The organism is Paenarthrobacter sp. NPDC058040 (genome assembly GCF_042885775.1).
GTDB lineage: Bacteria > Actinomycetota > Actinomycetes > Actinomycetales > Micrococcaceae > Arthrobacter.
This window is the reverse complement of the sequence record NZ_JBHVRN010000012.1, coordinates 1-56,623: the sequence shown is the minus strand read 5'-3', so window position 1 is coordinate 56,623 and position 56,623 is coordinate 1. Positions and strand designations below refer to the sequence as shown.

51 protein-coding genes and 1 rRNA gene (1 of these 52 cut by a window edge) are annotated in these 56,623 nt (G+C 63.9%); 22 read left to right on the top strand and 30 right to left on the bottom strand.

Annotation, left to right across the window (positions count from 1 at the left end; genetic code table 11):
* The 4 genes from ACFVSJ_RS17260 to chvE all read right to left on the bottom strand — a co-directional run.
* Window positions 1-163: the 5' portion of a LacI family DNA-binding transcriptional regulator gene (locus ACFVSJ_RS17260; protein ID WP_387438274.1), read on the bottom strand. Its footprint begins 830 nt before the window's first position; only the first 163 of its 993 coding nucleotides appear in the window; its start codon is at window positions 161-163; its stop codon lies off the left edge, out of view.
* 128 nt (window positions 164-291) lie between these two features.
* Window positions 292-1,575 carry a multiple monosaccharide ABC transporter permease gene (mmsB, locus tag ACFVSJ_RS17255; RefSeq protein WP_387438169.1) on the bottom strand — a complete coding sequence of 428 codons (1,284 nt, stop codon included), beginning with the start codon at window positions 1,573-1,575 and terminating at the stop codon, window positions 292-294.
* A 5-nt stretch (window positions 1,576-1,580) separates the two neighbouring features.
* Entirely contained in the window at window positions 1,581-3,110 is a 1,530-nt protein-coding gene (mmsA, locus tag ACFVSJ_RS17250; RefSeq protein WP_387438168.1) for a multiple monosaccharide ABC transporter ATP-binding protein, read from the bottom strand.
* A gap of 109 nt (window positions 3,111-3,219) precedes the next feature.
* A complete protein-coding gene (gene chvE / locus ACFVSJ_RS17245) occupies window positions 3,220-4,368 on the bottom strand; it encodes a multiple monosaccharide ABC transporter substrate-binding protein (RefSeq protein ID WP_387438167.1) in 1,149 nt (382 codons plus the stop codon).
* Window positions 4,369-4,586: 218 nt separating this feature from the next.
* Between chvE and araB the strand changes: the two genes are divergently transcribed.
* From araB to ACFVSJ_RS17225, 4 genes are read left to right on the top strand one after another with little or no spacing between them, the layout of a single operon-like run.
* The gene (gene araB / locus ACFVSJ_RS17240; RefSeq protein WP_387438166.1) at window positions 4,587-6,350 is read left to right on the top strand and encodes a ribulokinase; all 1,764 of its coding nucleotides are present in this window, start codon (window positions 4,587-4,589) and stop codon (window positions 6,348-6,350) included.
* On the top strand, window positions 6,347-7,054 hold the full coding sequence (locus tag ACFVSJ_RS17235) for an L-ribulose-5-phosphate 4-epimerase (RefSeq protein ID WP_387438165.1): 708 nt from the start codon (window positions 6,347-6,349) through the stop codon (window positions 7,052-7,054). Before araB ends, ACFVSJ_RS17235 begins: the two co-directional genes overlap by 4 nt.
* Window positions 7,055-7,109: 55 nt before the next feature.
* Window positions 7,110-8,639 (top strand): L-arabinose isomerase, encoded by a 1,530-nt coding sequence (araA, locus tag ACFVSJ_RS17230; protein WP_387438164.1) that lies wholly within the window; start codon window positions 7,110-7,112, stop codon window positions 8,637-8,639.
* Complete coding sequence (locus ACFVSJ_RS17225; RefSeq protein WP_387438163.1) at window positions 8,636-9,532, top strand: aldose 1-epimerase family protein; 897 nt, start codon at window positions 8,636-8,638, stop codon at window positions 9,530-9,532. Before araA ends, ACFVSJ_RS17225 begins: the two co-directional genes overlap by 4 nt.
* 75 nt (window positions 9,533-9,607) lie before the next feature.
* On the opposite strand, the gene ACFVSJ_RS17220 is transcribed toward ACFVSJ_RS17225, so the two are convergent.
* The 7 genes from ACFVSJ_RS17220 to ACFVSJ_RS17190 form a co-directional block, all read right to left on the bottom strand.
* Complete coding sequence (locus ACFVSJ_RS17220) at window positions 9,608-10,450, bottom strand: transporter substrate-binding domain-containing protein (protein ID WP_387438162.1); 843 nt, start codon at window positions 10,448-10,450, stop codon at window positions 9,608-9,610.
* 26 nt (window positions 10,451-10,476) lie between these two features.
* Window positions 10,477-11,130: an amino acid ABC transporter permease gene (locus ACFVSJ_RS17215; protein ID WP_387438161.1), complete on the bottom strand. Its 654-nt coding sequence runs from the start codon at window positions 11,128-11,130 to the stop codon at window positions 10,477-10,479.
* Window positions 11,127-11,765 carry an amino acid ABC transporter permease gene (locus tag ACFVSJ_RS17210; RefSeq protein WP_387438160.1) on the bottom strand — a complete coding sequence of 213 codons (639 nt, stop codon included), beginning with the start codon at window positions 11,763-11,765 and terminating at the stop codon, window positions 11,127-11,129. The genes ACFVSJ_RS17215 and ACFVSJ_RS17210 overlap by 4 nt, the downstream gene beginning before the upstream one ends.
* A 1-nt stretch (window position 11,766) precedes the next feature.
* Window positions 11,767-12,537: an amino acid ABC transporter ATP-binding protein gene (locus tag ACFVSJ_RS17205; RefSeq protein ID WP_387438159.1), complete on the bottom strand. Its 771-nt coding sequence runs from the start codon at window positions 12,535-12,537 to the stop codon at window positions 11,767-11,769.
* Between the two features lie 23 nt (window positions 12,538-12,560).
* Entirely contained in the window at window positions 12,561-13,349 is a 789-nt protein-coding gene (locus tag ACFVSJ_RS17200; protein ID WP_387438158.1) for a hypothetical protein, read from the bottom strand.
* Complete coding sequence (locus ACFVSJ_RS17195) at window positions 13,342-13,836, bottom strand: RidA family protein (protein WP_387438157.1); 495 nt, start codon at window positions 13,834-13,836, stop codon at window positions 13,342-13,344. Before ACFVSJ_RS17195 ends, ACFVSJ_RS17200 begins: the two co-directional genes overlap by 8 nt.
* A gap of 149 nt (window positions 13,837-13,985) precedes the next feature.
* Window positions 13,986-14,903 carry a LysR family transcriptional regulator gene (locus ACFVSJ_RS17190; protein ID WP_387438156.1) on the bottom strand — a complete coding sequence of 306 codons (918 nt, stop codon included), beginning with the start codon at window positions 14,901-14,903 and terminating at the stop codon, window positions 13,986-13,988.
* Window positions 14,904-15,032: 129 nt separating this feature from the next.
* On the opposite strand from ACFVSJ_RS17190, the gene ACFVSJ_RS17185 reads away from it, so the two are divergent.
* Window positions 15,033-16,313 (top strand): amidohydrolase, encoded by a 1,281-nt coding sequence (locus ACFVSJ_RS17185; RefSeq protein WP_387438155.1) that lies wholly within the window; start codon window positions 15,033-15,035, stop codon window positions 16,311-16,313.
* Between the two features lie 7 nt (window positions 16,314-16,320).
* Window positions 16,321-17,304, top strand: coding sequence for a LysR substrate-binding domain-containing protein (locus ACFVSJ_RS17180; protein WP_387438154.1), 984 nt, complete (start codon window positions 16,321-16,323; stop codon window positions 17,302-17,304).
* Between the two features lie 62 nt (window positions 17,305-17,366).
* Here the strand turns inward: ACFVSJ_RS17180 and ACFVSJ_RS17175 are convergent, their stop codons facing one another.
* Window positions 17,367-18,383 carry a LacI family DNA-binding transcriptional regulator gene (locus ACFVSJ_RS17175; protein WP_387438153.1) on the bottom strand — a complete coding sequence of 339 codons (1,017 nt, stop codon included), beginning with the start codon at window positions 18,381-18,383 and terminating at the stop codon, window positions 17,367-17,369.
* 128 nt (window positions 18,384-18,511) lie between these two features.
* On the opposite strand from ACFVSJ_RS17175, the gene ACFVSJ_RS17170 reads away from it, so the two are divergent.
* From ACFVSJ_RS17170 to ACFVSJ_RS17155, 4 genes are read left to right on the top strand one after another with little or no spacing between them, the layout of a single operon-like run.
* Window positions 18,512-18,880 (top strand): L-rhamnose mutarotase, encoded by a 369-nt coding sequence (locus ACFVSJ_RS17170; protein ID WP_387438152.1) that lies wholly within the window; start codon window positions 18,512-18,514, stop codon window positions 18,878-18,880.
* Entirely contained in the window at window positions 18,877-20,043 is a 1,167-nt protein-coding gene (gene rhaI / locus ACFVSJ_RS17165; RefSeq protein WP_387438151.1) for an L-rhamnose isomerase, read from the top strand. The genes ACFVSJ_RS17170 and rhaI overlap by 4 nt, the downstream gene beginning before the upstream one ends.
* Window positions 20,044-20,048: 5 nt before the next feature.
* Window positions 20,049-22,085: a bifunctional aldolase/short-chain dehydrogenase gene (locus ACFVSJ_RS17160; RefSeq protein WP_387438150.1), complete on the top strand. Its 2,037-nt coding sequence runs from the start codon at window positions 20,049-20,051 to the stop codon at window positions 22,083-22,085.
* 56 nt (window positions 22,086-22,141) lie between these two features.
* Complete coding sequence (locus ACFVSJ_RS17155) at window positions 22,142-23,599, top strand: rhamnulokinase family protein (RefSeq protein ID WP_387438273.1); 1,458 nt, start codon at window positions 22,142-22,144, stop codon at window positions 23,597-23,599.
* Here the strand turns inward: ACFVSJ_RS17155 and ACFVSJ_RS17150 are convergent.
* Window positions 23,578-23,856: a putative quinol monooxygenase gene (locus tag ACFVSJ_RS17150; protein ID WP_387438149.1), complete on the bottom strand. Its 279-nt coding sequence runs from the start codon at window positions 23,854-23,856 to the stop codon at window positions 23,578-23,580. The two genes, ACFVSJ_RS17155 and ACFVSJ_RS17150, sit on opposite strands and share 22 nt — an antisense overlap.
* Window positions 23,857-23,924: 68 nt before the next feature.
* Between ACFVSJ_RS17150 and ACFVSJ_RS17145 the strand changes: the two genes are divergently transcribed.
* Both ACFVSJ_RS17145 and ACFVSJ_RS17140 read left to right on the top strand, forming a co-directional pair.
* Window positions 23,925-24,503: a helix-turn-helix domain-containing protein gene (locus ACFVSJ_RS17145; protein ID WP_387438148.1), complete on the top strand. Its 579-nt coding sequence runs from the start codon at window positions 23,925-23,927 to the stop codon at window positions 24,501-24,503.
* Between the two features lie 5 nt (window positions 24,504-24,508).
* On the top strand, window positions 24,509-25,099 hold the full coding sequence (locus ACFVSJ_RS17140; protein WP_387438147.1) for a DUF6036 family nucleotidyltransferase: 591 nt from the start codon (window positions 24,509-24,511) through the stop codon (window positions 25,097-25,099).
* Here the strand turns inward: ACFVSJ_RS17140 and ACFVSJ_RS17135 are convergent.
* Window positions 25,049-25,972 (bottom strand): AEC family transporter, encoded by a 924-nt coding sequence (locus ACFVSJ_RS17135; RefSeq protein WP_387438146.1) that lies wholly within the window; start codon window positions 25,970-25,972, stop codon window positions 25,049-25,051. The genes ACFVSJ_RS17140 and ACFVSJ_RS17135 overlap by 51 nt on opposite strands.
* 127 nt (window positions 25,973-26,099) lie before the next feature.
* On the opposite strand from ACFVSJ_RS17135, the gene panD reads away from it, so the two are divergent.
* Together panD and ACFVSJ_RS17125 are read left to right on the top strand one after the other, a co-directional pair.
* On the top strand, window positions 26,100-26,531 hold the full coding sequence (gene panD, locus ACFVSJ_RS17130; protein ID WP_387438145.1) for an aspartate 1-decarboxylase: 432 nt from the start codon (window positions 26,100-26,102) through the stop codon (window positions 26,529-26,531).
* A gap of 165 nt (window positions 26,532-26,696) precedes the next feature.
* On the top strand, window positions 26,697-27,623 hold the full coding sequence (locus tag ACFVSJ_RS17125; RefSeq protein WP_387438144.1) for an AEC family transporter: 927 nt from the start codon (window positions 26,697-26,699) through the stop codon (window positions 27,621-27,623).
* Between the two features lie 73 nt (window positions 27,624-27,696).
* On the opposite strand, the gene ACFVSJ_RS17120 is transcribed toward ACFVSJ_RS17125, so the two are convergent.
* Both ACFVSJ_RS17120 and ACFVSJ_RS17115 read right to left on the bottom strand, forming a co-directional pair.
* Entirely contained in the window at window positions 27,697-30,333 is a 2,637-nt protein-coding gene (locus tag ACFVSJ_RS17120; RefSeq protein ID WP_387438143.1) for a trehalase-like domain-containing protein, read from the bottom strand.
* Window positions 30,334-30,463: 130 nt separating this feature from the next.
* On the bottom strand, window positions 30,464-31,453 hold the full coding sequence (locus tag ACFVSJ_RS17115) for an LLM class flavin-dependent oxidoreductase (protein WP_387438142.1): 990 nt from the start codon (window positions 31,451-31,453) through the stop codon (window positions 30,464-30,466).
* A gap of 270 nt (window positions 31,454-31,723) precedes the next feature.
* Between ACFVSJ_RS17115 and ACFVSJ_RS17110 the strand changes: the two genes are divergently transcribed.
* Window positions 31,724-32,707 (top strand): ABC transporter substrate-binding protein, encoded by a 984-nt coding sequence (locus tag ACFVSJ_RS17110; protein ID WP_387438141.1) that lies wholly within the window; start codon window positions 31,724-31,726, stop codon window positions 32,705-32,707.
* Between the two features lie 149 nt (window positions 32,708-32,856).
* Here ACFVSJ_RS17110 and ACFVSJ_RS17105 read toward each other — a convergent pair whose 3' ends face one another.
* Both ACFVSJ_RS17105 and ACFVSJ_RS17100 read right to left on the bottom strand, forming a co-directional pair.
* Window positions 32,857-33,786 (bottom strand): threonine/serine dehydratase, encoded by a 930-nt coding sequence (locus tag ACFVSJ_RS17105; protein ID WP_387438140.1) that lies wholly within the window; start codon window positions 33,784-33,786, stop codon window positions 32,857-32,859.
* Between the two features lie 66 nt (window positions 33,787-33,852).
* Window positions 33,853-34,740, bottom strand: coding sequence for an aldo/keto reductase (locus ACFVSJ_RS17100; protein WP_387438139.1), 888 nt, complete (start codon window positions 34,738-34,740; stop codon window positions 33,853-33,855).
* A 117-nt stretch (window positions 34,741-34,857) separates the two neighbouring features.
* On the opposite strand from ACFVSJ_RS17100, the gene ACFVSJ_RS17095 reads away from it, so the two are divergent.
* Genes ACFVSJ_RS17095 through ACFVSJ_RS17085 form a run of 3 tightly spaced genes read left to right on the top strand, consistent with a single transcriptional unit; the run spans window position 34,858 to window position 37,493 of the window.
* A complete protein-coding gene (locus ACFVSJ_RS17095) occupies window positions 34,858-35,745 on the top strand; it encodes a helix-turn-helix transcriptional regulator (RefSeq protein ID WP_387438138.1) in 888 nt (295 codons plus the stop codon).
* Window positions 35,746-35,763: 18 nt separating this feature from the next.
* Entirely contained in the window at window positions 35,764-36,225 is a 462-nt protein-coding gene (locus tag ACFVSJ_RS17090; RefSeq protein WP_387438137.1) for a GNAT family N-acetyltransferase, read from the top strand.
* A 53-nt stretch (window positions 36,226-36,278) separates the two neighbouring features.
* Window positions 36,279-37,493, top strand: coding sequence for an FG-GAP repeat domain-containing protein (locus ACFVSJ_RS17085; protein ID WP_387438136.1), 1,215 nt, complete (start codon window positions 36,279-36,281; stop codon window positions 37,491-37,493).
* A gap of 181 nt (window positions 37,494-37,674) precedes the next feature.
* On the opposite strand, the gene ACFVSJ_RS17080 is transcribed toward ACFVSJ_RS17085, so the two are convergent.
* The 7 genes from ACFVSJ_RS17080 to ACFVSJ_RS17050 are packed head-to-tail and all read right to left on the bottom strand — an operon-like array spanning window position 37,675 to window position 44,945.
* Window positions 37,675-39,021, bottom strand: coding sequence for an NtaA/DmoA family FMN-dependent monooxygenase (locus ACFVSJ_RS17080; protein ID WP_387438135.1), 1,347 nt, complete (start codon window positions 39,019-39,021; stop codon window positions 37,675-37,677).
* Window positions 39,022-39,030: 9 nt separating this feature from the next.
* Entirely contained in the window at window positions 39,031-40,089 is a 1,059-nt protein-coding gene (locus ACFVSJ_RS17075; protein WP_387438134.1) for an LLM class flavin-dependent oxidoreductase, read from the bottom strand.
* Window positions 40,086-40,913 carry a DUF1684 domain-containing protein gene (locus tag ACFVSJ_RS17070; protein ID WP_387438133.1) on the bottom strand — a complete coding sequence of 276 codons (828 nt, stop codon included), beginning with the start codon at window positions 40,911-40,913 and terminating at the stop codon, window positions 40,086-40,088. The genes ACFVSJ_RS17075 and ACFVSJ_RS17070 overlap by 4 nt, the downstream gene beginning before the upstream one ends.
* The gene (locus tag ACFVSJ_RS17065; RefSeq protein WP_387438132.1) at window positions 40,897-42,063 is read right to left on the bottom strand and encodes an LLM class flavin-dependent oxidoreductase; all 1,167 of its coding nucleotides are present in this window, start codon (window positions 42,061-42,063) and stop codon (window positions 40,897-40,899) included. The genes ACFVSJ_RS17070 and ACFVSJ_RS17065 overlap by 17 nt, the downstream gene beginning before the upstream one ends.
* Complete coding sequence (locus ACFVSJ_RS17060; RefSeq protein WP_387438131.1) at window positions 42,060-43,052, bottom strand: ABC transporter substrate-binding protein; 993 nt, start codon at window positions 43,050-43,052, stop codon at window positions 42,060-42,062. The genes ACFVSJ_RS17065 and ACFVSJ_RS17060 overlap by 4 nt, the downstream gene beginning before the upstream one ends.
* Window positions 43,053-43,062: 10 nt before the next feature.
* The gene (locus tag ACFVSJ_RS17055) at window positions 43,063-43,983 is read right to left on the bottom strand and encodes an amino acid ABC transporter ATP-binding protein (RefSeq protein ID WP_387438130.1); all 921 of its coding nucleotides are present in this window, start codon (window positions 43,981-43,983) and stop codon (window positions 43,063-43,065) included.
* Window positions 43,980-44,945: an amino acid ABC transporter permease gene (locus ACFVSJ_RS17050; RefSeq protein ID WP_387438129.1), complete on the bottom strand. Its 966-nt coding sequence runs from the start codon at window positions 44,943-44,945 to the stop codon at window positions 43,980-43,982. Before ACFVSJ_RS17050 ends, ACFVSJ_RS17055 begins: the two co-directional genes overlap by 4 nt.
* 290 nt (window positions 44,946-45,235) lie before the next feature.
* Between ACFVSJ_RS17050 and ACFVSJ_RS17045 the strand changes: the two genes are divergently transcribed.
* From ACFVSJ_RS17045 to ACFVSJ_RS17030, 4 genes are all read left to right on the top strand, one after another.
* Window positions 45,236-47,161: an FAD/NAD(P)-binding protein gene (locus ACFVSJ_RS17045; RefSeq protein ID WP_387438128.1), complete on the top strand. Its 1,926-nt coding sequence runs from the start codon at window positions 45,236-45,238 to the stop codon at window positions 47,159-47,161.
* An 80-nt stretch (window positions 47,162-47,241) separates the two neighbouring features.
* On the top strand, window positions 47,242-47,760 hold the full coding sequence (locus ACFVSJ_RS17040) for a GNAT family N-acetyltransferase (RefSeq protein WP_387438127.1): 519 nt from the start codon (window positions 47,242-47,244) through the stop codon (window positions 47,758-47,760).
* A 9-nt stretch (window positions 47,761-47,769) separates the two neighbouring features.
* Window positions 47,770-49,467: a helicase HerA-like domain-containing protein gene (locus ACFVSJ_RS17035; RefSeq protein WP_387438126.1), complete on the top strand. Its 1,698-nt coding sequence runs from the start codon at window positions 47,770-47,772 to the stop codon at window positions 49,465-49,467.
* Window positions 49,468-49,583: 116 nt separating this feature from the next.
* A complete protein-coding gene (locus tag ACFVSJ_RS17030) occupies window positions 49,584-50,612 on the top strand; it encodes a hypothetical protein (protein WP_387438272.1) in 1,029 nt (342 codons plus the stop codon).
* 139 nt (window positions 50,613-50,751) lie between these two features.
* Here ACFVSJ_RS17030 and ACFVSJ_RS17025 read toward each other — a convergent pair whose 3' ends face one another.
* The 5 genes from ACFVSJ_RS17025 to rrf all read right to left on the bottom strand — a co-directional run bounded on the left by ACFVSJ_RS17025 (window position 50,752) and on the right by rrf (window position 56,391).
* Window positions 50,752-52,725, bottom strand: a complete 1,974-nt coding sequence (locus ACFVSJ_RS17025) for an NHL domain-containing thioredoxin family protein (RefSeq protein ID WP_387438125.1) — start codon at window positions 52,723-52,725, stop codon at window positions 50,752-50,754.
* A complete protein-coding gene (locus ACFVSJ_RS17020) occupies window positions 52,725-54,917 on the bottom strand; it encodes a cytochrome c oxidase assembly protein (RefSeq protein ID WP_387438124.1) in 2,193 nt (730 codons plus the stop codon). Before ACFVSJ_RS17020 ends, ACFVSJ_RS17025 begins: the two co-directional genes overlap by 1 nt.
* Window positions 54,918-55,130: 213 nt before the next feature.
* Window positions 55,131-55,418, bottom strand: a complete 288-nt coding sequence (locus tag ACFVSJ_RS17015) for an HU family DNA-binding protein (RefSeq protein ID WP_011776355.1) — start codon at window positions 55,416-55,418, stop codon at window positions 55,131-55,133.
* A gap of 208 nt (window positions 55,419-55,626) precedes the next feature.
* On the bottom strand, window positions 55,627-56,187 hold the full coding sequence (locus ACFVSJ_RS17010; RefSeq protein ID WP_387438123.1) for a GNAT family N-acetyltransferase: 561 nt from the start codon (window positions 56,185-56,187) through the stop codon (window positions 55,627-55,629).
* A gap of 87 nt (window positions 56,188-56,274) precedes the next feature.
* A 5S ribosomal RNA gene (rrf, locus tag ACFVSJ_RS17005) occupies window positions 56,275-56,391 on the bottom strand.
* Window positions 56,392-56,623 lie beyond the last annotated feature (232 nt).

Here is a 56,623-nt window from a genome sequence, read left to right as displayed (position 1 = left end):
GACGGGTCACCAGGCTGCGGGCCGCCGTGTTCCGCCGATAGCCGAGGATGGTGATGGCTTCCTCCACGCGTGCCCTGGTGGAGTCGCTCACGTTTGGGTGGTTGTTGAGGACCCGGGAAACCGTCTGGTGGGAGACTCCAGCAACTTTGGCAACGTCCCCCATGACCGGAGGCCGCGACGATGGAACGCCCAGCGGCATCCGAGTCACTCCTTCATTAGTTCAATTGCCAGGTCCCTTGGCCTGCATCCGCCGGCTGGGGTTGAGCGTCGGATGCAGGCCAGACCTGGCGGCTATTTGGCTTCAGCGCCTACGGGTTCGCTCGTGGCAGGGCGGGCTGATTCCGTTGCCGGAGGGGTGGTCTTCCACTTGAACCGGCGGCCAATGGCGGATCCGCCACCTGCGCCCGTCCGGTTCTTGTTGAAGATGTCAAAGCCGACGGCCAGAAGGAGCACCAGGCCCTTGATGAGCTGCTGGTAGTCCGTGCCCAGGCCCAGGATGGACATGCCATTGTTGAGGACGCCCATGATGAGGCCGCCAATCATTGCTCCGGCCACGGTTCCAATGCCGCCTTGGACTGCGGCGCCGCCGATGAATGCGGCTGCGATGGAGTCGAGCTCAAAGCCGGTGCCACCCGCAGGCTGCGCGGAATTCAAGCGGGCAGTGAACACCAGGCCGGCCAGCGCGGCCAGCACACCCATGTTCACGAACAAGCGGAAAGTAACCTTCTTGGTCTTGATACCGGACAGCTCGGCGGCGTGGAGGTTTCCACCGATCGCGTACGTGTGGCGGCCGAAGATGCTGTTGTTCATGAGGGCCGAGTAAACAATCACCAAAGCGGCAAGAACGATCAGGACGATCGGTGTTCCGCGGTAGCTGGCCAGGAGGAAGGTGATGACCAGCATGAGTACGGCGATGAACCCGTTCTTGACGGCAAACCATGCCATTGGTTCGTTTTCCAGATTGAACTTGCGGCGGACGCGGCGTTCCTTGATGGCTTGGAACAGGATGGCCGCGGTGCCACCAACACCAAGAATGACGGTCAGCCATTCCAGGACAGAGTTGCCGCCGGAAATGTCCGGCAGGAAGCCGCCACCCAATGCGCGCAGCTCATTGGGGAACGGGGTGATCTGCTGGTTCTTGAGCGTGATGAGTGTCAGGCCGCGGAAGATCAGCATTCCTGCCAAGGTGACAATGAAGGCCGGGATACCCACATAGGCGATCCAGTAGCCCTGCCAGGCACCTACCAAGGCGCCAACCAACAGGCAGGCGGGAATGGCGACCCACCAGGCCCATCCCCAGTGCACGATCATGACACCGGCCACTGCGCCAATGAATCCGGCGATGGAACCGACTGAAAGGTCGATGTGGCCAGCGATGATGACCATCACCATGCCTATGGCCAGGATCAGGATGTAGCTGTTCTGGACCACTAGGTTGGTGACGTTCTGCGGCTCAAGCAGGATGCCGTCGGTCAGGATCTGGAAAAGGATGACGATCAGGATCAGGGCGACGAAGATGCCAACCTGGCGGAGGCGGCTTGTGAGGAAGCCAAGGGATTCTCGTAGGGCGGACATGTTGGTTATTCCTTCTCTTTGGTCATGAGGTGCATGAGCGTTTCCTGCGTGGCCTCGGCTATGGGGACTTCGCCGGTGATGTGGCCCGCGGACAGGGTGTAGATCCTGTCGCAAATGCCCAAAAGCTCCGGAAGCTCGGACGAAATGACAACCACGGCCTTCCCGGCCGCTGCGAGCTCGGCAATGATCGTGTAGATCTCGTACTTCGCACCGACGTCGATTCCGCGGGTGGGTTCGTCCAGGATCAGGACGTCCGGGTCCGAGAACATCCACTTGCTCAAGACGACTTTTTGCTGGTTTCCGCCGGAGAGCTTGCCTGTAATGGCGGCCACGGAGGGAGCCTTGATGTTCATGCTCTTCCGGTATTGGTTGGCCACCGTTGTTTCCTGGTTGCCGTCCACCCAGCCGCGCTTGGCGAGCTTGTTAAGGGCAGCCATGGAAATGTTCCGTTTGATGTCTTCGATGAGGTTGAGGCCGTAGTGCTTCCGGTCTTCGGTGGCGTACGCGATGCCGTGGCCGATGGCATCGGAGACTGTGGCCGTGTTGATTTCTTTGCCATACTTGTAGACCTTGCCGGAGACGGCCCGACCGTACGTCCGGCCGAACACGCTCATTGCCAGTTCAGTCCGGCCGGCGCCCATGAGCCCGGCCAAGCCAACAACCTCGCCCTTGCGCACATTGAGGTTTGCATCCTTCACCACCGTCCGGGAATGATCCTGGGGATGTTGGACGGTCCAGCCCTCGATGCGGAGGACTTCTTCGCCAATGTTCGGGGTCCGGTTCGGATACAGGCTTTCAAGATCGCGTCCCACCATGCCCCGGATGATGCGTTCCTGCGTTATCTGTCCCTCGTCGAGCCGCAGGGTCTCAATGGATTTACCATCGCGGATGATGGTCACGGCGTCAGCCACTTTGCGGATCTCGTTGAGCTTGTGGCTGATGATGATGCTGGTGACGCCTTGGCCTTTGAGATGGAGGATCAGGTCCAGCAGATGGTCGGAGTCTTCATCGTTCAGCGCAGCGGTTGGCTCGTCCAGGATCAGGAGCTTCACGTCCTTGGAGAGCGCCTTGGCGATCTCCACGAGTTGCTGTTTGCCTACGCTGATGTGCTGGATGGGGGTCACGGGGTTCTCACTCAGCCCTACGCGGGCCAGCAGTTTTGCGGCTTCAAGGTTGGTCTTCCGCCAGTCCACCCAGCCGTTGGTGGCCAACTCGTTGCCGAGATAGATGTTCTCCGCGATGGAGAGGTAGGGGCTCAGCGCAAGTTCCTGGTGGATGATTACGATGCCGCGCTTCTCGCTGTCCGTGATGCTGGAGAAGTCGCAGGGCTGGTTCTCGAAGAGGATGTCGCCGTCGAAGGTGTTGTGTGCGTAGACGCCGGATAACACCTTCATGAGGGTTGATTTGCCGGCTCCGTTCTCACCGCAGATCGCGTGGACTTCGCCCCGGTTGACATCGAGCGTAACGTCCTGGAGGGCCTTTACGCCGGGGAAGGTTTTGGTGATTCCGCGCATTTGCAGAATGGGTGCATTCATCGTCAATTCCCACTGACTGGTTGAATCGTTGCCGGGCGATGGTTCGGCCGGCTCTGGGGAGACTGCGGCCCCGCCGCTTTCAGGCGGAGCCGCAGCATGAGGGGCGCCCTTACTTGATGTCGGCTTCCTTGTAGTAGCCGGAGTCGATGAGTTCCTTCTGGAAGTTGTCCTTGGTGATGATGACCGACTTCAGGAGGAATGCCGGAACTACCTTGACCTTGTTGTTGTAGGTCTTGGTGTCGTTGGTTTCCGGCTCGGTGCCCTTGAGGACCGCGTCAACCATCTTCACGGCCTGCGCACCGAGCTGGCGGGTGTCCTTGAAGATCGTGGAGTATTGCTCGCCGGCGACGATGGACTTCACGGAACCCTTTTCCGCATCCTGGCCCGTAACGACGGGGAGGCTCCCCGTTGAGTAGCCACCGGTGCTGGTCAGTGCGGAGATGATGCCGATGGAAAGGCCGTCATAAGGAGACAGTACGCCGTTCAACTTGGTGCCCGAGCTGTAAGCCGAAGTGAGGATGTCTTCCATGCGCTTCTGGGCTACCGGCGCCTGCCAGCGCAGGATGGCCGCCTGCTCGAATTTCGTCTGGCCGCTCGGCACCTTCAGGGTGCCTGCATCCATGTACGGCTTGAGGGTGTCCATGGCGCCGGTCCAGAAGAAGTTGGCGTTGTTGTCGTCCGGGCTGCCCGCGAACAATTCAACATTGAACGGGCCCTTGCCCTCTACCTTTTTGCCGCTTGCGTCAACCAGGCCCAGGCCGGTCAGCAGCGAGGTCGCCTGCTGTACACCCACGGTGTAGTTGTCGAACGTGGTGTAGTAGTCCACATTGGGGGTGCCGTTGATGAGGCGGTCATAGGCGATGACCTTGACGTTCTGTTCCTTGGCCTTGGCCAGGACGTCGGTCAGGGTGGTTCCATCGATGGCGGCGATGATGAGGGCCTTGGCACCCTTGGTCAGCATGTTCTCGATCTGCGAGACCTGGGTGGGAATATCGTCGTTTGCGAACTGCAGGTCGGTCTTGTAGCCGAGATCCTTCAGCGACTTCTCCACGTTGGCCCCGTCAGCGATCCATCGCTCGGATGTCTGGGTGGGCATCGAGATGCCCACCAACGAATCGCTCGGCTTCGCAGCGCTGCTTGCATCGGCCGAGCCTCCACGGCTGCCGCAGCCCGTGGCACCCACGGTCAAGGTAAGGACAACCGCTACGGCGCCCAGGAGTTTCTTCAGTCTCACGTTGCTCTCCTTCCGCGGCAGCATCGCCGCGAACTCTGATGCAGGCCGGGCGCATCTGCGCGTCCGGTGGTTAACGCTTTTGCGGGACTGCGGGCTCTGGGGGCGCACAGTCCAAACGTCAGGTGGTGCGAATGCCATTGTGAACGCTCACAATACTTGCGTCAAGTGGTTGACACCGAAAATTGTTAGCGTTCACAATGGGTTCGGACCGCGATGTGGCGGAGATGAACTAAGGATGCTTAATGGGCGATATTTCTAACAGCTATGTGGTCGGCGTCGACTACGGCACCCTGTCTGGCCGTGCCGTCGTCGTTCGTGTCTCGGACGGCAAGGAACTCGGCAGCGGCGTATTCGAGTACCCCCACGCGGTGGTCTCGGACAGCCTTCCGGCCACGGGTCAACGGCTACCCGTGGACTGGGCCCTGCAGGTGCCCAACGACTACCGCGACGTCCTGCGCAACGCAGTACCGGCCGCCGTCGCCGATGCGGGCATCAACCCGGAGAACGTGGTGGGTATCGCGACTGACTTCACCGCTTGCACCATGGTTCCGACGACGGCGGATGGCACGCCGCTGAACGAACTGGAACGCTTCGCTGACCGCCCTCACGCCTACGTCAAGCTGTGGCGGCACCACGCTGCGCAGCCCCAGGCCGACCGCATCAACCAGCTCGCTGAAGAGCGGAATGAAGCGTGGCTCCCCCGGTATGGCGGCCTGATCTCTTCGGAGTGGGAGTTCGCCAAGGGGCTTCAGCTTCTGGAAGAAGACCCCGAAATCTACGCCGCCATGGACCACTGGGTGGAAGCAGCGGACTGGATTGTCTGGCAGCTGTGCGGAAAATACGTCCGCAATGCCTGCACCGCCGGTTACAAGGGGATCTACCAGGACGGGAAATACCCTTCCGAGGACTTCCTGGCAGCGCTCAATCCTGCATTCAAAGGCTTTGTCTCCGAGAAACTCCAGCACACCATCGGCCGTTTGGGCGATGCTGCCGGCTACCTCACCGAAGAAGCCGCCGCCTGGACCGGGCTGCCTGCCGGTATCGCGGTAGCCGTAGGCAACGTCGACGCCCATGTGAGCGCTCCGGCGGCAAACGCGGTGGAACCCGGGCAACTCGTGGCGATCATGGGAACCTCCACGTGCCACGTCATGAACGGCGACGTCCTGCGCGAAGTCCCCGGCATGTGCGGCGTGGTGGACGGCGGCATCGTGGACGGGCTGTGGGGCTACGAAGCCGGCCAGTCCGGTGTGGGCGACATCTTCGGGTGGTTCACCAAGAACGGTGTCCCGCCGGAATACCACCAGGCCGCATCCGACAAGGGCGTCAGCGTCCACGAGTACCTGACCGAACTCGCGGAAAAGCAAGCCATCGGTGAGCATGGCCTGATCGCCTTGGATTGGCATTCAGGCAACCGTTCCGTGCTGGTGGACCACGAGCTCTCCGGTGTCGTCCTGGGCCAGACGCTGGCTACGAAACCCGAAGACACTTACCGGGCCCTGTTGGAGGCCACAGCCTTCGGCACCCGGACCATCGTGGATGCGTTCAGGGATTCCGGTGTTCCGGTGAAGGAGTTCATCGTGGCCGGTGGGCTCCTGAAGAACAAGTTCCTCATGCAGGTCTACGCCGACATCACCGGCCTGAAACTCTCGACGATCGGCTCGGAGCAAGGCCCCGCCCTCGGCTCGGCGATCCATGCCGCCGTGGCCGCGGGGAAGTACAAGGACATCCGCGAAGCTGCCGCTTCCATGGCAGCAGCACCCGGCGCGGTCTACGCCCCTATCCCGGAAAACGTCGCCGCCTACGAGGTCCTGTTCCAGGAATACAAGACCCTCCACGACTACTTCGGTCGCGGAACCAACAGCGTCATGCACCGGCTCAAGGCCATCCAGCGGACGGCACGTGAAGGGACCAAACGCGAAACCACGACGGCGACTGCCGCAGCGCCGCTGACGGCAGCACCGCCGTCGGACATCACCGCAGGCAGCATGGAAGGAGCCACCGCATGAGCGCGCTTCTGGAAACCATCGCGCGGATCCGCAAGGAAGTCTGCGAACTGCATGCTGAACTGACCCGGTACGGGCTCGTTGTCTGGACCGCGGGCAACGTCTCAGGCCGAATTCCGGGACACGAGCTGATGGTCATCAAACCCTCCGGCGTCTCCTATGACGACTTAACTCCGGAGCTGATGGTGGTCACTGACCTGTACGGGACACCGGTGCGTGGCATGAACACGGGCAGCGCCGGGACGGTCGATTGGGGCAACCCGGATCTTTCGCCGTCTTCGGATACTGCGGCCCACGCGTACGTGTACCGGAACATGCCGGAAGTGGGCGGCGTGGTGCACACGCACTCCACCTACGCCACCGCGTGGGCGGCCCGGGGCGAGGAGATTCCGTGCGTGCTGACCATGATGGGTGACGAATTCGGCGGCCCCATCCCAGTGGGACCCTTCGCGCTGATCGGGGACGACTCGATCGGCCACGGGATCGTGGAGACCCTCAAGAACTCCAACTCCCCCGCCGTGCTCATGCAAAACCACGGACCGTTCACCATCGGCAAGGACGCCCGATCCGCAGTCAAAGCGGCAGTGATGTGCGAGGAAGTCGCCAAAACCGTCCACGTCTCACGGCAACTCGGCGAACCGCTGCCCATTGACGAGGCCAAGATCGCCTCCTTGTATGACCGCTACCAGAACGTCTACGGCCGCTGAACCGGCCCGCCCCCAGACCGCCGCAGCCCGGCCACCCAACTTTCAGGAGAACCCCATGCCCAACGCCACCTCTGCCAGCTCGACTTCCCTGGACCACTACGAGGTCTGGTTCCTCACCGGGAGCCAGCACCTCTACGGCGAGGACGTCCTGAAGCAGGTCGCAGCGCAGTCGCAGGAAATCGCCAACGCCCTCAACGCCAGCAGCGAAGTACCGGTCAAGCTTGTGTGGAAGCCCGTCCTGACCGATTCTGATGCCATTCGTCGCACGGCGTTGGAAGCGAACTCGGATGATTCCGTGATCGGCGTGACCGCGTGGATGCACACGTTCAGCCCGGCCAAGATGTGGATCCAGGGCCTCGACGCCCTCCGGAAGCCCTTGCTGCACCTGCACACCCAGGCCAACCGGGACCTTCCCTGGGCGGACATCGACTTCGACTTCATGAACCTCAACCAGGCAGCCCACGGTGACCGCGAATTCGGGTACATCCAGTCCCGTCTCGGGGTGCCGCGGAAGACCGTCGTCGGGCATGTCTCCAACCCCGGGGTCGCCCGCCAGGTGGGCGCGTGGCAGCGTGCCTCGGCGGGCTGGGCCGCTGTCCGGAACCTGAAGCTGACGCGTTTTGGGGACAACATGCGCAACGTCGCCGTCACCGAAGGCGACAAGACCGAAGCCGAGCTCCGCTTCGGCGTTTCGGTCAACACCTGGTCCGTCAACGAACTCGCCGACGCGGTCCACACCGCTGCAGAGTCCGACGTCGACGGGCTTGTCGCGGAGTACGAGCGGCTTTACGAGGTGGCTGAGGAGCTGAAAGCGGGCGGCGCCCGGCACGAGTCGCTGCGCTACAGCGCCCGGATCGAACTGGGCCTGCGCAGCTTCCTGGAGGCCAACGGATCCGCAGCCTTCACTACCTCTTTCGAGGACCTCGGCGAACTCCGGCAACTCCCGGGCATGGCCGTGCAGCGCCTCATGGCCGACGGCTACGGCTTCGGCGCCGAGGGCGACTGGAAGACCGCCATCCTGGTCCGCGCCGCGAAAGTCATGGGCGGCGGCCTGCCCGGCGGCGCCTCGCTCATGGAGGACTACACCTACCACCTGGAACCGGGCAGCGAGAAGATCCTGGGCGCGCACATGCTTGAAGTCTGCCCGTCCCTGACCGCGAAGAAGCCGCGCGTCGAGATCCACCCGCTCGGCATCGGCGGCAAGGAAGACCCCGTCCGAATGGTGTTCGACACCGACGCGGGCCCGGGAGTCGTCGTCGCTTTGTCCGACATGCGCGACCGGTTCCGCCTGGTCGCGAACGCCGTGGACGTCGTCGACCTTGACCAGCCTTTGCCCAACCTGCCGGTGGCCCGCGCACTCTGGGAACCCAAGCCCGACTTCGCCACCTCCGCCGCCGCGTGGCTCACCGCCGGCGCCGCACACCACACGGTATTGTCCACGCAGGTGGGCCTGGACGTGTTCGAGGACTTCGCCGAAATCGCCCGCACGGAACTGCTCACCATCGACGAAGGCACCACCATCAAAAACTTCAAGAAAGAACTCGCCTGGAACGCCGCCTACTACAAACTGGCAGGCGGCCTGTGAGCGCTGAATTCAGCCTGAAAGCGGGCGGCTACGAGGCGGTTGTCACGGAGCGTGCCGCTGCGCTTCGCGTGCTGCGCTGCGACGGCCGGGACCTGGTGGTTCCGTTCCCCGAAGGCGGCCCGATTCCGGACTACCGCGGCATCATCGCCGCGCCGTGGCCCAACCGGATCGCCGATGGCAGGTACACGTTCGACGGCATTACTCACCAGCTGCCCCTCAACGAGCCGGAGCGGGGCACGGCTTTGCACGGCCTCGCCTTCCCGCTTGACTGGAGCATGAAGGAGCACGACGCCGGTTCGGTCACCTTGACGTGCACGGTGGGGCCCACGGCGGGCTACCCGTTCGTGGTGGAGCTCGAGGCCCAATACGCGCTGGATAACTCCGGGCTCCACACGTCAGTTACCGCGGTGAACGCCGCCGACGTCGCCGCACCCTACGGTGTCTGTCCCCACCCATACCTGGTGGCTGGATCGTCGCCGTTGGATGAGTGGATTCTTGAAGCACCTGTCGGGGCCTTCCTGGAAGTCACGCCGGACCGGCTGCTGCCCGTTTCGCTTTCCTCCATGGACGGCCACGAGTTCGATTTCCGCTCCGCCCGGGCCATCGGCACCACGGAAATCGACCATGCGTTTACGGACGTAACGTTCGACGCCGGGCTGGCGCGGCTGTCGCTGCGGGACCCGGCGGGCACCGGCGTCGGAATGTCGTGGGACGAAAGCTGCCCCTGGCTGCAGGTCCATACGGCAGACAAGCCGGCACCCCTCCCCAACAGGCTGGGACTGGCCGTTGAACCGATGACCTGCCCGCCCGACGCGTTCAACAGCGGAACAGACCTCGTCCGCCTCGAACCCGGGGCAACCCATACGGCGTCCTGGAGCATCTACGCGCTCTAGTCAACCCAACTGGGTCGCAGCAGAGCGCGTTTTGAGGGTTCAAAACGCGCTCTGCTGCTACTTACTTGGGTGGGGTCAGCCGATCAGGCGGGCATCGCCGGTGTTGATTGCCGAGGCTGGGAAGCCGTTCTTCACCACGATCTTCTCCAACGTGCCATCCTTGCGAAGGCTATCAACGTATGAGTTCAACGCTGCAAGCAGCCCGGCATTGTCCTTGGTCACCGGGAAACACGTCTGCGGTGGTTCGAGCGAAGCCTTGATGGCGTTGTCCGGTTCGAGGACTTCGACCTTGAGGCCGTTGCTGTTGTTGTGCGCCTCGCCAAAGCCGTCAATTCCGACGTCGATGCGGCCGGACTTCAGGTCCTGGAAAAGGTCCACGGGAGCCTTGTAAAGCTGAAGCTCACCGCCGAGGTAGTTCTTGGCGTCGTCGACCCAGACGTTGCCGTTGACTGTGCCTACCTTCTTGCCTTTCAGATCCGTGACCTTGTTCAGCCCGTCCTTGGAGATCAGCACCATCTGGTCGGTGTAGATGGGATCGGTCAACGACAGGATTTCGGATCGGGCCTTGGACCTCCACCAACCGCCTGTGGCCACGTCTGCCCGCCCGCCTTGGACCGTGGGGATTACTGCGGCGGCCGCAGCGGAAACGGCGTTGATGGACAGGCACTGCTTCTGGGCAAAACCCATGAGGATGTCGCCGTCGACTCCCCCGAGTTCATTGCCCTTGAAGGTGACGTAGGGCGGTGCCTCATACACCGCCACCGTCAGCGCGCCCTTCTTCATGGTGCTGAATTCGGACGCAGGTTTGCAGTCGGCCGGGGTACTGGAGTCTGCGGCTTGTGTGCCACCGCCGCAGCCGCTGAGGGCCGAAGCGAGCGTCAAGGCAGCCACTGCCGACGCAATCATTCGTAGTTTCATGGTGGTTCCTTTGCCTGGATGGCGTATCAACGGTGACGCGCCAGTCGATGCTCGACGAAGTTGCTGAGGGAACTCGCGGGAATGGTAATCAGTGCGTACATCAGGCCCGCGAGGGTAAGGATGCTCAGGTAGCGGAAAGTGGTGGAGCCGATGGAGTATGCCTGGCTCATCAATTCCGGCATGGCAATGGTGTAGGCCAAGGAGGTCGCCTGGAACACCATGATCGCGAACCCCATGAGCGGCGGGATGGCGATTCTGATCCCCTGGGGAATCACAACAAAACGAAGGATGTCGCGGCGGGCCATTCCCAGGGCGTGTCCTGCTTCCACCTCTCCACCGGGCACTGCTTGCAGTCCGCCGCGGATTATTTCGCTCGTGTAGGCGGCGGTGGTGAAGGCAAGGGCGAGGGAGGCCGCCACGAACGCGGTCAACGTCATCCCGGCGGAGGGTAGTCCGAAGTAGAACAACTGCAGGACCACCAGGGCCGGGGTGCCGCGGCCGATCTCGATCACGCCAATGGAAACAACCCGGATGACGCGGTTCCGGGATCCTGCGCCCAAGGCCAGGACCAGCCCGGCAGGAAGGCCAAGGAGCAGGGTCACCAGGGTCAGCTGGAGGCTCACGCCCAGCCCACCCAACAGGTCCGGGAAGTAGTCCACCCAATCGTTGAAGAACATCATCGCGCAACCCTCTTTCGGAGCTTGGCATCCAGCAACCGCGTTGCCCAAGCACAGGGAATGGTCATGGCGACGTAGAGTCCGGCTGCCCAGAGGAAGGGCACAATGGCGTCGCCCGTGACGGTTGATTCGTGTCCGGCCCAGTAGATCGTGTCCTGCACGCCGATCACCGAGGCCACTGAGGAGTCCTTCAAGAGGCCGATCGCGAAGGTCGCAGCTGCCGGAATGGACACCCGGAGGACTTGCGGACCAATGATGGACGCCAGGGTGGAAATCCGCGACAGTCCCAGCGCATCGCTTGCCTCCCATTGGCCCTCATGGATTGCCGTCAAGCCACCCCGGTAGATCTCCGCCATATAGGCAGAGGATACGAGTCCAAAACCAATCACGGCCGCTGCGAAGGAACTCAGCTCAAGCACGCCGGTTCCGACGCCGAAGTAGATGATGAACAGCCACGCCAGCGGTGGAATGCCCCGGAGCACTTCAATGAACGAACGGGCCACAAACCGCACGGCCACCAAGCGGGAACGACGGGCCAGGGCCAACGGAATTCCGCCAACCGCGCCGAACAACAGGGAGGAGAGCGTCAGCAGCAGCGTCATGGAGACGCCTTGGGCCACAACACCAAGATGTTCCATGTCAGCGCTCCAATACAGCCCGCAGGAACTTCCGCGTGCGGTCCATGCTGGGAGAGGTGAAGACGTCGGCCGGGTCACCCTGTTCCAGGATGGCGCCCTCTGCCATCACCACCACGCGGTCCGAGACATCCCTGGCGAACTGCATCTCGTGGGTTACCACCACCATGGTCATGCCTTCGGTGGCGAGTTCACGCATGACGGCCAGCACTTCCAGCCCCACTTCGGGATCAAGGGCCGACGTTGGCTCGTCGAACAGCATCACCTGCGGATCGAGCGCCAACGCCCTGGCAATGGCGATGCGTTGCTGCTGGCCGCCGGAGCAGCGGCTGGGGTACTGCTGGGCCTTGTCCGCCAGGCCCACCCGTTCCAGCAGTTTCATGGAGCGGGCATCGGCTTCAGCCCTGGTCCTGCCCAGCACACGTTCCTGCGGCAAGGAAATGTTCCGCAGCACGGTCATGTGCGGGAAGAGGTTGAAGGACTGGAACACCATGCCCACGTTGCGGCGCAGTCGGACCAGGTCCTTGTGGCTGATCTCGGTGCCAGCATCCACCTGGTTGCCTTCCACCGTGATGCGACCGCTGTCCGGTACCTCCAGCAGGTTGATGCACCGGAGCAATGTGCTCTTGCCGGCGCCACTGGGACCGATGATGGCCACCACTTCGCCCTCCCGGACGGACAACGACACGTGGTCGATCACCGTGTGGTCCCCGAACCGCTTAACTACTGATTCCAGCGATATGGCAGTCCGGTGCCCTTCAGTGGCTTCTTGCATGGCTGATTCGTTCCTGACTTGGGTCATGGCTCTGGCGCGAACTGTGAGGAGGAGGGTGGCAGGGTGCCGGCGGCAGCACCGGCGTCGAACCCTTTGCCCAGCGCGTTGAGCGCAAAGGAGGCGACATCGAGAATCGGGACGCTCGTGTACTTTTGGATCTCCTGGCGGAATTCGGGCAGGAGCGTGCATTCCAGGACCAAGACGCCAACGTTTTCGAATCGCCCGCCCGGGCCGAACTCCCGCTTGGCCACGGCCGCCACGCCTTCCTTCAGCAACGCCTGGTCCCAGCCGTTGCCGAGCGCGTGGTCGTTGGTGAGCATGGTGGCCCAACCGGCCTCGCTTTCCATTCCGGCGATGACAATGCGGGAGGAAAGCACGTGATCGCCGAGGAGTCTGGTGGCGAGGGGTTCCGACACAGTGAGGATTCCGATGTCCTTGCTGATAAGCACGGAGGCAATCGGCAGCAGGTCAAGGCCGCTGGTGATGACGTTGGCCGTTTGGCGCATGTCCTTGCGGGCGTAGAAGAAGAATCCGCAGTCTGTGATGACCAAAGGACAGTGGGCAAGCTTTTCACTGGCTGCCCAGAACGCCTCGATGGCTTCGGGGTCGCCGTTGACCAGTGGCTCAACGCGGGCGCCGCGGGCCACGGCATAGGCAACGGGAAGGCCCTGCCAACTGGCCGGATTTTCGAAGAAACCTACCGGGTTGTTACTGATGCCGGGCGCATCCGGGGTGGGGCATTCGACGTAATCCACTGGATACGAGTCAAGGTCACAGAGGATGACGCCAAGCTGGGGCTTGATGCTAGTCATTGCGTTCGCCCGGAAGATCGAGCATGGCCGGGGTGCCGCCGTCGAACGCTTCAACGCGGGTGGCCGCGCTCCCAACGATTGCGACGGCGTTGACCTCAACGCGGATGCCCGGCAGGTTGAGTTCCTCGCCAATCAGGATGCCGGTGGCAGTCGGGCCCGGCGCGGGGAAATAGCCAAACCGGATGTCGTACGTCCGCTGCCATTCCTCGTAGCTGAGTTCGCCGGCGTAGAAAGTGTTGAACTGGACAACATCGCCCATGGTTCCGCCGAGTTCTTCGATGACCCGCTTGAGCGATTCCATGACGGACTTGCACTGGGCCACGATGTCGCCGGGGTTGCGGACGTTGCCTTGCTCGTCCAGGTCCTCCTGGCCACCGACGTAGATCATGTCCCCCACGCGGATGCCATGGCTGTGGTTGATCTTGAAGTGGCCAGGCACCTGCCAGTGGCCGGGAAGCTCTGCGAAACGGCGTTCGAGGGTGGTCATTTTTTCGTTCTCCTTTGTGCTGATCGTCACTGATCACTTCAAGCATGGAACGAAAAACAGGGGTTTGATCCGGCTACAGAACGAGGTTTGCTGGCGCTTCCGAAAGACTTTCTTGCGCTGACGATTTGCGTACGACGGCGGGGCGCGGCTCAGGCGGCAGCGGCGCCCAAAAGACCGTGGACTTCGTCGAGAACAGCCTTCACGATGGGCCGCCGGGCATCGCTGCTGCGCGTCACCGTCAGCACCCGGCGCTGGATCCTGGGCTTGTCGAATGCATGGATGCCCACGGGCGCCACCGTGCTGTCCACGGAAAGCGGCGGCAGCAAGGAGATGCCGCGGCCCCGGGAGATGGCCTCCACCAACAGCAACAGATCGTCAACCACCCACCGGCTGTTGGGTTCGAATCCCTCCGTCCGGCACGCATAGCGGACGGCTTGGCCACAAGCGCCGGCTTCGGGGGTAAGCACCCAGTCGGCGTTCTTCAGGTCTGTCAGCTTGAGCCGCGGCGGCACCACGTAGCCAGGCGGCGTCACCAGGACCAGGGGTTCGTTCATGACTTCTTTTGTGACGAGGTAGTCGGGGAAGGCCACGGGCACGTTGTCGTAAAGATCCACGATCGCTATGTCGAGGGCACCATTCAGCAACTGCTCGATGCTGTCCACGGGTTCAACCACGTTGACGGTGAGTTCGACGTCGGGAGCGGTCACCTCCAACTTGTCGGCGACAGGCAACAGCACATTCCGGGCGAGGGACGGAATGGAGCCAATGCGCACACGTCCAGCCAATTCCCCGCTGAGTTGGTCCATCTCCGCCCGGGTTGCTTCCAACAGCCGGACCACGGCGCGGGCATGTTCCACCAAGATCTCGCCCGCGCCCGTCAATCCCACCCCGCGCGATGACCGGTCCAGGAGCTGCACACCGGTTTCCCGCTCGAGGATGCTGATCTGCTGCGAGACGGCCGAGGATGTGATGCCCAGGACCCGCGCAGCCCCGGCAAGCGATCCCTGCCGCGCAACCTCGTTGAGCAGGCGCAGCCGGGGGACGTCCGGCAATGGCTTTTCGGTCATGCAACAATCTTGCATGATTAGCTGTTCTTAAGACAGATGCAGATGTATCTTAAGTTAAACAACGAGCCAGCCAGTGGACGACGAAGTCCATCCGGCAGGCCAAACACCCCCTCCCCGAAAGGACGCCACGTGGACACCGTGGAAATGAACCCGTCCAAACTGACCCTTACCGGCATCATCGGAGCCCCTGAATCCGTGGCCCGCAACATCACCAACAGCATCGAGGAACTCACCACCGACCTCCTCGAACTCAGCCACGGCATCCATGGCATCGCCGAGGTTGGCTTCGAAGAACGACTGTCCGTAGCTTTTGCCGCCGAGTTCCTCAGATACCGTGGCTTCCGGGTGCAAGTAGGCCGCTATGGCCTCCGCACCTCCCTGCGCGCCGAGGCAGGTTCCGGGTCCCCCAAAGTCGCCGTCCTGGCCGAATACGATGCCCTTCCCGGGGTAGGACACGGATGCGGACACAACGTGATTTGCGCGGCCGCCCTGGGAGCTTTCCTCGGAGTTGCCTCGCAGATCGAACAACTCGGCGGATCGGTGGTCCTGCTCGGGACCCCTGCCGAAGAAAACGGCAACGGCAAGGAACTCCTGGCCCGGGCCGGGGCCTTTGACGACATCGACGCCGTGGTCATGCTGCATCCGTTCACGGGCGAATACGAAGTGGCTTCCTTCGCATCCTTGGCCGTCCGGGACGTTGAAGTCACGTTCCACGGCGTTGCGGCGCATGCGTCCTCCGCGCCGCAAATGGGCAGGAACGCCCTCGACGCCGTGGTTGCCGCTTATCAAGGAATTGCCGCACTCCGTCAACACATTCCCGCCACGGACCGCTTGCACTGCCTGATCACGGAAGGCGGATCTGCGGTGAACGTCGTCCCCCACTTGGCGAGCGCCGTCGTCGAAATCCGTTCACTGGACCCGGACGGGCTGGTGGAGCTGTCCGCGAGGGTCCAGGACGTCCTGGAAGGAGCGGCGCTCATGACCGGCACCCGACTGGAGACCGCGTGGGACCCGTTTCCCGCATATCTTCCTGTCCGGAGCAACCATGCGTTGGCGGCGCGGTATCACGGGCACATGTCCGCGCGGGGCAGGGCCATCACCCTGGAAACGGAGCTTGTGGGTGGCGGCTGGTCAACGGACCTGGGGAACCTGAGCCTGCGCATCCCGTCCATCCACCCGACCATCAGCATTTCCCACGAAACAACACCCATGCACACGGTCGAATTTGGCCAACACGCCGTCAGCCCGGCCGGTGATCGGGCGGTGGTGGATGGTGCAGTCGGCCTCGCCCTGACCGTTGCCGACTACTTGGCGGATGACCAGCTCCGCGAGCAAGCGCAGCTGGATTTCGAAACCGCAGGCGGGGTTGTGGATGTGGAACGCCTGCTCACTCCACCTGCGGAGAAGTAGCAGAGCCATGCTAAATCCAGTCCATTTGCGCACCCTGTCAGTCGTCCTCCGGACGGGCTCCTTCGCGGATGCGGCGCGGGAAATCGGCTACACCGGATCTGCCGTTTCCCAGCAAGTGGCGGCGTTGGAGCGCGCCGTGCAGGCATCCCTCGTGGAACGCGACGCGCAGAGCATACGCCCCACCGAAGCCGCTAAGTTCCTGGCCTCGCGGGCACACGACATCATCAATGCCTTGAGCGTGCTCGAGGACGAGATGAAGGGCTTCAGCAAGGGTGACTACGGCCTGATGCGGTTGGGCAGCTTCAGCACTGCAAGCCAGCGACTCCTTCCCGGCGGCCTCGCGTCCTACCTGCGCAGGCATCCCGGCTCGACGGTGGAACTCGAAGAAGGCTGTCCTTCAGAACTGGCCGGCCTGGTCCGGGACGCAGCGCTGGATGTCGCCGTGGTCTTCCATTACGACCTTGTGCCCCAGCAATGGCCATCCAACGTAGTGGCCGTTCCGCTTCTGGCCGAGGAACTCCTGCTCCTGCTTCCGGACAACCATCGGCTGGCCGATGCAGAGGCCATTAGGCTCCACGACCTGGTGGAGGAAAAATGGGTTTCCGCCAAGGAAGGCTCATCCGGTGATGCCTGCCTCCGGCATTTGTGCGCCAGCGGGGGCTTCACTCCGCGCATCAGCGTGCGCAGCAACAACTACGACGCCATCCGCGGCCTGGTCCGGTCCGGCGTCGGTATAGCGCTGGTACCAGCCCTCGACCACGTACCGACGGACAAGATCGCCGCCAGGAGCATCAACGGCTGCACGGCCCGGCGCCATGTTTCGGCGCTGCGCCAGAGGTCGGAAGCCGGCGTTTCCGTCTCCAGCCTCCTGCAATGCCTGGGCCGCTCGGCAGACAAGGTAGCCGCGTCAACTCCCGGCATCACCCGTCAGACGAAGCAGCCCGACGCATTGGCGCCGGTCGAATACCTGGCCAGCCTCCGCGCGTCGTAATTCCGCCCAACTGGGTCGCATTTGTGCGCGTTCTGAGCGTTCAAAACGCGCACAAATGCGACCTAGTTGGGGGCGCCGGCGGTGCTTTGGCGGACCACCAACTCGGGGGTGAACACGACGGCGCGGTGCTTGGTTCCGCCGCTGTCCTGCTCCTCGGCAAGGAGCTCAATCGCCGTCCGGCCCAGCGCCTCTGTGGGCTGGCGGATGGAACTCAGGGGCACGACGGCGGAAATCGCAAAGTCGATGTCGTCGTAGCCGATCAGGGCTACGTCCTCCGGGATCCGGACCGTCCGCAACATGGTGAGGGACTGCATGACGCCGAGCGCGAGGAGATCGTTGGAGCAGAAGACGGCTTCCGGGCGTTCAGCAGGATCGCGTTCCACCAGCTTGTTGCCTACTTGCCGTCCCGCAAGGACCGTCTGGCCTGCCGAGTCGAGGACCTCAATGGTGGCGCCTTCAACCTCGGAAACGGCGCGCTGCGCACCGTTAAGGCGATGTGCCACCTGCCGGATGGCCGGGCTTCCCACAAAAGCCAAACGACGGCGGCCGATGTCCAGCAGGTGCCGGGCGGCAAGATAGCCCCCTTCTTCGTCATCCACAGAGACGGAGCTGCAGCGGTCAGTGTCGGCGAGCTGGTCCACGAGCACCGTGGGAACGCCGCGTTCGCGGAGGGTGTCGATACGTTCTGCAACGTCGCCCACGGGTGAGATCAGCAGGCCTTGGACACGCTGCTCCTGGAACAGGTCCATGTAGTGGACTTCGCGGGAGGCGTCCTGGCCACTGTCACCCACCAGCACCACGCTGCCCAGCGCGGTGGCAGCGTCCTCGGCCGCACGGGCAACGGAGGAGAAGAAGGGGTTGCCGACGTCCAGCACGATCAGGCCAATGGTGCGGCTCTGGCCGGCGCGCAGCTGGCGGGCAGCGTCATTGCGGACAAAGCCGAGCTCGGCGATCGATTTCAGCACGCGTTCCTTGGTCCTTTGTGATACCCGGTCCGGGTAGTTCAGGACGTTGGAGACGGTACCCACGGCAACCTTGGCATGGGTGGCGACGTCTTTGATGCTCGCTGTTTGGGACATGCTTTCCGATCTCCGCTGTCTTCTTGTTTTGCCTGGAGGAAACGCCTTGACACCCTCCTTCATCCGAGGGTAGTTTGAATCGTAACAAATGAAACGATTCAAAGACGAGTAACCCCGGAGAACCGCAGATGAGGGTATGTTTCCGCTCCTCAGTCCAGCCAGAGTTGATGGACGAGTACAAGCGCCGCCACGCCGCCGTATGGCCCGAGATGCTCCGGGCACTCAAGGATGCGGGCTGGAACAACTATTCGCTCTTTCTCGCGTCAGACGGGCAGCTCATCGGCTACTTGGAATGTGAGGACTACCAGGCCGCCCAAGCCCGGATGGCCCTCACTGACGTTAACGCTCGATGGCAGGCCGAAATGGCCACCCTTTTTGCCAACAGCGATGTCCCTCCGGACGAGGGATTCGAGATCGTCGAAGAAGTTTTCAACCTTGAAGACCAACTGGCGTCGGCTTCCGGCAACGCCCCTACCCACCAGAAAGAAGAAGCATGAACACCACAGAATCGGCCCTGGGCCGCTTGGGAGAATTGGCCATTGAAGTGCCGTCCTGGGCCTATGGGAATTCGGGGACCCGGTTCAAGGTCTTCGGCACTCCGGGTACGCCGCGCACAGTGCAGGAAAAGATCGCCGACGCCGCGAAGGTTCACGAGCTCACGGGGCTGGCCCCCACGGTTGCCTTGCATATCCCGTGGGACAAGGTGGATGACTACTCAGCCCTCCGGGAGTACGCGGAGGGGCTCGGCGTTGGTTTGGGCACCATCAACTCCAATACTTTCCAGGATGATGAGTACAAGTTCGGCTCCTTGACCTCGTCCAACGAGTCTGTCCGCCGCCGCGCCATCGATCACCACCTGGAGTGCATCGACATCATGCACGCCACAGGCTCCCGGGATCTGAAGATCTGGCTGGCCGACGGCACCAACTACCCGGGCCAGGACGACATGCGCGGCCGCCAGGACCGACTCGCGGAGTCCCTGCAGGAGATCTACGCCGCCTTGGGTGACGAGCAGCGGCTGGTTCTGGAGTACAAGTTCTTCGAACCGGCGTTCTACCACACCGATGTTCCGGACTGGGGTACCTCCTACGCGCAGACCCTGGCCTTGGGCGAGAAGGCCTTCGTGTGCCTGGACACCGGCCACCACGCCCCGGGCACGAACATCGAGTTCATCGTGATGCAGCTCCTGCGGCTGGGCAAGCTGGGTTCGTTCGACTTCAATTCCCGCTTCTACGCGGACGATGACCTGATTGTTGGTGCGGCTGATCCGTTCCAGTTGTTCCGCATCATGCACGAGGTCATCCGCGGCGGCGGCTTCGGTGCAGAATCGGGAGTTGCGCTCATGTTGGACCAGTGCCACAACCTGGAAGAGAAGATCCCGGGCCAGATCCGCTCGGTCCTCAACGTCCAGGAAATGACCGCGCGTGCCCTGCTGGTGGACACCGCCGCGTTGAACGAAGCGCAGCGTGCCGGGGATGTCCTGGCCGCGAACGGCATTTTCAACGATGCCTTCTACACCGACGTCCGCCCGGTACTGGCCCAATGGCGCGAATCCCGCGGCCTGCCCGCCGACCCGATCGCTGCCTACAAGGCCAGCGGCTACCAGAAGAAGATCAACGAGGACCGCGCAGGCGGCCAGCAAGCCGGATGGGGCGCCTGATTCCTATGAGCAATAAGACTGTTGAAGAGCTGATTTCCCGTTCCAACCGCCTGGGCGCGGACAAGCGGAACACCAACTTCGCCGGTGGCAACACCTCCGCGAAGGGCACCGAGAAGGACCCGGTCACCGGCCAGGACGTCGAACTGCTCTGGGTCAAGGGCTCCGGCGGCGACCTGGGCACCCTGAAGGCCGAGAACCTTGCCGTGCTCCGGCTGGACCGTCTCCAGGCGCTGAAGTCCGTTTACCCCGGCGTCGAGCGTGAAGACGAAATGGTGGCCGCGTTCGATTACTGCCTGCACGGCAAGGGCGGCGCGGCCCCCTCGATCGATACCGCCATGCACGGCCTGGTGGACGCTGCCCACGTTGACCACCTGCACCCGGACTCGGGCATCGCGATCGCGACGGCGGTGGACGGCGAAGCGCTGACGTCCAAGATCTTCGGCGACAAGGTGGTGTGGGTTCCGTGGCGTCGTCCCGGGTTCCAGTTGGGTCTGGACATCGCAGCGATCAAGGACGCCAACCCACAAGCGATCGGCACCATCCTTGGCGGGCACGGCATCACGGCCTGGGGCGCCACGTCCGAGGAAGCCGAGGCCAACTCCCTGTGGATCATCGACACCGCCGAGAGCTACATCGCCGACAACGGCAAGGCTGAGCCCTTCGGGCCGGCTTTGCCGGGCTACGCCGCCCTCCCCGAGGCCGAGCGCCGTGCCAAAGCGGCAGCGTTGGCACCGGTGATCCGCGGCCTGGCCTCCACGGACAAACCGCAGCTGGGGCACTTCAGCGATGACGCCGTCGTGCTTGACTTCCTCGCCGCGACCGAGCACCCGCGCCTGGGTGCGCTTGGCACCTCCTGCCCGGACCACTTCCTCCGCACTAAGGTCAAGCCGCTCATCCTCGACCTGCCCGCGGACGCCTCCATCGAAGACTCCGTGACCCGGCTCAAGGAACTGCACGCCGCCTACCGGCAGGACTACCAGGCCTACTACGACCGCCACGCCGACGCTGATTCACCCGCGCTGCGCGGCGCCGACCCCGCGATCGTGCTGGTCCCTGGTGTGGGCATGTTCTCCTTCGGCAAGGACAAGCAGACCGCCCGCGTGGCCGGCGAGTTCTACCTCAACGCGATCAACGTGATGCGCGGCGCCGAGGCAATCTCCACCTACGCCCCGATCGAGGAATCCGAGAAGTTCCGCATCGAGTACTGGGCGCTGGAGGAAGCCAAGCTCGCCCGGATGCCCAAGCCCAAATCCCACGCCACCCGCATCGCGCTGGTGACCGGCGCGGCGTCGGGCATCGGCAAGGCGATCGCCACCCGTCTGGCGTCCGACGGCGCGTGCGTGGTCATTGCCGACCTGAACCTTGAGAACGCACAGAAGGTGGCTGAGGAACTGGGCGGTGCCGACGTCGCCATCGGCGTCCAGGCCGACGTGACCGACGAAGCCCAGATCGCGGCCGCGATCGCCGAGGCCGTGCTCGCGTTCGGTGGCCTGGACCTGGTGGTCAACAACGCCGGCCTGTCCATCTCCAAGCCGCTGCTGGAAACCACTGAGAAGGACTGGGACCTCCAGCACAACGTCATGGCCAAGGGCTCGTTCCTGGTCTCCAAAGCCGCGGCGAAGGTCATGATCGACCAGGGCCTGGGCGGAGACATCATCTACATCTCTTCCAAGAACTCCGTGTTCGCCGGCCCGAACAACATCGCCTACTCCGCCACCAAAGCCGACCAAGCCCACCAGGTCCGGCTGCTCGCCGCGGAACTGGGCGATCACGGCATCCGCGTCAACGGCATCAACCCCGACGGCGTGGTCCGCGGCTCCGGCATCTTCGCCGGCGGCTGGGGCGCCAAACGCGCAGCCGTGTACGGGGTGGACGAGCAGGAACTGGGCAAGTACTACGCCCAACGCACCCTCCTCAAACGCGAAGTCCTCCCCGAACACGTAGCCAACGCCGCAGCCGTGCTCACCAGCAACGAACTCTCCCACACCACCGGCCTCCACATCCCCGTAGACGCCGGAGTCGCGGCAGCGTTCCTCCGATAGGTCACATCGTGAACAACGCAGCAACGACAAGCACCGCCCCGGCCAACGCCGGGGCGGTGCCATCGCCCCAGGCCAACCAGGTCTTCGCCGCCATCGACATTGGCGCCTCCTCAGGCCGCGTCATGCTCGGCCACGTCTCTCCCTCCACAGGCGTTTCCCTCGAGACGATCCACCGCTTTCCCAACGGGGTCATAGAGCTCGACGGCGGCCTCCATTGGGACTTCGGCGCCCTCTTCGCCGAGGTACTCAAAGGGCTGGAGGCTGCCGCTTCCGTTGCCGCTGCCCGAGGGGAACGGATCGCCAGCATCGGCATCGACACCTGGGCCGTGGACTACGGACTGGTGAACGACGCCGGCAAGCTCGTCTCAGTGCCGTTCAGCTACCGCGACGAACGCAGCCGTTCCACCGTTTCACGCGTCCACGCAGTCGTCCCCCCGGAGAAGCTCTACGCCACCACGGGACTTCAGTTCCTGCAGTTCAACACCCTTTACCAGCTGGCGGCCGAACCTTCCCTCGACGGATTGCAGGCACTCCTCGTCCCGGACCTGATCGCCTTCCTCCTCACCGGAGTTCGCCGCACCGAAGCCACGAACGCTTCCACCACCGGGCTGTTTGACGCTGTTGCCGGCGAGTGGGCCACCGAGATCCTCGACGCCTTGGGACTGCCGAGGGACATCTTCCCGCCCCTGATCCAGCCCGGGGAAACAGTAGGTGCCCTCCTGCCGGCCATCGCGGACCGTACAAGTCTCTCCGCGGACACCGTAGTGGTTGCCGTGGGCTCACACGACACCGCCTCGGCCGTCGCAGCCGTCCCCGCGCTGGACCAGGATTTCGCCTACATCTCTTCCGGCACGTGGTCCCTGGTGGGAGTGGAACTGAGCCACCCGGTACTGTCCGAAGCCAGCCGGACCGCGAACTTCACCAACGAGCGTGGCGTCGACAGAACCATCCGCTACCTCCGCAACGTCGGCGGGCTGTGGCTGCTCAGCGAATGCCAACGCACCTGGGCAGCCCAGGGCTTCAGCCAATCACTGCCTGCCCTGCTCAACGCCGCTGCCGTGTTGCCGCCGGGTGGGCCGCAGATCAACGCGGACGACCCCGCGTTCACGGCGCCGGACAACATGCCCGAACGCATCCGCGCAGCCGTGCGGCACAACGGCGACGTGCTCGCGGACCGGCCTGCCGCCGTCGTGCGTTGCATCATGGACAGCCTCGCGGCAGGTTACGCGCGGACCCTGGCCGACGCCGAACGGCTCACCGGCCGCAGCACCAGCGTGGTGCACATAGTGGGCGGTGGATCCCAGAACCGGCTCCTCTGCCAACTGACCGCGGACGCGACGGGCAAGCCCGTGATCGCGGGGCCGGTGGAAGGGACTGCCTTGGGAAACATCCTGGTCCAGGCCCGGGCCGCGGGCGTATTGAGCGGTGGGCTGGCGGAGCTGCGTGCGCTTGTTGCCTCAGGTACGGAACTGGTGCGCTACGAGCTTGGTCGTCAGAGTCCCGTCACCGTGTAGCGGCGCTCAATTCCGGCGGTGGCCCGACCCCAGTCGCTGGCGGCCACGCGGGCTTGATGTGCCCTGAATGATGCGGCGTCATGGAACACTTCGTCGACCTGCCACACCAAGGGATCTGCGGTTGCGTTCACCTGGAAGGAGACGCAGCCGGTTTCAGCGAGCGTCAACTCGATGTGGGGGGCAAGGTGCTCGACAACAACGGCCACTTCATCACGGTCGCGGCACACGAGTTGCCCAGTGAGCTTTACTTCATTCATGGTTCTTCCTTAGCCGTCCCGCCCTACATTTAGTGGATAATGTAACCGCATGGTGTCATAATTGAGCCATGGAAATGAATGCCGAGGCGATTGGCATCGCCATACGCGAGCGACGGAAGGCCCAAGGCTACACTCAGCAAGCTTTGGCCGACTCTATCGGAACCTCCCGGAAGTTCATTGTGGAGCTGGAATCGGGTAAGGAGGGGGCATCTTTTGGTCTGGCTCTAAAGGCGATGCGGACCCTCGGCTTCGAAATAAATTCCAACAACACTGCCTCCCGTGAATTCGCTGGGGACTTTGCACGCACTCTCCGCGAGGGTGATTACCACTACGCCATTCGACTGCTGGGGGAATACACGAGCTCCTCGCTCGCAGCGGGCCGGGCCCTCATGCCTACAGGCCCCTCCGTCAATGATGATGCCTACCGAGCAGCTCTTGGCGCAGTCACCCTGTGGGTGTCAGCCAAAACCGGCACTCCCGCACCCAAGTGGGCGAAAAACACCAAGGCTTCGTCACAGCCGGTTTTCCTGGCCGAGAAACTGCACCCTGTCAGCGAACGAATGAAAGACCTCATCCGCCGAGAGACTCCCACCGAGATCGCGGCCATGAACGTTTGGATCCGGGAAAGAGATTTGGCGACGGTTTGAACAGCATGCACGAATTCCGACGCGATGACGTGGTTGAGCTGCTCCGGGAAGTGGAATCCCGGCTTGCATCCCGTGGCGTCACCTTGGACATCCAGATCGTAGGCGGCGCCGCGCTTTTACTGCACGGCCTCCTGGACCGCGCGACCACAGATATAGATGCTCGATACGCTCCTGGTGAGATCGTGGATGAAGTCGCTGCCGACATGGCCCAGCGGTACGACTTGCCCTCGAAGTGGCTGAATAGCAGCGCGGCGGCATTTCTCCCCGATGAAGCCAGATGGATTGCCGGTCCCGATGGGACCTCATCAGCCGTCAAACTTGCCGATCTGCCCACTTTGGCTGCGATGAAGATGGCAGCGGAGCGAGCGAAAGACATTGAGGACCTTGGCCACATCGTGCTCGCACTAGGCATTGAAGACGCCGACGAACTCGTCCAACTCGCTTTTCGAAAATACGGAGAGCATTCTGTGGCGCTGAGCGCCCCCGCCGACAATTACGAGATTGTGGCAGAGGAAGCCCTGGCCGCCGCCCGAGCACTGCGGACGCTACCCCATCACCCACGCCGCCCCCAGCAGCAACGGCACGGCGAGGATTGACGTGGTCACGGCCGTGGACTGGGCGATCTTCTGGCCCACCCCATACCTGAGGGCGTAAAGCACCACGTTCTGGCCCGTGGGCAGGATGGCGCAGGCCGTGACCACGAACGTGCTGAAGGAATCCAAGCGGAAGACGAACACCGCCAGCACCCACGCCAACGCCGGCTGGACCGCTGACTTGAGGATCACGGCGAGCGTGGTGGGAGCCCTATCCCCGATCCCCTGCCCGGCGGAGAGGCCATGCAGCGACATACCAAAGATGATCAGCATGAGCGGCACCGCGAGCTGGGCCACGAGCTTCAGGGGATCGAGCGTCCACGACGGCAGCTCGATGCCCAAAGCGCTCACAATGACGCCGAGGATGGCAGCCACCGTCACCGGATTCCTGAAGGGCGTGGCCAGTATCCGCCACACGGAGACCTTGGTGGCGGTAGGGTTCGTGAGGTCCAGGATGGTCAGGGCAATGGGCGTCACCAAAGCCAGCTGGAACAACATGATGGGCACCACGTAGGTGGTGCTCCCCAGGATGTATTGGGACAGCGGGACGCCGAGGTTGGTGGAGTTCACGATTCCCGTAGCCAGGGCACCGATCGTAGTCCGGCGGACACCCCAGCGGAAAATCGTTCCGGCGAGGGCGAACAGCAGCATCACCGCCGAGGCCGTGACCACCGAGATCAAGCCGGTGGGACTCAGGACGTCGCTGATGTGCCTGGACGCAATAGTGGAGAACATGAGGCTGGGCAGGCCCACCATGAACGTGAGTGCAGAGAGCACTTTGCTGCCATGTGGGCCCAAGGCGTTGGTCTTGCCCAGGACGTAGCCGACCAGCAGGACCACGCCCACCACGAAGAAGCCCTTCAGTACTCCGTCCAAGCTTCTTGTCCTTCGATTCGGCAGATGATGGCCCTCAGCGATGGTAACCGTTTTCACGCAGCCCATGGCCCGAACGTCTGCTACGTCACAGCGCCCGCGAGGGGTCCCGCGCTAAACTGATCGCATTATGATCCGCACAATGTTCAAGTCCAAGATTCACCGCGCCACGGTGACTCACGCCGACCTCCACTACGTCGGTTCGGTCACTGTTGACCTGGACCTTCTGGACGCTGCCGACATTCTGCCGGGCGAACTCGTCTCCATCGTGGACATTACCAACGGGGCCCGCCTGGAGACCTACACCATCGCCGGCGAGCGCGGTTCGGGCGTCATCGGCATCAACGGTGCAGCGGCCCACCAGGTCCATGTGGGCGACCTCGTCATCCTGATTACCTACGCCCAGATGACCACCGAAGAGGCCAAGTCCTACCAGCCCAAGGTGGTTCATGTCGGCCAGGACAACCAGATCCTGCAGCTCGGCAACGATCCCGCCGAGGCACACACCCCGGGGCTGCTGCGCCCACCGCACGCCTTGAGCAACGCAGCGCACCTCAGCTGACGCAACCACACGCCAAACTACGACGGCGGCACTCGCGCGAGTGCCGCCGTCGTGGTTTTTCACAGCTGTCCGGATGACGGACCTTGGGCCCGTAAACGCTTACCGGTCCAATAAATCTGATTAGGCTGGAGGCGTGACCCAACTCTTTCCCGCCAGTGCGCCATCATGATCGGCGTACTGTCCGGGTTCTTCGTGGTGTGGGCCATCATCCTGGTGGGCATGTTCGTTGGCCGTCGCAACATCCTCGGTGAGAACGCGCGGTCGGTCCTCAGTTCATTGACCTTCTTCGTCGCCAGCCCCGCCCTGCTGTTCGAGACGCTGAGCAAGGCCAGGCTGCACGATGTGTTCGCTGCACCCCTGCTGGTCACGGCGGTCGGTGCGATCATCACCGGGCTTTTGTTCTTCCTCATAGCCAAGTTCTGGCTGAAGCGCAGTCTGCCTGAGTCGCTCATGTCCTCCATGAGCTCCTCGTTGGCCAACTCAGCGAACCTCGGTATTCCCATCGCGGTGTTTGTCCTGGGTGATGCGAGCTATGTGGCTCCGCTGCTCATTTTCCAGCTGGCGTTCTTCACGCCGGTGTATCTTATGGCCCTCGATGCCAGCACCAGCACGCACCGAACCACTCCCCTGCGCTTCCTGCTGATGATCTTGAAGAACCCGATGATCGTGGGCTCAGCGCTGGGTTTGATCGTGGCGGGCACAGGGTTCCAGGTGCCGACGCTGATTTTGGAGCCGATCCATCTCATTGGCGGGGCGGCGATTCCGGCCATGCTGATGGCGTTCGGCATGAGCCTTAACGGTTCCAGGCCGTTGCAGAAGTCCACCGGCCGCAGGCTGGACACGCTCCTGGCCAGTGGCTTCAAGCTGGTTGTGCACCCCCTGGTCGCCTACCTGTTCGCGCGCTTCGCGTTGAACATGGACGGCCATGCACTCTTCGCGGTGGTGGTGACGTCTGCGCTTCCCACCGCCCAGAACGTGTTTGTCGCCGCGAACCGCTACCAGGCAGGCATCACCGTTGCCAAGGACACGGTGCTGATCACCACGATCGTCGCCGTTCCCGCGATGATTGCCGTAGCGCTGCTGCTCACCTAAGCGCCCCAACTGGGTCGCATTTGTGCGCGTTATGAGCGCTCAAAACGCGCACAGCTGCGACCCAGTTGGGCGGCTACTCGACGTCGGCACTCGCCAGGTAGTGGTCCAGGAGTTGGGCGCAGCGGATGAAGCCCAGGTGTGAGTACGCCTGGGGGTGGTTGCCCAAGTGCGTCTCCGTGGCGGGATCGTACTCCTCCGGCAACAAGCCCGTGGGCCCGAACAAGGCCACCAACTGGTTGAACAGCTCCAAGGCGTCATCCAAACGGCCAACAGCGAGGTACGCCTCAATCAGCCAGGTGGTGCAGATGTGGAAGCCACCCTCCAAACCCGGCAGGCCGTCGTCGTACCTGTACCGGAAAACGGTGGGCCCGACGCGCAGCTCGCGCTCAACGGCAGTCACGGTATCCAGGAAGCGCTGGTCCTTCACGTCCAAAAGCCCGGACAGGCCAATGTGCAGCACGGCGGCGTCCAGGTCGGGGCTGTCGTAGGCCACGGTGTAGGAAGCCGCGGACGAATCCCAGCCCTCCCGGAGGACCTCTTCGCGGATGGTGTCTGCTGTGGAGGACCAGTCGGCGTGCGCCGTCCGGCCGTGCAACGCCGCAGTACGCAACGCCCGGTCCAGCGTCACCCAACACATCACCTTGCTGTACACATGGTGCCGCGGCGGGCGCCGCGCCTCCCAGATTCCATGGTCCGGCTCGTGCCACCGGGCGATCACCGCGTGGGCCATCTGTTCCATGAGGAACCAGTGCTCGTCGGGGAGGAAGCCGCGGCGTTCACCGAGATCATGGATCAGTTCGGCGATCGGTCCGAACACGTCCAGCTGAACCTGGTGGTCTGCAGCGTTGCCGATCCGGACCGGGCGCGACCCAGCGTAGCCCGGCAGGCTTTCCACGATGGCTTCGGTGGATAGCGGAGCTCCGGTCACGGAATAGAGCGGGTGCAGCCACTCCGGCCCCGGGGCGTTCTCCAGGATCCGGCCCAGCCAACGCAGGAAGCCATCGGCCTCGTCCGTGGAACCGAGGTCAACCAGCGCGTTAACGGTCATGGACCCATCCCGCAGCCAGCAGTAGCGGTAGTCCCAGTTGCGGGTGCCGCCGATCCCCTCCGGCAGCGACGTGGTTGGCGCGGCAAGGACGGCTCCCGTCGGCTCGTGAACCAGCGACTTCAGCACCAGCGCCGACCGCCTCACCAGCGATGTGTTGACGGTGGGCAGCTGAAGGGATTTGACCCAGTCCCGCGAGGACTGCCCGACGGCGGCCCTCCGCTCGGGCTCTCCTCCCAGGTCAGCGGGCAAGGACTCCGTATCCCCGCAGCGCAGGTTGAGCACCACCGGACCGTACTGCAGGGGTACTTCCGCGGTGGCAGTGGCGTGCCGGCTGTCATTGGTGATGGTGAAGTCCACGCCGGGAGCGATGAGGATGATCGGATCGGAGGTCCCCACAACATGGACCTCATGCCCGCGGATCTCCATGTTGAACGGCGCGTTGGCATAATCGGGCCGGGGCGCGAAGACCACCCGCGCCGTGCCCGTGCCGGAGAGCACGCGGACCAGGCTGGTGATGCCTTCGGGAGCAGGTTCGAGGTAGTCGGTCACCGTGACGTCGGCCCAGCGCGTTTCCACGATCATGGTGTTGTCCACGTACCGTTGGGCCAGCACCGGCGAGGGTTTCACCGGCTCGATGCTGAAGTGACCGGCCGGGTCCCCGCCGAGGATGTGGGCGAACAAGGATCCGGAGTCCGGCAGCGGGTGGCTCATCCAACAGACCTTCGCATCCGGGGTGAGCAGGGCCGTCGAGGTTCCGTTGCCGATCATCGAATGCCGTTCCAGCCCGACTGCGTCCTCGCCGAAGAGCCATGACCGCCGGAGTTCGAACAATAAAGCCAGTACGCGCGCAAAGGCTTCCGGATCCGGAAGGGTGTAGGCCGCCGTCGTACTTCCCGGCCCGACGTGCAGGCCCAGGTCCGGGCCGCGCAGGGTGGCGAGGGCTTTTTCGTCGCTCGCGGCATCGCCGGCAAAGAGCGCCGCGCTGACGCCGAGGCGTTGGCGAAGCGTCTCCAGGGCTTTCCCTTTCGCGGGCTCGTCCACGGTCAGGTCCAGCACGGTTCCGTCGATGATGAAGTAGACGCCGAACTCAATCGCGATCTGCTGCGACTTGAAGATGACCCGCTCCACCACTTCGGGCGCCGCGGGACGCGTGTGCACGGCCACGCCTGCGGGTTTGCGGACAATGCTGACGCCCTTCTCATAGGCAACAGCCTCGGTCAGCGCCGTGGCCACCTGCTGCAGCAACGTTTCCGTGGCCAGGGTGAGGTTGTAGGCAAAGCCCATGTCGAACTCAACGCCGTGAGAACCCACCAAGTGGACCTCGGCGGGCAGCCTGGACACCGCGGCAAGGTCGCGCAAGGAACGCCCGGAGATGATGGCCGTGTGCGTGTTCGGCAAGGCCGCCAACGCACGCAGGGCCACTGCCGCACTGTCCAGGGGCAGGGTTTCGGTGGAGACGCCTTCCGCCGAGTGCAGCGTGCCGCCGTAATTGCACGCCACCAGCAGTCCTGGCTCCCGCGAGAGGATCTTCAGGTCCGCCATGAGTTCCTCGGTAATCCCCTGGTCCTGGTGGGGCCGGACGAACGATCGCAGAAGGCCAAGCGGCAGCGAGTTCATCAACAGTGCGGAATCGGCGACTGTCTGGTTCAACGGCGTAGGCATAGCGAATCCTTCCGAAGCGGATACGTATAGTTTCCGCCCGAATTGTTTCCCTCGTATACCTCGTAGTTGCAGGTGCGTTAAATTTCTTTGGCGGCCCGGCGCCTGTCCCCCGGGCCAACACAGGTCCGGATCAGGCCGGGACCAGTCCGGCCACCTCGGCCACCAACTCCACCGAGCGCAGGCGCTCCTCCGTGCCTGTGCTCTGGTGGGCCACGATGAGTTCGTCGGCGTCGGCATGCTTGGCGAATTCGTCGAGGTACTCACGGACGACGTCGGGGGTACCCACGGCCGAGAACTTCATCATCTGGGCGATGTGCTGTCCCTGCGGGGAGTCCAGGACAAGGTCCGCCTCGTCATCGGTGAACTGCCGTCCGCCGCCGAAGAACAGCGAAACGCGGGCACGCTTTACGGCGAGATGGATGGCTTGCGCCTCCGCGTTGGTGTCTGCCGCGGTGACATTGACTCCGGCGATGACGTGCGGCTCGGACAACTGCTCGGAGGGCTTGAAGTCACGGCGGTAAATAGCCACCGCATCGCGCAGGGCGGCGGGCGCAAAGTGTGAAGCAAAGGCGTACGGAAGCCCCAGTTGGGCCGCAAGCTGCGCACCGAAGAGGGACGAACCCAGGATGTACAGCGGCACATTGGTGCCCTTGCCCGGCGTCGCCTCCACGCCTTGGATGCGGGTGGGTCCCGTGAGGTAGCCCTGCAGTTCCAGGACGTCCTGCGGGAAACTGTCAGACGAGGTGTGGTCCCGACGCAACGCCCGCATGGTGTTCTGGTCGCTGCCGGGAGCGCGTCCCAGGCCCAGGTCGATGCGGCCCGGGTGCAGCGTCTCCAGGGTGCCGAACTGCTCGGCGATGGTCAGCGGCGAGTGGTTGGGGAGCATGATGCCGCCCGCCCCCAGCCGGATGGTGTTGGTGTGCGCGGCCACGTGGGCGATCAGGACGCTGGTGGCCGAGGACGCAATGGCGGACATGTTGTGGTGCTCGGCGTACCAGACCCGGCGGTACCCCAGCTCTTCGGCCTTCTGCGCCATGGCAACACTGCCGGCGAGGCTTTCAGCTACCGTCTGGTCCTTTCCAATGGTCGCCAGGTCGAGGATGGACAGAGGAACAGTCACGGGGATGCCTTTCGGTACGTTTCGCGGTGGCCGCAAACAGGAGGCGGCGCACTTAACCGACAACGACGGCGGTACCCGGCTTATTTCTGTGAGTTGCGTCGCGGTGCCCTGGGACCAGCGATTATGACCCTGTTCTACGTCCCGTTAACCGCCGTGAACCCTTGTATCCCAGCGTGTCAAAGTGCTTTGACCCTGCTCTCCGGCCTGCCGGATAGTTGCAGCCACAAGTACGCATCAGACTTTCACGAAGGCAAACCAAAAGGGGAAACCATGGCACGATTTGCAGCCAAAACCGGCGTCACTGCGGCGCTGGCCGCAACCGCTCTCTTAGGCCTCGCAGCCTGCTCCGACCCGGGCGCAACGGCGGCGACAGCACCGACGTCGAACGCGGCTTCGAGCTCCAGCACCAAGGAATTCAACCTCACTCCGGAGCAGAACCGCATCAAGGTCAGCGTTGACTCCGCAGCTGCAGCGCAGGTTCCGGACGCCATCAAGGCCGACGGCAAGCTCACCGTCGTGACCACCGGCGGCGCAGCTCCCTTGAGCCTTTTCGCCACCGACAACAAGACCCTCATCGGCAGCGAAGTGGACATCGCCTATGCCGTCGGCGAGACCCTGGGCCTCCAGGTCGAGGTTCTGCCTGTTGCTTGGGCGGACTGGCCGCTGGGCATCGAATCCGCAAAGTACGAGGCCGTCCTCTCCAACGTCACGGTGACCGAAGCCCGCAAGGAAAAATTCGACTTCGCCACCTACCGAAACGACCTCCTGGGCTTCTACGCCAAGAGCGATTCGAACATCGGCGAGGTCAAGGAAGCCAAGGACGTCGCGGGCAAGCGCATCATCGTGGGCTCCGGAACCAACCAGGAAGCCATCCTGGTCCGCTGGGACGAGGAGAACAAGAAGAACGGGCTGAAGCCGGTCGACTTCCAGTATTACGACGACGATTCCGCCTCCCAGCTGGCCCTGCAGTCCGGCCGCGCGGACCTGACCTTCGGTCCCAACGCTTCCGCCGCCTACAAGGCTGCGAAGGATGGCAAGACCAAGCAGGTAGGAACGCTGGAAGGCGGCTGGCCGCTGAAGGCCGAGATCGCGTTCACCACCAAGAAGGGCAACGGCCTGGCCGTCGCAGCGCAGACCGCCCTGAACAAGCTCATCAAGGACGGCAACTACGGCAAGATCCTGGACCGTTGGGGCCTCTCCTCCGAGGCGATCCCGGCCTCCGAACTGAACCCGGCAGGCCTGCCCAAAAAGTAGGAACCGCTCATGGCAGGCAGACCTGCCGACGCCGAATCCCCGCCGGACACCAACCGGCGGGGATTCTTTGTGCCCGCCTGCCCAACTGGGTCTCATTTGTGCGCGTTTTGAGGCGTCAAAACGCGCACAAATGCGACCTACTTGGGTGCTCAGAGGTGCGCAGGATCCGTGTTCGCGCCGCAAAGCACGACGGCGACCGTCTCACCATCGCGCGGGGCGTAGGCACCCGAGAGCAGCGCGGCGTAGGCAGCCGCGGCACCGTGTTCCACCACTATCCTGTGGCCCTCCCAAAGTCTGCGGCGGGCGTCGATGATGGCGTCGTCGCTGACCAGGACGCTTTGAACCCCGGTCCGCTTCGCTACGCCAAAGCCGATTTCGCCTACCCTCCGTGCGCCGAGGGAGTCAGCGGCAATTCCGGAAACGGGCACGTCCACCGGTTCGCCATGGGCCAAGGCAGTGTGCAGGGTGGGCACGGTTTCCGGTTCCACTCCCACCACGCGCGCCCTGCCCTCAACCGCTGCCGCGATGCCGCCCATCAACCCGCCGCCACCTACAGCAACGAGGATCGTCTCGACGTCGGGCAGTTCGTCCAGGAGCTCAAGCCCCACACCGCCGGCACCGGCCACGATCTCCGGCTGGTCGTAGGCGTGGCAGTAGACGGCGCCTTTCTCCTTAGCGAAGGCGACGGCCGCGGCGTAGGCTTCTGCGTATTCCGCACCACCCTGGACCACGCGGGCACCAATGGCGTAGAGCTTGTGGACTTTGTTGGCCGGAGCCGACTCGGGCACAAAGACAGTAGCCGGAACGCCCAGCTTGGCCGCGGCGTAGGCATTGGCCAACCCCGCATTGCCTCCGGATGCGACCACCACCCCGATCTCCGGATTCAGCTGCCCGTTTTCCCGCGCTGTGAGGAGCCGGTTGAAAGCGCCCCGGGCCTTGAACGACCCCGTGTGCTGCAGGTATTCCAGCTTGAACCACAAGTGATACGGTTCCCGGTTGCCGCTTTCCGCAACCGGCGTATGGCGCACCCACCCCGACGTCCTGGAGTATGCGGCTTCCACCTCTTCGCGCGTGACCATGAGCCTGCCCCTTTCGTCCGTTTCATCCTACGGTCAGGCAGGCAACGGACATCCCTATCCGGACGATCAGGCTTCGGGAATCACCATGGCAAAACGCTCAGGCCGGGCTACGTCCGGGTCGGGGCCGTTCCGTACCCCACGGTCCAGCGCGTCGATGGCAGCGAGGTCTCCCGCGGTGAGTTCGAAGTCGAAAACATCGAAGTTCCCGGCAATGCGCCCGGGGTTGGTGGACTTCGGAATGGCCGAGCGGCCTTGCTGGAGGTGCCAGCGGATCATGACCTGCGCCGGCGTCTTGCCGTGCTCCCGGGCGATCGCCGCAATCGCCGGATCCTCCATGACGTTCCGGCGTTCTTCTCCCCAGCCCGGGTAGAAGGTGATGCCACCGATCGGCGACCACGCCTGGGTGACAATGCCGTGTTCAACGTCCGCTGCCTGGACGTCCGGCTGCGTGAAGTAGGGGTGCAGCTCAATCTGGTTCACCGCCGGCACAATATCCGTGGAAGCCAGCAGTTCCTTAAGGTGGTGCGGCATGAAGTTGCTCACGCCGATGGCACGGACCCGCCCATCGGAGAGCAACTGCTCCAGGGCCTTGTACGCCGCGATGGTCTTGTCGAAGCGGTCAGGCGCGGGCTGGTGGAGGATGAAAAGGTCAAGGTAGTCCACGCCCAGCTTGCCCACAGCTTTGTCCCAGGCGTGCAGGGTCTCCTCGTAGCCGTAATCGCTCACCCAGACTTTGGTCTCGATGAAGACCTCGGCCCGGTCCAGCCCCGAGGCCCGAAGGCCTTCGCCGACCTCGCGCTCGTTACCGTAGGCCGCCGCAGTGTCGATGTGCCGGTAGCCGGCCGCGAGCGCGGCCTCGACGGCCGCCGTCGTTTCTTCCGGTGCGCTTTGGAAGACGCCCAAGCCGAGTGCCGGCATGGTCACGCCATTGTTGAGGGTCAGTTCGATAGTCATGCCAACAACGCTATGTACGGCAGCAAGGCAGTGGGAGTGCCCGTCATTACCCCCTTGGCGGTCCCAAGTAATGGCGGTGCCTCCCTCGCTGGACCCGGGCAGCGTAGCGTTGCTGGCATGACACACAGTGACGACGTTCGGAAGTTCCTGACCTCCCGGCGGGCACGCATCACGCCAGAGGCTGCGGGACTGCCTGCCTATGGCGGCAACCGACGCGTGGCTGGGCTCCGCCGCGAGGAAGTGGCCATGCTCGCCGGCATGAGCATCGACTATTACATCCGGCTTGAGCGCGGGAACCTGTCAGGCGCCTCGGACAGCGTCCTGGAGGCGCTCGGCCGCGCGTTGCAGCTTGACGACGCCGAGACGGCCCACCTTTTCGATCTGGCCCGCGCGGCCACGGCCGCCCCAAAGGCGCGGCGCAAACGGAGCCCGCGGACTGTCCGCCCGAGCGTTCAACGCGTCATCGATGCCATTACGACGGCGCCCGCTTGGGTCCGTAACGACCGTGGCGATGTGTTGGCGTCCAATGAGCTCGGGGCGGCGCTGTATATGGACTTGATGGCCGAGGAAACCACACCGCCGAACAGTGCCCGCTTCACCTTCCTGAATCCCAAGGCGCGCCAGTTCTTTGCCGATTGGGAGCGCAGCGCGGACGACATCGTGGCCGTGCTTCGTTCCACCGCAGGGAAAAACCCGTACGACAAGGACCTGACTGACCTGATCGGCGAACTCTCAACCCGGAGCGAGGAATTCAGGACCAGATGGGCGCGGCACGATGTGAAGTACCACCGGACCGGACGCAAGCGGCTCCATCACCCGATTGTCGGTGACCTGGACCTGAGCTTCGAAGCGCTTGAGCTCCCCGCAGACCCTGGATTGCGGATCAACGTGTACACCGCTGATCCGGCAACGCCTTCCGAGGATGCCCTCAAGGTGCTCGCAAGTTGGGTGGCGACGCAAAAGGAGACTACGGTCAGGGACAACCCGGTCCAGGAGAAGGGCTGAACGACTTAGGCTGGTGAAGTGCCTGAACAGTTCACCCTCCGCCCCTCCACCAGCTCCGACGCCGACTGGATTGCCGAGCTTCGCGCCGTGGTGATGCGTCCGGACCTCGAACGCCTCGGCAGGTTCGATTCTGTCCGCGTCCGGAACCGCTTCCTGGAGGCCTTCTGTCCCGAGAACACGTATGTGGTCCGGGTCCAGGGAACAGACGCCGGGGTCATCGCGGTGAGGCCTGAAAAAGACGAACAGTGGATCGAACACTTCTATGTGTCACCCGCGCATCAGGGACGTGGTCTGGGCGGAGCGGTCCTCCGCCGGGTCATGGCAACCTTCGCGGACAGCAGACCTTTTCGCCTCAACGTCCTGCAGGGCAGCCCCGCGCGGAACCTCTACGAGCGGCTGGGCTTCAAGCTGGAGTCCGAGGATCCCGTGGACGTGTTCATGGTGGCTCCCGGAACTCCTGCCCAGCACCCCCACCGGTGAGGTACGCTCAGCACAGACCCACGCACTATCGATGCTGGCTTCCGGGGGGAACAATGGGGAATTTTCGAGCGCGCACGGCAATCTTCGCGGCAGCAGCAATGATGGTGGGAGCGTCACTCGTGGGCGCAGCTCCGGCCACCCAAGCCGCGCCCCCGGCGCCGGCCGTCGGCCCAACGGCCATCATTGACGGTGTCCCCTACGTTGGTGCCGAACTCCGCAAGCAGTACGACTACGAGTACGCGGGCTGCAAGAACCCGGACGGCACCACCCCAAACGGCTACCGGGCCGAGTGGTTGCGGGACGGTGTCGCGTTGCCACCGGAGCGCCAAGGCGAGGTGCTCAAGATCGTGCCCGCGGACCTTGGCCACAGACTGGCCCTCAAGGTCCACCCTTCCACGCCGGCTGAACCGAGTTGCCCTGACGAAACCCGCATCAGCCCGGACACAGCCCCGGTCAAAGCCTCATCACGTGCCATGGGCTGGACGGACCGCGGAAATTTCGAGGCGTTGGGCCGCACGCAGGACGGCAAGCTCATCCTTTACCCGCGGACGTACACCTACATTCCCGGCAGTTGCGAGGGTGCCTGCCCCACGTACTTCGGGGAATGGGACGAACCTCGTCAGGTGGGCCAAGGCTGGGATGCGATGGGAATCGTCTTCTCCCCTGGTGACTTCGACGGGGATGGTTTCAACGACCTTCTCGCCACGGACGCATCAGGCAAGCTCTTCCTCTACCCCGGCGACGGCGACGGAGGCTGGCAGGAAAGGCGCCAGGTGGGCCAGGGATGGAACATCTTCGATTCGATCGTGGGCCCGGGCGACTTCGACGGAGATGGCCTCAACGATGTCTTGGCCCGCGACGCGGCCGGAGATCTCTACCTCTACCCGGGCGACGGAGAAGGCGGCTGGCTCTCCCGGTCCAAGGTGGGCCAAGGGTGGCAGGTGATGAACAAGATCATCACCGGCGGCGATATGAACGGCGATGGCCCCGTGGAGGTCTTCGGCCGGGACGGCAACGGCAACATCTCCATCTACCGGGCCGATGGCGAAGGCGGTTGGGACTCCTCCGCCGTAATCAGCGGAGGCTGGGACACGTTCACGAACATCGCCGGCCTGGGCAGTTTCGGCCACCAGCGCTACAACAACCTGTTCGCGGTCAACGGAAACGGTGACCTGGTGACCTATTCAACCGGCGCCTCCACGGGCGTGCTGTGGGGTCCCTACGGTCCCGTCGGCTCGGGCTGGAACGTGTTCCGCGAGCTGCTCTAGCCTGCCAAGGGCTAGAGTTGCTGCTCCCACACGGCGAGCTGGAGGCGCACTGTCCCCTGCCCGCCGTCGGACTGCGGCCGATTTTGCTGGATCATTCCACTACCCACCCGTCCAGTGCCGCGCGATTCCAGGCAGGAACGGAAGCGGCGGAGGAATGATCCAGCAAAATCGAGCAACTTCCTCATGATGCCTGGAGGACCTCACTGGAACGGACCGGCGTCTCGAGGCCCAGGTTTTCGCGCAGCGTCGTGCCGCGGTACTCCGTGGGGTAGACGCCGCGTTCCTGGAGCTCCGGAACCAGGCGGTTCACGATGTCGTCCAGGCCGGTGGGGATCAGCCAAGGCGAGATGTTGAAGCCATCCACGGCACCAACGCGGGCGTACTCGGCGAGGTGGTCTGCCACCGCGTTGTAGGAACCCGTGAAGGTCGCATCGATCCGGGCGGTCTTGGACGTGACGAATCCGCGGATGGAGAGGCCCTTGTCCTTGGCTTCGGCACGCCACTGGTCGGCGAGCTGGCGGGCCTTGGCACCGTGGAATCCGCTGCCGCGGGTCTCGGACGTTTCCTCCACCACGGGATCGATCTCCGGGAGGGGACCATCGGGGTCGTAGGAGGAGAGCTCACGGCCCCAGAACTGTTCCAGGTAGGCGATGGCCTGCTGCGGACCGATCTGCAGGCTGCGGACCCAGTCCTTCTTCTCCTGTGCTTCTTCGGGTGTCGCAGCGAGGATGAACTCGCTGGCCGGCATGATCTGCACGGCGTTGGCCCCGCGCCCGGCAGCAACCGAACGGGCAACGATGTCGCGGCGGAATTCCACGGCGTCGTCGAACTTGGGGTGGGCGGAGAAGATCACGTCTGCCTGGCGGGCGGCAAAATCACGGCCGTCGGGTGAGTCACCGGCCTGGAACAGCACGGGACGGTACTGGGCGCTGCGCGGCAGGCGGGGAGTGACATCCACGGTGTAGTGCTGGCCTTCATGGAGGACCCGGCGGGCAGGACCGGATTCCGTCTCCCACGAGTCCCAGATGCGCTTGGCAGTCTCGACGAAGGCCTCAGCGTGCTTGTACCGGTCAGCGTGGTCGAGGTAGCCACCGCGGCGGAAGTTGGCTCCCGTCCAGGCATTGTCCGTGGTGACGATGTTCCAGGCGGCGCGGCCACCGGAAATCAGGTCCAGGGAGGATAAGCGGTGTGCCAGGTCCGCGGGGTCGTTGTAGGTGGTGTTCTGCGTTGCCACCAGGCCAATGTTCTTGGTCACCGAAGCCAAGGCGGCGAGCATGGTTTGCGCGTCAGGGCGGCCCACGACGTCAAGGGCGTGCGGCCGGCCAAGGTGCTCGCGCAGGCGCAGCCCTTCGCCGAGGAAGAACGCAGCGAACTTGCCACGCTCAGCGGTCTGGACAATGTGGCGGAAGGACTCGAAGTCGGTCTGCGAGCCGGATTCGGCAGCTTTCCAGATGGTGCCGGAGTTGACGCCCTGGAAGAAGATGCCGAACTGGATCTGGCCGCTCGGCTGGAAGATGTCGCGTGTCATGGTGTTCCCTTACTTACCAGCGGAAGCGGAGGTCGAATAGCGGTTGTCGGCCCGTTCCAGGCCCAGAAGGTCACGGAACGTCGCGTCCTGCAGCGGCGCCCGCAACGAACCACGGCGGCGCAGTTCCGGCAGGACCAACCGGGACAGCTCGTCGAGTTCCAGCGCCAAGTCAGCCGGGTGCAGCCGAACGCCGTCGGCCTCCTGCAGCAGCGCGTCCAGCAGCTCGGTGAGCCCGGCCGCCGAACCAACATACTGCGCACGTTCGTTACCTGACCCGGCACGCGACGCGGCCGCCTCACCGCGGGAGTCGAGGACGACGTCGAGCTCGGCCACAATCGCCACCGAAGCGCCCAGGCGGGCGCGCACGTCGCGGACCTCGCCAGCCAGCAGCTCGGGGGTAGGAGCGGTCACGAGCACAGCGTCCACGGCATCCGCGGGCACCGCGCCTTCGCTGACCAGGGCTGCCGAAGCCAGGACAGGCAGTTGGCCCTGGAGCGGCCTCGGGATGATGGAGGGGCCCTTCACGGAGTAGGCTGTCCCGGCAAAATCGGAGGGCGTTTCGAAGTCCACGTAGTGCAGCTTGTCCACGTCGATGTACCGGCCGGTAGCGACGTCGCGGATCACGGCGTCGTCCTCCCAGGAGTCCCACAGGCGACGACCAACCTCGATCGACGCGGCCGCTTCCTGGCCCAGTGCCTCGCCGGTGACGAAAGAACGTCCGACGGCGGCAGCAGCCTCGGGCGATTCTGCTGCGGTGGCGATCCACCCGGCACGGCCGCCGGACACGTAGTCCAGGCTCGCGAGCTGCGTGGAAATGTGGAAAGGCTCGGTGTAGGCGGTGTCCACCTCGGGTGCAAGCGCGATGGTCCGCGTGATCGGGCCGGCAAAAGCTGCGCGCTGGAGGGCATTGACGCGTCCGGCGTCCGGCGCATCGGCAAATGTTGCCACGTGGAATCCGGCGGACTCGGCGGCGAGGACCGCTTCGGCGAGGCTGCCGAAGGAGCCACCGTCCCAGCCAGCGCCGTCAAGTTCGATGGCCAGGAATCCGGGCTTGTTGTTGGAGCTCACTTTTGGTCCTGACGTTCGTAGGGAATCTTTTCGCCGGCTTCGATGGCCACGGGCAGCCGGTTCTCGGCGGGCGGAAGCGGGCAGGTGGCGAGGTCGGTGTAGGCGCACGGCAGGTTGACCGCACGGTTGAAGTCGAGCTGCAGGGAGCCGTCGGCGGAGGGTGTCACGGACAGCGAACGGTTGGCCGCGTAGGTGGTCTTGCCGGACGTCTGGTCGGTGAACAGCACGGACAAGGACCCCGGCGCGTAACCGTTGAACGCGGTCAGTGCGAGCTCCTGGCCGGCGAGCTTGAAGCGGATTTCACCCGGGGCTTCGTAGACGTGCTGGATGCCTTCGACGGCGGCGCCCACGGTGGTTGACCGCGGCTCGTCGAACGGCACGAACGTCCCGGCTACCGCGAAGGCGGCGTTGGGCGTGTAGGCGGATGTGCCCTGGTACTCCTTCAGGAGCGTGTTCTCCGGGTTGCGTGGCCGCACGATGTACTCGCCGCCGCGCTTTGCCACCTCAATGACGGTGTCTCCGGACACCAGGTTGATGCCACCGCGTTCCTCGATGGGCCCAAGCTCAATTACTTCGCCGGTGTTCAGTTCGATGTCATCCCGGACAAGGGTTTCGCCCGCCTCCAGGACAACGCGTACGACGTCGGCCTCCGCGCTCCAGGTTCCCGGCGCGCCATCCAGCCGGGTCGGTTCGGCGGTCAGCCAATGGAGATGGGTAACGGCGAGGAAGCCATGCGGGTGGGCGCGGTGGCGTTCGTGGGCTGCGTGCCATTCCTGCCATTCCTCGTCAAAGGCTTCGAGCGCAGTTTCAGTGTGCGTAGACATGTGCGGTATCGCTCCTGTTCAAAGCATGGTCGGCGGTGACGGTTGCTGCTGCGTCCGGTTCGGTGGCCCCGGCAAACTCCGGGCGGCCTGCGAACGGATCCCCGGTTTCCCACAAGGTGGTGGGAGCGGAAGCACGGACGGCCGGAATGACCTCTTGGGCAAAACGCTCAAGGATCTCCAGTTGCTGTTCAAACGGCAGCGTGGTGGGCAAGGAGATCGACTGCAGGTCATGGCCATACAGCGAGTGGTAGCTGAGGATCTTGTCGATGACCTGTTCCGGGCTTCCCACCAGCGCCGGCCCCTCGGCCACGGCATGGTCGATGTCCCGGAAGGGCGAGTTGTTGCCCGGCACATTGCGGCCTGCCGTCAGCCCTTCATACACCGGACCGTACTGGCGCTTGGCCTCCTGGGTGGTGTCCGCGATGAACACGCCCCCGGCGCCGCTGCCCGAACCGATGTACTGGTGCCGCGGATCATGGCCGTGACGTTCGTACTCTTCGCGGTAGTGGTCGATCAGGACCTTGTAGTTTTCCCGGGGCTGGATGGCGTTGGCCGTGAACAGCGGATCGCCCCACTTGGCTGCGAGCGCCGCGGAAGTCTGGGTTGTAGCCGAGCCGTGCCAAATCCGGGGTGAACCGGCGAAGGGGCGTGGCGTCGTCGTGGTTGGTTCGGTGAGCGCGGGGCGGAACCGACCGGACCACGTAACGCTCTCCTTGCGCCACAGCGAGCGGAGCAACGCGTACTTCTCGGCCAGGAGGTCCCACTGGTCATCCAGGGAAAGGCCGAACAGCGGGTACTGCAGCACCTCGTTGCCCTTGCCGATCACCAGTTCCAGGCGGCCACGGCTAAGTTGGTCTATGGTCGCGTAGTCCTCGGCCACGCGCACCGGGTCCAGGACGGAGAGCACGGTGACACCGGTCTGGAGGCGGATGCGAGTGGTGACGGCGGCAATCGCGGCGAGGACCGTCGTCGGGGATGACGAGACGAACTCGCCTGCGTGACGTTCCCCAACGGAGAAGCTGTCGAAACCGAGTTCCTCGGCGCGGCGGGCGGTTTCCACCACCTGGTTGAGCCGGTCAGCGGTGGAGACGATCTCCCCCGTCACCGGGTTCTTCAAGTGGGGGATGATATCCAGGACCTGGAATTTCACTTGCCCGTCCCAAAGGTAGCCTCGGTGACGGTCTTGGACTCCGGCACGGCTTCCTCGGAAAGGCCCCAGCGCTCCAGGACCTTGGCGTAGGAGCCGTCCTTGATGGTGGAGTTCAACGCATCGGTGATGGCCGGGGCCAGTCCGTTGCCCTTGAGCGTGGTTGCTGCCACCAGCGTTTCAGAGGGCCAGCCTGCGTTGACCTTGCCCACCACTTTGAGGTCGTCACGGGTGTTCTCGCGGTACGTCACGGACGGGTACGGGGCGAGGTTGAGGTCCGTGCGGCCCGAGGAGAGCGCCAGGATGGTGTCGGCATCGGAGGAGTAGTACTGCAGCGTGGCCGGAGCCTTGCCCTTCGCTTCGAGTTCCTTGTTCCAGGCCAGCAGGATCTTCTCTTGGTTGGTGCCCGAGCCAACGGAAATCTTCAGGCCGGAAATGTCGTCCGAGCCCTTGATGTCGTAGCTGGAGCTCTTTTTCGCCTCGAAGCCCATGTAGGCCGCGCGGTACGTGGAGAAGTCGAACAGCTTGACGCGGGCCGCATTGATTCCGACGTTGGAGAAGACTGCTTCGAAGTCGCCCGACTGGGTCTTCAACGGCCAGTTCTCCCACGAGGTCACCTGCAGGTCCAGGTCCAGGCCGAGCTTGTCCGCGACCAACTGGGCGATGTCGATCTCAACGCCGATCGGGGTCTTGTCATCCGTGGCATGGAAGGACAACGGGATGGCACCGGCCGTGGTGGCCACCGTCAGCTTGCCGTCTTTGGAGATGGCAGCCGGAACGGCAGCTGCTGCAGTTGCGTCTTTCTCAACGCGGATGCGGTTCTGGTCCACGGAGGTGTTGTACACCACGCCGTTCTTGGCTGCCGCGGACTCGGGTTTGGCAGCCGAGGCGCCGGGATCGGAGCAGCCGGCCAGGACGGGAAGAACGACGGCGGGAAGCACCGCGAGTGCCAGGAGCTTGCCTTTGGTTGTGGTGCCGGTGGTGCGAAGCATGGAGATTTTCCTAGATGTTGAAAGCTGGTTCGATGACTTTGGAGAAGAAGCTGCGGGTGCGTTCCTCGCGGGGATTGCTGAAGATGTCCTGGGGCGTGCCGGACTCGACAATCTGGCCCTGGTCCATGAACACCACCGTGTCCGCGACGTCCCGGGCAAAGCCCATCTCGTGCGTGACGATGATCAGGGTGGTGCCGGACTTGGCCAGTTCACGGATGACGTCCAGGACTTCGTTGACCAGTTCGGGGTCCAACGCTGAGGTGGGCTCGTCGAAGAGCAGGATCTTGGGGTCCAGGGCGAGCGCGCGGGCAATGGCTACGCGCTGCTGCTGGCCGCCGGAGAGCTGCCGCGGGTACGCATCTGCCCGGTCCTTGAGGCCCACGCGGTCCAGCAGTTCAAGGCCGCGCTTGCGGGCATCCGCCTTGGAACGCCCCTGCGCCACGATCGGCGCCTCGATGACGTTCTCCAACGCTGTGAGGTGCGGGAACAGGTTGAAGTTCTGGAACACCATGCCGATGTGGGTGCGCTGCTTGAGGATGTCCTTCTCGCGCAGTTCGTGGAGCTTGTTGCCGCGGACCTGGTAGCCCACGAGTTCCCCGTCGATGGTGATGAAACCGCCGTCCACCTTTTCCAGGTGGTTGATGGTGCGCAGGAGCGTGGATTTGCCCGAACCGGAAGGACCGACGATCACAGCGACGCCACCCGGGGGAACCGAGAGCGAGACGCCCTTGAGGACCTCGGTGTTGCCGAAGGACTTGCGGACGTTGGTGATGTCCACCTGGCCCTTGGTGGCCTCAGCGGAAGCCGGACCTGAAGCGGCAGGCTGTGCCGCCGTCGTGCGTTGCTCCGGCCCGGGGGCGCCTCCGGCGAGCTTGGATTCTTCGAGGTGGGCGGCCGCGGCCGCTTCGGAGGAGGAGAAGACGGTGGTCATCGTGATTCCTTCCCGGTATTAACGGGGGCGTGGCTGGCGAAGAACTTGCGCGCCTTCTGCAAGGGCGTCAGCGGCAGGTTCCGGACGGCTCCCTTGGAGAAGTGGCGTTCGATGTAGTACTGGAAGACGCTCAGCACGGATGTGATCACGACGTACCAGAGCGTGGCCACCAGAAGCAGCGGCAGGACCTGCTGGGTCCGGTTGTAGATGACCTGGACGGTGTAGAACAGCTCGGAATAGGCAAGGACGTAGACAATCGAGGTGCCCTTGACCAAGCCGATGATCTCGTTGAAGGCGTTGGGCAGGATGGCGCGCATGGCCTGCGGCAGGACGATCCTGGTGTTGCGCTTCCAGGCGGGGATGCCCAATGCCGCAGCGGCTTCGAGCTGGCCCTGGTCCACGGAGAGAATGCCGCCGCGGATGATTTCCGCCGAGTACGCTGCCTGGTTCAAGGTCAGGCCCAGCACTGCCGCCGCGAACTGGCTGATCAGCGTGGTGGTCTGTGCCTCGAAGAAGCGAACATCGGTGAAGGGGATGCCCAGGCTGATCTTCTCGTAGAGGTACCCGAGGTTGTACCAAAGGAGCAGCTGGACCAGCAGCGGCGTGGAGCGGAAGATCCAGGAGAACGTCCAGGAGACCGAAACCAGCAAAGGCGAAGCGGAAAGGCGCATCAGCGCCAGGATGAAACCGAGCACGAAGCCGAGGACGCCGGAGATCGCGGTCAGTTTGAGGGTTTCCACCAAACCGGTAACCACCGACTGCGCGGTGAACCATTGCGCTACGACGCCCCACTCCCAGCGCGGGTTGGTCACCAGGGACCAGACGATTGCCGCCACTCCAAGGGCGACGATCACGGTACCCACCCAGCGCCACGGGTGCCTCGCGGGAACCAGTTTGTAATCGGAGTAGTCGACGGTGGGCGGTGCGTTTTCCGCCGTGGCAGGCGGTGCGATTGCACTCATGCGCCACCTCATTTCGGTAGGGGTTGTTGTCTATCGGATTTCTGCAAATCTAGGGGTGCCCGGAACAGCCAGCAAGGCGGGAATTTGCACTTCTTCACGGGACTTAGTGCGACTTCAAAAGGGTTCGCGCAGCGTCATAAAAGCAATTCACATAACGCCATATGAGTCGTTTGTTTTTCGTCATTTAACGCTCAATGACGTGTGGTGAACGGCCGTTACCAGCGCCTCGACCGGGGCGCGGGCCTGTCCCTAGATTGGGCGTACCACCCACTGCTTTACAGGAGATCCAGATGCCGTCACGAGTTCCCGCAATCGTCTTTATTGGCGGCGGTCCGCGCACGGCGGGTGTCCTGGAGAGGCTCGCCGCCAGCCGTCCCGCACTCTTCGAAGGCCCCCTGCAGATCCACGTCATCGAGCCGCACCAACCCGGTTCCGGCCGGATCTGGCGTTACGACCAAGGTCCCGGCCTCCTGATGAACTCCACCGCCGCGGATGTCACAATGTTTACCGACGCTTCCGTGGCCTGCGAGGGCCCCGCGCTGGACGGGCCCGCTTTGGCCACTTGGGCCGAGGGCGTGCTCAATGGCACCATTCGGGATGTTCCCGTTTTTGAGCCGCACATCCTGGAGCAACTCCGCGCGCTGACGCCCGCCACGTTTCCCACGCGGCAGCTGCAGAGCACGTACCTTGAATGGTTCTTCCGCCGTGCCGTGACGTCCCTCGGGCCGGACGTTTCCGTGACCGTGCACCAGGACATTGCCACCTCCGTCCAGCCTGCCGCTTCCGGCGACTACGACGGCGGTCCGCACCGCGTGCGGTTGGCCTCCGGCACCGAGGTGCTTGCCGACGTCGTGGTTTACGCCCTGGGCCACACGGATTCGCAGTCCGAACCGGAATCGGCGCGGCTGAGCGGGTTCGCGACGCAGAACGGCGGGTTCCATGCGCCGCCGTCGTACACCACGGACGTTGACTACTCCCCCATCGCCGCTGGCCAGGACGTGATTGTCTCCGGCATGGGCCTGGCGTTCGTGGACCTGCTGGTGTTGCTGTTCGAGGGTCGCGGTGGCCGGTTCGAGGAAAAGCCCGACGGCGAACTCGACTACGTGCCGTCCGGTGCCGAACCGCGGCTCTGGGCAGGCTCACGGCGCGGCGTGCCGTACCACTCCAAGATCTCTTCCTCTTTGCGCACTCCAGTGGAGCGCCCCCGGTACTTCACCGCGGCGGCGATCGATGCGCTGCTGGCCGAGCACCAGGAACTCGACTTCCGCGCCCACCTCTGGCCGCTCATCGCCAAGGACGCCGGCTACGCCTACTACCGCGAGCTGTTCACCGGCTACCCGGATCGGGTGCTGGGAACGTGGGCGAGTTTCGAGGCCCGCTTCGACGCCCTTGACTGGTACAGCAGCGAGCGCGAAGAGCTGGCAGCCTTCGCAGTGCCGGACCGCGCCCTTCGCCTGGACCTCGAAGCGGTGGACCACCCGTTGAGTGGTTGCGCGTTCGACTCCCATGAAGCCGTGCAGCGGTCCGTCACCGCGTACATCCAGCGCGACCTCGACCTGCGGACCAGCCCCGACCATTCCGAAACCCTGGCGCTGTTCATGGCGTTGCTGTTCGTCTACATGGACCTTGGCCGCCTGGTCCCGCAGGAGAGGCTCAACGCGCGCTCCCAGCAGGCCATCCACGGCTGGTGGCACGGCTTCTTCAGCTTCGTGGACTCAGGGCCGCCCGCCCACCGCCTCCGCGAGATGCTCGCACTGCACCGGGCCGGGTTCCTCAAGTTCCTTGGTCCGGGCATGTGGGTCCGCGCCGACGAAGCAACCGGACGTTTCGTGGCGGGCTCTTTCCAGTCGCCCGTGGTGGTGGACGCAGCCGCATACATCGAAGCGCGGCTGCCTTCCGCCTCCGTGGAACGTTCGGCGAACCCCGCCTTGCTGGACCTGCACGACGCCGGCAGGGGCACCGAACAGAGGCTGCTCACCTCCGAGGGTGCCCACTCCACCGGAAAACTCCTGGTGTCCGGGAATCATGAGGTCCTCTCCCCTGTTGGAACAGCTCAGAAGGGGTTGTTCGCGGTGGGTCCATGGACGTCGGGGTGGGGCGCGGGAGCGTTTGCCCGGCCCAACACCAACGCGGCACCCTTCCGCGAAAACGACGCCCTGGCCCGCCGGATCCTGGAAACGCTCGCGGCTTCGGTCCCAGCACCCCAGCCCAACTAGGTCGCATTTGTGCGCGTTATGAGCCCTCTAAACGCGCACAACTGCTACCTACTTGGGTGACCACCTACGAAAGGCAAGACATGACCGCAACACCCACCCTCCCGGCGTCGGGCCTTTCCGTCCTCAGCCTGCCCATGGACGATCCCCGTGTCCGTCCGCTCCTGGACGAGCTCGCCGTCGAGTACGACACTCGCTACGGCGACTTGTTCAGCAGCGAGGGTGCTTCGGAGGAACTCAACCGCTACCCCGCAGAGGAGTTCGCCGCTCCGCACGGTGCGTTGCTCATCATCCAGGAGGACGGCGAATCGGTTGCGGGTGGCGCATTCCGCCGCTACGACCAGGACACAGCGGAGCTCAAGCGCATCTGGACCCACTCGGCCCACAGACGCCGCGGATTGGCGCGCCGGGTGCTGGCCGAACTGGAGGCCGAGGCCCTGCGCCGCGGCTATTCCAAGCTGTACCTGACCACCGGACCGCGCCAGCCGGAAGCCAAGAACCTCTACCTCGCCACCGGCTACACAGCGCTCTTCGACCTCACTGCGGACCCCGAGGAAATCATGCATTTGGCCTTCAGCAAGGATCTTGTGCCGCACAGCTAAGCTATGCGCATGGCCACGAAAACCACTGCTGAAAAACTTGCCACCATCCAGCAGGGGTACACCCTGCAAGGCGCCACCATCGAGCTGGGTGCCGCGATCGTGGACGGCGAAGTCCATAAGGAAGCGCAGGTCCGGCTCCCACTCGCCATGATGAACAGGCATGGCCTGGTGGCCGGTGCAACCGGTACAGGCAAGACCGTCACCTTGCACATGATCGCCGAACAGCTCTCGACGGCGGGCGTCCCCGTCTTCCTCGCCGACATCAAGGGTGATCTCTCGGGATTGGCGACGGCGGCAACTGCCAGCGAGAAACTGACCGCGCGTACCGCGGCACTGGGCCAGGAGTGGCAAGGCAAGAACTTTCCCGTCGAGTTCCTGTCCCTTGGCGGAGACGGCAACGGCATCCCGGTACGCGCCACCATCACTTCGTTCGGCCCCATCCTGCTCTCGCGCATCATGGACCTCAACGACACCCAGGAATCCAGCCTCCAGCTGATTTTCCATTTTGCGGACAAGAACAACCTTGAACTCATTGACCTCAAGGACCTCCGCGCGGTCATCCAGTTCCTCACCTCGGACGAGGGCAAGGCCGAACTCGCGGATCTGGGCGGGCTGTCCAAGGCCACGGCCGGCGTGATTCTCCGCGAACTGGTGGCACTCGAAGCCCAGGGCATGGAGAAGTTCTTTGGCGAACCCGAGTTCGACACTGCAGAACTGCTCCGCACAGCGCCGGATGGCCGCGGTGTGGTCAGCTGCCTCGAACTGCCCACGCTGCAGACCAAGCCACTCCTGTTCTCCACGTTCCTCATGTGGCTCTTGGCCGATCTGTTCGAAGACCTCCCGGAGGCCGGCGACCTGGACAAGCCCAAGCTCGTGTTCTTCCTGGACGAGGCACACCTGCTTTTCAACGGCGCGTCCAAGGCCTTCCTCGAAGCCATCACCACCACCGTCCGGCTGATCCGTTCCAAAGGCGTCGGGATCTTCTTCGTCACCCAGACCCCCAAGGACGTGCCGGCGGACGTACTCGGCCAGCTCGCCAACCGCGTGCAGCACGCCCTCCGGGCCTTCACTCCGGAGGACGCCAAGGCGTTGAAGGCTACCGTGTCCACGTTCCCTGTCAGCGACTACGACCTCGAAGAAACACTGACCTCCGCGGGAATCGGCGAGGCCGTCATTACCGTCATGAACGAGAAGGGCGCACCTACCCCCGTGGCGCTCACCCGGCTCCGGGCACCCGAATCCGTCATGGGACCCAGCACGGAGGACCTGGTCCGCAGCACCGTGGCAGCGTCATCGCTGTTGGCCAAGTACGGGACGGCGGTAGACAACGTTTCGGCCTACGAGAAGCTGAATGGTTCCGCGCCGGTGTCAACGGGTGCCGCCGCGCCGGGCGAGCCGCCGGTTCCCGGCTCTGCCCCTTCCGGCAATTCCCAAGCCGACATCGACGCCGAAGCCCGCCGCATCGAGGAAGAGATCCTCGGACGTCCCAGTTCGCGCCCCGCCCCCGAGTCCTATCCGGCACCGTCCGTGCCTCCCGCGCCGGCGCCCGCGCCCTCACAGGATTCGGGTGTCTTCGGCGACCTCGCAGGTGCCCTCGGCGGCGCATTGGGCGGCGGCCTCAAGAGCATGGTCCGGTCCATGGGAACCCAGCTGGGCCGCGACCTGATCCGCGGCGTCTTCGGGACCTCGTCCAGGCGCCGCCGGTAGCTTGGTTTCGCTGTTGAAACCACGACGGCGGGAGGCGGCACAGCTGTGCGGCCCACCGCCGTCGCGCGTTTTCCAGGCGTTCTTGCTAAGTCACCTTAGGGTCTCGCTGCACGGGTATTGCCGCCACGGCAGGTAACGTAAAGGTCGTGCAGTTGAGTCAAGCGTTGGTCAAGACCGCAGCCGGATGGCTGCTCGGTCTGATGCTTGCTGTCGCCGGAGCGATCGTCTGCATCAACCTCGTGAGCAACTCAGTAGCCAGTCCGCAGCAGCCCGTGCGGGAGTATTTGGAGGCCTTGCAGAAGGGCGAAGGCGAGCAAGCCCTGGGCTTGTTGCGTGCCAAGGTTCCCAACGCGAACGCCGCCATGCTGGACGGCACGGCCCTGCAAACGGCCGCGTCCAAGTTGTCCGACGTCAAGATCGGCAACGCCGAATCCCGGAACGGCAACCGCGTGGCAGTTCCCGTGGACTACACATTGGACGGCAGCCGGCTCCACACCGAGTTCCTCATGGAGCGCACCGGTACGCAGTGGCTGTTCTTCGGCAAATGGGCGTTCGTGCCCACCACCTTGCCAACCATCGACGTCACGGTGGTGAACGCGAGCGAAGCCGCGCTGAACGGCGTCCCGGTCAATATGCCCAACGGCCACAACACGTTTGCTGTGTTCTTTCCCGGCAAATACGAGGCCAGCTTGAACGGCACGTTCTTCGAGGCTCCCGCCACCTCGGCCCTCGTTTCAAACCGCGACGGCGGGCAGGCACCCCTGAACCTGCAAACCCGTTCGACGAAATCCATGGATGAGGCCGTCGCCGGCAAAGTCCGTGAGTTCCTGGACGGCTGTGCGGCCGAGGCCACGGAACAACAACGCCTCCAGCCCGACTGCCCGTTCTATCACGCCAGCAACGCGCGGGTGGTGGATGGAACCATCAAGTGGGAAATCACGGAATACCCCAAGATCACCATCGAGCCCTTTGGCGGCAAATGGGTAGTGGCACCGCTCAACGGCAAGGCAAGGTTGACGGCCCGTGAGATCAACCTGTTTACGGGGGCCGTGAACGACCTCAACGTGGTGCATGACTTCAGTTTCACTACGCAGTTGGATACCGACGGCAGCACAGTGACGGTCACGCCGCTGCTCACGTTCTAGGAGCGGGCCCGCAAGCTCCGCACTGCACGGGAGCCCGGCATGGCGCGGTTCCCGGAAGCCGGGTGCCCGGTTCCTCTCCGGAACGCGAAACGGCCCGGCCCGCCCCCTTGCGGGAACAGCGCCGGGCCGGCCCGTATCTTTAGTCCATGCCCCGCAGGTCCAAGACCAATTCGGAGTCGCCATCCGCCTGAAGGACCACAGGGATACCCCAGTCCTGCTGGTACAGGTGGCATGCCGCGTGGTCCGGAATCTCGCCGTCTTCCGTCTCAGGGCCGTCACAGGCCGCAGCGCGGGCCGTGATGTGCAGGATGCCCTCGGTTACGGACGGATTCAGTTCCACCGTCCGCAGCAAGCCCACTGAAGTTCCGCCACCGGAGACTATGAGCTCAGGAGGTGTGGAGGAAATCTTCATCTGGGTGGGGTCGCCCCAGCGGTCGTCAAGCTTCTGGCCCGTCGGGGCCTTGAAACGGACCGTGAGATCCAGATTCCCCGGAGCCACGGGACTCTTGGGCCGCTGGGTCTGCGAGGCGCCCTCGTCAACCTGCTGGGCTTCCTTGGGAATCGGTACCAGGACCAGTTGGTGCTTGTTGGAGTCGACCACCACCAGCAGCGGTTCCGTGTCCTGGTGGTTGACTACCACCACGTCACTGGGTTCTGCCAAGCCACGGGCCAAGGTGGACACCGTCTTGGTCGAGGGGTCGTAGCGACGCACAGCGCCGTTGTAGGTGTCAGCGATGGCAACCGAGCCATCCGGCAGGACGGTGACGCCAAGCGGGTGTTGCAGGCGTGCCGCAGCGGCCTCTCCATCGCGGAAGCCGAAGTCGAACAGGCCCGCGCCAACGGCGGTTTCCACCGTTACGCCGGACTCACCGACAACCAGGCGACGCAGTGCCGAAGTCTCGGAGTCGGCCACCCAGATGTTGTCCTCGGCATCGATGGCCAGGCCCGACGACTGGGCGAACCAAGCTTCCTCCGCGGGACCGTCCAGGAGTCCTTCGAGGCCGGAGCCCGCCAGGATGGAGACGATGCCGCTGACGGGGTCGAACGCGAAGATCTGGTGGGTACCGGCCATGGCCACCACCACGCGCTGCAGCTTCCCGCTCCACACCAGGTCCCACGGAGAGGACAGGGAGACGCCGGTACCGAGGCCAAGTACCCCGACGTCGAGCGCGTCGGCAGCGAAGTCCGCCGGGCCGCCGTCGTGGTGTTCGGACCAGCTTCCGGCGCCCTTTTCCGTCACCCGGGCAGGGCCGGCGTCGAGCAGGCGCTGTATGCCATTGCCCGCAATGGTCCGTACTTCGCCGGTGCCAAGGTTGACGCCGCGCAGGCGGTGGTTCACGGTGTCGGCAACAACAACGTCGAAGCCAAGCGATGCGGCGAGAGCTGCGGGCAGCACTGCGACGCCCTGGGGCTCGTTGAACTGGGCAGCATCGGCCGCGCCGTCTGCGAAGCCCTTGACGCCCGAGCCAATCACGCGCTCAACCGTCTCGAAATCAGGACCCACCTCAACCAAGCGGTGATGCCCGGAATCAACCACCAGGTAGTTGCCGTTGTCCAGTTGCGTTGCCTTGCCCGGGAAGCGCAATGTGCCGGAAGTGGCCTCGGGAGCCACATAGGGACCATTGCCTCGGTGCAGGGTGCCCTTGGCTTCGTGCTCTGCCACGAGCTCTTCCAGCAGGACGGCGAGGCCGTCTGCATGGCCCTCGCCGGAGAGGTGGGCCACGATGTAGCCCTCGGGGTCGATGACAACCAAAGTAGGCCAGGCGCGGGCCGTGTATGCCTTCCAGGTAGCAAGCTCGGGGTCATCCAGCACCGGGTGGTGGATTTCGTAGCGCTCAACGGCCGAGGCCAGCGCTACGGGGTCAGCCTCGTGCTCGAATTTGGGAGAGTGGACCCCAACGGTCACCAGGACATCGGAGTACTTCTCTTCAAGGGGCCGGAGCTCGTCCAGGACGTGCAGGCAATTGATGCAGCAGAACGTCCAGAAATCGAGCAGCACAATCTTGCCCCGAAGCGATTCGAGGTCCAAGGACTTCCCGCCGGTATTGAGCCAGCCGCGGCCCTCCAGTTCGGAGGCCCGGACCCGGAGTTGGGTGCGTACGGTTTCGCTCATCAGCGTCCTTCCAGCTTGGTGTTTCGTTCGCTTTGCCCGGATTCGTCCCCGGCATGGTCGCCCGGGGTACCGTCCGGGTTGTTGCCCGGTCCGGTCGCCGGCTTGTTCCCCGATGTTGTCCCTGGGCTTGCCTGTCGGCTGGACACCTTGGCATCCCGCTCTGCCAGCCGGGCAAACATATCGTTGTAAGCACTGAGGTCGGCGTCATTATTCCTATCCGCCGCCCGATCGACCCGCCGTGTTTCCCGCTCGTCCGAACGCGACCACATGACGGCCACCCCGATTGCCACCAGAAGTGTGGGGACCTCGCCAATGCCCCAGGCAACGGCACCGCCCATTTGCTGGTCCGCCAAAGCGGACGGGCCCCAGGTTCGGCCGAGGTTGCCGAAGTAGTCGGCAGCGAGGAGGCCCGTGCCACCCATGATGGAGACGCCGAAGAACGCGTGGAAACCCATCGTGGCCAGCAACAGCAGCAGTCGCATCGGATACGGAGCCCTGCGCGGCAAGGGATCGCTGCCGATCATGCTCAGCACGAAGATGTATCCCGTCAACAGGAAGTGCAGGTTCATGAGCTCATGGCCTACGTGCTCGCGCATGGCGAGGCCAAAGAGGTCCGAGTAATAGAACAGCACGATGGAGCCGGCAAAGTTCGCAGCGGCGAACAGCGGGTGCGTGACAAGCTGCGAGAAGCGTGAGTGGACAAACAGCAGCAACCATTCGCGCAGGCCCCTGGATCCATGGGCACCTTCGCCGCGGACGGGGAGGGCGCGCAGGGCAAGCGTCACGGGTGCGCCAAGCACCAGGAAGATCGGTGCCACCATGGTCAACGCCATGTGGTCCACCATGTGGGCCGAGAACAGCACCCGGCCATACACTGCAGGCGGCCCGGAGGTGATGTACGTCAGGACCACCAGGCCCACGAGCCACGGGACGGTGCGCAGTACGGGCCAGGTGTCACCACGCCTGCGGATTTTGATGACGCCGAGGATGTAGGAGACTGCCCCAAAAAGCGCGACGCCTACCCAGAGCCAGTCGAAGCGCCACTCAGTGAGCCAGCGCTCGGGCGTAAGCTCCGGCGGAACTTCGTAGCCCGAGAGGATGAAGGCGGGCGAAGCGTCGGGCGCGTACGTGGTGGGTTGCGGCGGAGCCGAACGTCCCAGCGCCACGGCGAGTCCCGACGTCGCGCCCATCACCAAGAGCTCCACGAGAATCAGTTGCCACAAAACCCTGCGCGCCGACATCGAACCGTTCTTGCCCAGCTGCGGTATCACCCACTGCCGGTGCATGAAGCCGATGCCGCCCAGCACCAGGGTGGCCAGGGCCTTGGCCAGGATGAGCTGGCCGTACGAGGAACCGAACAGATCGCCTGGATTGGTCACGCGAATGGCCGCGTTGATGACGCCGGAGGCAAAGACAAGAACGAACGCAAACCCAGCCAGGGATGAGAACCGCTTGAGTGTGGGTTCGGTGATGTCGGTGGTTCCTGACGCACGGCTGCCTGTAAGAAGGCTGGACAGGACCGCAAGCATGATTATGCCGCCCACCCACGTGGACACGCCGACCAGGTGCATGCCCAAGGAGTTGATGGCTCCCTCATGGTCGCTGGAACTTGAGGAATGCCCAATGAGTGCTGTGGGAACCAACCCAATGAGTCCAAGGAGCAATGTGAACGCGAGCCCGGTCAATGACCGCACGCCAAACAGCGCAGTGGTGACAACGGCGGCGATAATCGTCACGGCGAGCCATGCCTTGCCGGTCTCGATGTCCGTCATGAAGTACACCAGCGATCGGGTGAACTCAGCGTCTCCGGAGACTCCTTGCCCTGCAACGTCTGCGTAGGTGAGGACCAGGACGGCCACCGCGGACAGCGTCCATGCCGCACCCGCCGCAGCGGCAACCGCAAGGGCACGGGAAAACGCGGGATGTTCCGGCGCCTCGGCGTCGTCCTTGCTGCGTGTCCTGGACGGCTTGGGGTTCTTCGGCAGGATTCCGACGGCGAAAATCAAGCCACCGATGACCGTTGCCACAGACACATTGTGAATGGCCTTGGCGAAGGGAAGACCCCACCGGACCAGGGCTCCGGGGTCGGAAACCTGCCGGGCTGCGGCAGCGCCGGAGAATACGAGTGCTCCAGCCAGGGTCAGGAACAAGACAGCCAGGCCCGCGAGCTGCCATGGCAGGGAAATACCCATGCCTGTGGCGCCTCCCCGCGGTCCCGGCTTGGGGACAGGCGAAGGGGCAGTGGCTGAGCTTCTGGCTAATGGCACCTATCCATTGTCCGATACCCGCCGCCGGGCTGCGAATCGGGAACCATCTGGGGAGGAGAAGTGGGACAAGCGCCACTTAACGCAGGAAGGGCGGCAACATCACGTTGCCGCCCTTCCCAGGCATTCGCCGAAGTATGGTTACTTCTTCTTGGCGACAGCAGCCTTCAGCTTGGAACCAGCGGTCAGCTTGACGCTGTGGCCGGCTGCGATCTGGATGGTCTCACCCGTCTGCGGGTTGCGGCCGGTGCGTGCTGCACGGTCGGTACGCTCGACTGCGAGCCAGCCCGGGATGGTGATCTTCTCGCCTGCAGCAACAGAAGTCTCGAAAACTTCGAACAGTGCATCGAGCACGGAGTTGACGGCTGCCTGGCTGGTGCCAGCCTTGCCTGCTACCTCTGCAACGAGTTCACTACGGTTCTTAGCCATTTACGTCCTCCTGGACTAATACGTTTTTGAGCCGGCAAGCGGAACGCGAGCAAGCCACTGCTCGAAAACTTACCAGCTTGCACAGGCATGGCCAGCAAATTCCGCGTGTTTCCGCGCTTTTTTGACCAAAATCACCGGATTTTAGGGGTTTTTGGGGCTCCGGGCCGTCCATGGCGTACCCTACGACGCGCCAAAGCCCGCATTCCGCTCATGCCAGGATCCGCTGAAAGAGCACGTGATCCTGCCACGTGCCATCAATCTTGAGATAGTTGGGGGCCAGCCCGATCCGCTCAAACCCATTGCGTTTCAGGACGGACTGGGAAGCCGTGTTGTGGACCAACGTAGCCGCCTGGACCCTATGCAGCGCCAACTCCTGCACTGCCATGGCAAGGACTGCCGCCACAGCCGCACGGGCGAGACCCTTACCTGTGTGGGGCCCGTCCACCCAGTAGCCCAGATTGGCGCTGAGGAACGGCCCACGGACGATTCCCGTCAACGTAATGGTGCCAAGAATGGCCTCCTCCGACAGGATGAGCCAAGGCACCTCACTTCCGGCATCGAACTGCGACAGTTTGCTGCGAATGACAGTCTCCTGCCCGGCAGCCGAGAAGAAGGAGACGTCCCGGTGTGGCTCCCATGGCGCCAGGTGCCTGGCGTTGCGGGTGTAGGCGTCTGCAAGGGGTTCGGCGTCGGCCAGCCGGAGGGGGCGAACGTGCAACGTCCCGGAACCGGGCAGTAAAGGAACGTGCAATCGTCGGCTGAGGTCCATCCAGCGACTCTACCTGCCGGGTTTGTGTCGTTAAACCAGGGAGACCCCCCAACCTGGTGGTTGGGGGGTCTCGACCTGTTAATGGTTGTCCGGCGGTGTCCTACTCTCCCACACCCTCCCGGGTGCAGTACCATCGGCGCTGTGGGTCTTAGCTTCCGGGTTCGGAATGGGACCGGGCGTTTCCCCCACGCTATGACCGCCGTAACCTTTTCACCCGTTCCCCCGTGGTGGGGGTGGGAAGACTTGTGGTTACAACTGTGGTGCTTGGTTGTTATGTAGTTGTTGGTTCCTGGAACGGTTTGTTGTTCGGGAACCACATAGTGGACGCGTGCAGTGCTTTGTTTTTTGGGTGGTGTAAGTTGTTGGCCTATTAGTACCGGTCAGCTTCACGAGTCTTTAGTCCTCGCTTCCACATCCGGCCTATCAACCCAGTGGT

Bases quoted from the DNA above. Each gene is read 5' to 3' on its own strand.
- mmsB (WP_387438169.1), bottom strand. From the start codon at position 1,575: ATGTCCGCCCTACGAGAATCCCTTGGCTTCCTCACAAGCCGCCTCCGC.
- mmsA (WP_387438168.1), bottom strand. From the start codon at position 3,110: ATGAATGCACCCATTCTGCAAATGCGCGGAATCACCAAAACCTTCCCC.
- chvE (WP_387438167.1), bottom strand. From the start codon at position 4,368: ATGCTGCCGCGGAAGGAGAGCAACGTGAGACTGAAGAAACTCCTGGGC.
- araB (WP_387438166.1), top strand. From the start codon at position 4,587: ATGGGCGATATTTCTAACAGCTATGTGGTCGGCGTCGACTACGGCACC.
- ACFVSJ_RS17235 (WP_387438165.1), top strand. From the start codon at position 6,347: ATGAGCGCGCTTCTGGAAACCATCGCGCGGATCCGCAAGGAAGTCTGC.
- araA (WP_387438164.1), top strand. From the start codon at position 7,110: ATGCCCAACGCCACCTCTGCCAGCTCGACTTCCCTGGACCACTACGAG.
- ACFVSJ_RS17220 (WP_387438162.1), bottom strand. From the start codon at position 10,450: ATGAAACTACGAATGATTGCGTCGGCAGTGGCTGCCTTGACGCTCGCT.
- ACFVSJ_RS17215 (WP_387438161.1), bottom strand. From the start codon at position 11,130: ATGATGTTCTTCAACGATTGGGTGGACTACTTCCCGGACCTGTTGGGT.
- ACFVSJ_RS17210 (WP_387438160.1), bottom strand. From the start codon at position 11,765: ATGGAACATCTTGGTGTTGTGGCCCAAGGCGTCTCCATGACGCTGCTG.
- ACFVSJ_RS17205 (WP_387438159.1), bottom strand. From the start codon at position 12,537: ATGCAAGAAGCCACTGAAGGGCACCGGACTGCCATATCGCTGGAATCA.
- ACFVSJ_RS17200 (WP_387438158.1), bottom strand. From the start codon at position 13,349: ATGACTAGCATCAAGCCCCAGCTTGGCGTCATCCTCTGTGACCTTGAC.
- ACFVSJ_RS17195 (WP_387438157.1), bottom strand. From the start codon at position 13,836: ATGACCACCCTCGAACGCCGTTTCGCAGAGCTTCCCGGCCACTGGCAG.
- ACFVSJ_RS17190 (WP_387438156.1), bottom strand. From the start codon at position 14,903: ATGACCGAAAAGCCATTGCCGGACGTCCCCCGGCTGCGCCTGCTCAAC.
- ACFVSJ_RS17180 (WP_387438154.1), top strand. From the start codon at position 16,321: ATGCTAAATCCAGTCCATTTGCGCACCCTGTCAGTCGTCCTCCGGACG.
- ACFVSJ_RS17175 (WP_387438153.1), bottom strand. From the start codon at position 18,383: ATGTCCCAAACAGCGAGCATCAAAGACGTCGCCACCCATGCCAAGGTT.
- ACFVSJ_RS17170 (WP_387438152.1), top strand. From the start codon at position 18,512: ATGAGGGTATGTTTCCGCTCCTCAGTCCAGCCAGAGTTGATGGACGAG.
- rhaI (WP_387438151.1), top strand. From the start codon at position 18,877: ATGAACACCACAGAATCGGCCCTGGGCCGCTTGGGAGAATTGGCCATT.
- ACFVSJ_RS17160 (WP_387438150.1), top strand. From the start codon at position 20,049: ATGAGCAATAAGACTGTTGAAGAGCTGATTTCCCGTTCCAACCGCCTG.
- ACFVSJ_RS17150 (WP_387438149.1), bottom strand. From the start codon at position 23,856: ATGAATGAAGTAAAGCTCACTGGGCAACTCGTGTGCCGCGACCGTGAT.
- ACFVSJ_RS17145 (WP_387438148.1), top strand. From the start codon at position 23,925: ATGGAAATGAATGCCGAGGCGATTGGCATCGCCATACGCGAGCGACGG.
- ACFVSJ_RS17140 (WP_387438147.1), top strand. From the start codon at position 24,509: ATGCACGAATTCCGACGCGATGACGTGGTTGAGCTGCTCCGGGAAGTG.
- panD (WP_387438145.1), top strand. From the start codon at position 26,100: ATGATCCGCACAATGTTCAAGTCCAAGATTCACCGCGCCACGGTGACT.
- ACFVSJ_RS17125 (WP_387438144.1), top strand. From the start codon at position 26,697: ATGATCGGCGTACTGTCCGGGTTCTTCGTGGTGTGGGCCATCATCCTG.
- ACFVSJ_RS17120 (WP_387438143.1), bottom strand. From the start codon at position 30,333: ATGCCTACGCCGTTGAACCAGACAGTCGCCGATTCCGCACTGTTGATG.
- ACFVSJ_RS17110 (WP_387438141.1), top strand. From the start codon at position 31,724: ATGGCACGATTTGCAGCCAAAACCGGCGTCACTGCGGCGCTGGCCGCA.
- ACFVSJ_RS17105 (WP_387438140.1), bottom strand. From the start codon at position 33,786: ATGGTCACGCGCGAAGAGGTGGAAGCCGCATACTCCAGGACGTCGGGG.
- ACFVSJ_RS17100 (WP_387438139.1), bottom strand. From the start codon at position 34,740: ATGACTATCGAACTGACCCTCAACAATGGCGTGACCATGCCGGCACTC.
- ACFVSJ_RS17095 (WP_387438138.1), top strand. From the start codon at position 34,858: ATGACACACAGTGACGACGTTCGGAAGTTCCTGACCTCCCGGCGGGCA.
- ACFVSJ_RS17085 (WP_387438136.1), top strand. From the start codon at position 36,279: ATGGGGAATTTTCGAGCGCGCACGGCAATCTTCGCGGCAGCAGCAATG.
- ACFVSJ_RS17080 (WP_387438135.1), bottom strand. From the start codon at position 39,021: ATGACACGCGACATCTTCCAGCCGAGCGGCCAGATCCAGTTCGGCATC.
- ACFVSJ_RS17070 (WP_387438133.1), bottom strand. From the start codon at position 40,913: ATGTCTACGCACACTGAAACTGCGCTCGAAGCCTTTGACGAGGAATGG.
- ACFVSJ_RS17060 (WP_387438131.1), bottom strand. From the start codon at position 43,052: ATGCTTCGCACCACCGGCACCACAACCAAAGGCAAGCTCCTGGCACTC.
- ACFVSJ_RS17055 (WP_387438130.1), bottom strand. From the start codon at position 43,983: ATGACCACCGTCTTCTCCTCCTCCGAAGCGGCCGCGGCCGCCCACCTC.
- ACFVSJ_RS17050 (WP_387438129.1), bottom strand. From the start codon at position 44,945: ATGAGTGCAATCGCACCGCCTGCCACGGCGGAAAACGCACCGCCCACC.
- ACFVSJ_RS17045 (WP_387438128.1), top strand. From the start codon at position 45,236: ATGCCGTCACGAGTTCCCGCAATCGTCTTTATTGGCGGCGGTCCGCGC.
- ACFVSJ_RS17040 (WP_387438127.1), top strand. From the start codon at position 47,242: ATGACCGCAACACCCACCCTCCCGGCGTCGGGCCTTTCCGTCCTCAGC.
- ACFVSJ_RS17035 (WP_387438126.1), top strand. From the start codon at position 47,770: ATGGCCACGAAAACCACTGCTGAAAAACTTGCCACCATCCAGCAGGGG.
- ACFVSJ_RS17025 (WP_387438125.1), bottom strand. From the start codon at position 52,725: ATGAGCGAAACCGTACGCACCCAACTCCGGGTCCGGGCCTCCGAACTG.
- ACFVSJ_RS17020 (WP_387438124.1), bottom strand. From the start codon at position 54,917: ATGGGTATTTCCCTGCCATGGCAGCTCGCGGGCCTGGCTGTCTTGTTC.
- ACFVSJ_RS17015 (WP_011776355.1), bottom strand. From the start codon at position 55,418: ATGGCTAAGAACCGTAGTGAACTCGTTGCAGAGGTAGCAGGCAAGGCT.
- ACFVSJ_RS17010 (WP_387438123.1), bottom strand. From the start codon at position 56,187: ATGGACCTCAGCCGACGATTGCACGTTCCTTTACTGCCCGGTTCCGGG.